The sequence below is a fragment of the Vibrio sp. 10N.261.54.E10 genome (assembly GCF_002877735.2).
Classification (GTDB): Bacteria; Pseudomonadota; Gammaproteobacteria; order Enterobacterales; family Vibrionaceae; genus Vibrio; species Vibrio crassostreae_C.
Map to the genome: position 1 here is coordinate 346,029 of NZ_MCXE02000001.1, position 57,671 is coordinate 403,699.

The 57,671-nt window shown below is 44.2% G+C and carries 46 protein-coding genes (2 of these 46 cut by a window edge); 34 read left to right on the forward strand and 12 right to left on the reverse strand.

The features are described 5' to 3' along the window. The 21 genes from ispG to ureG form a co-directional block, all read left to right on the forward strand. Positions 1–126: the 3' end of a flavodoxin-dependent (E)-4-hydroxy-3-methylbut-2-enyl-diphosphate synthase gene (gene ispG, locus BCU07_RS01440; protein WP_009848294.1), read on the forward strand. It extends 996 nt beyond the left edge of the window; the window shows 126 of its 1,122 coding nt (coding positions 997–1,122); its start codon lies off the left edge, out of view; the stop codon is at positions 124–126. 70 nt (positions 127–196) lie between these two features. Beyond that, positions 197–1,465, forward strand: a complete 1,269-nt coding sequence (gene hisS / locus BCU07_RS01445; RefSeq protein WP_017062514.1) for a histidine--tRNA ligase — start codon at positions 197–199, stop codon at positions 1,463–1,465. A 79-nt stretch (positions 1,466–1,544) separates the two neighbouring features. Continuing rightward, a complete protein-coding gene (locus tag BCU07_RS01450; RefSeq protein WP_017062513.1) occupies positions 1,545–2,159 on the forward strand; it encodes a YfgM family protein in 615 nt (204 codons plus the stop codon). A 10-nt stretch (positions 2,160–2,169) separates the two neighbouring features. Further along, positions 2,170–3,330, forward strand: coding sequence for an outer membrane protein assembly factor BamB (gene bamB / locus BCU07_RS01455; RefSeq protein ID WP_102428299.1), 1,161 nt, complete (start codon positions 2,170–2,172; stop codon positions 3,328–3,330). Positions 3,331–3,488: 158 nt separating this feature from the next. Beyond that, a complete protein-coding gene (gene der / locus BCU07_RS01460; protein ID WP_017062511.1) occupies positions 3,489–4,970 on the forward strand; it encodes a ribosome biogenesis GTPase Der in 1,482 nt (493 codons plus the stop codon). A gap of 131 nt (positions 4,971–5,101) precedes the next feature. Further along, complete coding sequence (locus BCU07_RS01465; RefSeq protein ID WP_102428298.1) at positions 5,102–6,004, forward strand: metal-dependent hydrolase; 903 nt, start codon at positions 5,102–5,104, stop codon at positions 6,002–6,004. A 289-nt stretch (positions 6,005–6,293) separates the two neighbouring features. Then, a complete protein-coding gene (locus BCU07_RS01470) occupies positions 6,294–7,298 on the forward strand; it encodes a sensor domain-containing diguanylate cyclase (protein WP_065584656.1) in 1,005 nt (334 codons plus the stop codon). A 40-nt stretch (positions 7,299–7,338) separates the two neighbouring features. After that, positions 7,339–7,566 carry a zinc ribbon domain-containing protein gene (locus BCU07_RS01475; RefSeq protein WP_010440564.1) on the forward strand — a complete coding sequence of 76 codons (228 nt, stop codon included), beginning with the start codon at positions 7,339–7,341 and terminating at the stop codon, positions 7,564–7,566. A 295-nt stretch (positions 7,567–7,861) separates the two neighbouring features. Continuing rightward, entirely contained in the window at positions 7,862–9,148 is a 1,287-nt protein-coding gene (urtA, locus tag BCU07_RS01480) for an urea ABC transporter substrate-binding protein (RefSeq protein WP_065584655.1), read from the forward strand. Positions 9,149–9,383: 235 nt separating this feature from the next. Further along, entirely contained in the window at positions 9,384–11,012 is a 1,629-nt protein-coding gene (gene urtB / locus BCU07_RS01485) for an urea ABC transporter permease subunit UrtB (RefSeq protein ID WP_017065607.1), read from the forward strand. 10 nt (positions 11,013–11,022) lie between these two features. Next, positions 11,023–12,195 carry an urea ABC transporter permease subunit UrtC gene (urtC, locus tag BCU07_RS01490; RefSeq protein ID WP_102428297.1) on the forward strand — a complete coding sequence of 391 codons (1,173 nt, stop codon included), beginning with the start codon at positions 11,023–11,025 and terminating at the stop codon, positions 12,193–12,195. Further along, on the forward strand, positions 12,192–13,034 hold the full coding sequence (gene urtD / locus BCU07_RS01495; RefSeq protein WP_017056203.1) for an urea ABC transporter ATP-binding protein UrtD: 843 nt from the start codon (positions 12,192–12,194) through the stop codon (positions 13,032–13,034). The genes urtC and urtD overlap by 4 nt, the downstream gene beginning before the upstream one ends. Position 13,035: 1 nt before the next feature. Beyond that, positions 13,036–13,731, forward strand: coding sequence for an urea ABC transporter ATP-binding subunit UrtE (gene urtE, locus BCU07_RS01500; protein ID WP_017062505.1), 696 nt, complete (start codon positions 13,036–13,038; stop codon positions 13,729–13,731). Beyond that, complete coding sequence (locus BCU07_RS01505) at positions 13,728–14,675, forward strand: urease accessory protein UreD (RefSeq protein ID WP_102428296.1); 948 nt, start codon at positions 13,728–13,730, stop codon at positions 14,673–14,675. Before urtE ends, BCU07_RS01505 begins: the two co-directional genes overlap by 4 nt. 133 nt (positions 14,676–14,808) lie before the next feature. Next, the gene (ureA, locus tag BCU07_RS01510; protein WP_102428295.1) at positions 14,809–15,111 is read left to right on the forward strand and encodes an urease subunit gamma; all 303 of its coding nucleotides are present in this window, start codon (positions 14,809–14,811) and stop codon (positions 15,109–15,111) included. A gap of 11 nt (positions 15,112–15,122) precedes the next feature. Next, the gene (locus BCU07_RS01515; RefSeq protein ID WP_017062503.1) at positions 15,123–15,458 is read left to right on the forward strand and encodes an urease subunit beta; all 336 of its coding nucleotides are present in this window, start codon (positions 15,123–15,125) and stop codon (positions 15,456–15,458) included. A 39-nt stretch (positions 15,459–15,497) separates the two neighbouring features. After that, a complete protein-coding gene (gene ureC, locus BCU07_RS01520; protein WP_017084416.1) occupies positions 15,498–17,201 on the forward strand; it encodes an urease subunit alpha in 1,704 nt (567 codons plus the stop codon). A gap of 77 nt (positions 17,202–17,278) precedes the next feature. Further along, entirely contained in the window at positions 17,279–17,731 is a 453-nt protein-coding gene (gene ureE, locus BCU07_RS01525; protein ID WP_017062501.1) for an urease accessory protein UreE, read from the forward strand. 235 nt (positions 17,732–17,966) lie between these two features. Then, entirely contained in the window at positions 17,967–18,563 is a 597-nt protein-coding gene (locus BCU07_RS01530; protein WP_017079882.1) for a HupE/UreJ family protein, read from the forward strand. Positions 18,564–18,605: 42 nt separating this feature from the next. Then, positions 18,606–19,286, forward strand: coding sequence for an urease accessory protein UreF (locus BCU07_RS01535; RefSeq protein ID WP_065584651.1), 681 nt, complete (start codon positions 18,606–18,608; stop codon positions 19,284–19,286). A 46-nt stretch (positions 19,287–19,332) separates the two neighbouring features. Then, positions 19,333–19,971 (forward strand): urease accessory protein UreG, encoded by a 639-nt coding sequence (gene ureG / locus BCU07_RS01540; RefSeq protein ID WP_017062498.1) that lies wholly within the window; start codon positions 19,333–19,335, stop codon positions 19,969–19,971. 93 nt (positions 19,972–20,064) lie between these two features. On the opposite strand, the gene xseA is transcribed toward ureG, so the two are convergent. Then, complete coding sequence (gene xseA / locus BCU07_RS01545) at positions 20,065–21,411, reverse strand: exodeoxyribonuclease VII large subunit (RefSeq protein ID WP_102428294.1); 1,347 nt, start codon at positions 21,409–21,411, stop codon at positions 20,065–20,067. 244 nt (positions 21,412–21,655) lie between these two features. On the opposite strand from xseA, the gene guaB reads away from it, so the two are divergent. The 5 genes from guaB to BCU07_RS01570 all read left to right on the forward strand — a co-directional run bounded on the left by guaB (position 21,656) and on the right by BCU07_RS01570 (position 30,019). After that, positions 21,656–23,119 carry an IMP dehydrogenase gene (gene guaB / locus BCU07_RS01550; RefSeq protein WP_017062496.1) on the forward strand — a complete coding sequence of 488 codons (1,464 nt, stop codon included), beginning with the start codon at positions 21,656–21,658 and terminating at the stop codon, positions 23,117–23,119. Between the two features lie 378 nt (positions 23,120–23,497). Next, a complete protein-coding gene (gene guaA, locus BCU07_RS01555) occupies positions 23,498–25,051 on the forward strand; it encodes a glutamine-hydrolyzing GMP synthase (protein ID WP_017059729.1) in 1,554 nt (517 codons plus the stop codon). Between the two features lie 324 nt (positions 25,052–25,375). Further along, complete coding sequence (locus BCU07_RS01560; RefSeq protein WP_102428293.1) at positions 25,376–27,073, forward strand: chitinase; 1,698 nt, start codon at positions 25,376–25,378, stop codon at positions 27,071–27,073. 273 nt (positions 27,074–27,346) lie between these two features. Further along, positions 27,347–28,897: a Na+/H+ antiporter NhaC family protein gene (locus BCU07_RS01565; protein ID WP_102428292.1), complete on the forward strand. Its 1,551-nt coding sequence runs from the start codon at positions 27,347–27,349 to the stop codon at positions 28,895–28,897. 528 nt (positions 28,898–29,425) lie between these two features. Continuing rightward, positions 29,426–30,019, forward strand: a complete 594-nt coding sequence (locus BCU07_RS01570) for an acetate uptake transporter (protein WP_010440610.1) — start codon at positions 29,426–29,428, stop codon at positions 30,017–30,019. Between the two features lie 145 nt (positions 30,020–30,164). On the opposite strand, the gene BCU07_RS01575 is transcribed toward BCU07_RS01570, so the two are convergent. The 5 genes from BCU07_RS01575 to BCU07_RS01595 all read right to left on the reverse strand — a co-directional run bounded on the left by BCU07_RS01575 (position 30,165) and on the right by BCU07_RS01595 (position 36,538). After that, on the reverse strand, positions 30,165–31,712 hold the full coding sequence (locus tag BCU07_RS01575; protein WP_102428291.1) for an alanine/glycine:cation symporter family protein: 1,548 nt from the start codon (positions 31,710–31,712) through the stop codon (positions 30,165–30,167). A 470-nt stretch (positions 31,713–32,182) separates the two neighbouring features. Continuing rightward, positions 32,183–33,553: an MBL fold metallo-hydrolase gene (locus BCU07_RS01580; protein WP_102428290.1), complete on the reverse strand. Its 1,371-nt coding sequence runs from the start codon at positions 33,551–33,553 to the stop codon at positions 32,183–32,185. 146 nt (positions 33,554–33,699) lie between these two features. After that, positions 33,700–34,467, reverse strand: coding sequence for a 1-acylglycerol-3-phosphate O-acyltransferase (locus BCU07_RS01585; protein ID WP_102428289.1), 768 nt, complete (start codon positions 34,465–34,467; stop codon positions 33,700–33,702). Between the two features lie 196 nt (positions 34,468–34,663). Then, positions 34,664–35,608 (reverse strand): hypothetical protein, encoded by a 945-nt coding sequence (locus BCU07_RS01590; protein ID WP_102428288.1) that lies wholly within the window; start codon positions 35,606–35,608, stop codon positions 34,664–34,666. Positions 35,609–35,680: 72 nt separating this feature from the next. Beyond that, entirely contained in the window at positions 35,681–36,538 is an 858-nt protein-coding gene (locus tag BCU07_RS01595; RefSeq protein ID WP_102428287.1) for a helix-turn-helix transcriptional regulator, read from the reverse strand. Between the two features lie 318 nt (positions 36,539–36,856). Between BCU07_RS01595 and dptF the strand changes: the two genes are divergently transcribed. Genes dptF through BCU07_RS01615 form a run of 4 tightly spaced genes read left to right on the forward strand, consistent with a single transcriptional unit; the run spans position 36,857 to position 46,664 of the window. Continuing rightward, positions 36,857–38,452, forward strand: coding sequence for a DNA phosphorothioation-dependent restriction protein DptF (gene dptF / locus BCU07_RS01600; RefSeq protein ID WP_102428286.1), 1,596 nt, complete (start codon positions 36,857–36,859; stop codon positions 38,450–38,452). Between the two features lies 1 nt (position 38,453). Further along, complete coding sequence (dptG, locus tag BCU07_RS01605; RefSeq protein WP_102428285.1) at positions 38,454–39,794, forward strand: DNA phosphorothioation-dependent restriction protein DptG; 1,341 nt, start codon at positions 38,454–38,456, stop codon at positions 39,792–39,794. Further along, positions 39,775–44,871, forward strand: coding sequence for a DNA phosphorothioation-dependent restriction protein DptH (gene dptH / locus BCU07_RS01610; RefSeq protein WP_102428284.1), 5,097 nt, complete (start codon positions 39,775–39,777; stop codon positions 44,869–44,871). The genes dptG and dptH overlap by 20 nt, the downstream gene beginning before the upstream one ends. Further along, positions 44,868–46,664, forward strand: coding sequence for a DUF262 domain-containing protein (locus BCU07_RS01615; RefSeq protein WP_102428283.1), 1,797 nt, complete (start codon positions 44,868–44,870; stop codon positions 46,662–46,664). Before dptH ends, BCU07_RS01615 begins: the two co-directional genes overlap by 4 nt. 91 nt (positions 46,665–46,755) lie before the next feature. Here BCU07_RS01615 and dndE read toward each other — a convergent pair whose 3' ends face one another. The 6 genes from dndE to BCU07_RS01645 all read right to left on the reverse strand — a co-directional run bounded on the left by dndE (position 46,756) and on the right by BCU07_RS01645 (position 54,609). Next, positions 46,756–47,103 carry a DNA sulfur modification protein DndE gene (gene dndE, locus BCU07_RS01620; protein ID WP_102266002.1) on the reverse strand — a complete coding sequence of 116 codons (348 nt, stop codon included), beginning with the start codon at positions 47,101–47,103 and terminating at the stop codon, positions 46,756–46,758. Next, complete coding sequence (dndD, locus tag BCU07_RS01625) at positions 47,103–49,112, reverse strand: DNA sulfur modification protein DndD (RefSeq protein ID WP_102428282.1); 2,010 nt, start codon at positions 49,110–49,112, stop codon at positions 47,103–47,105. The genes dndE and dndD overlap by 1 nt, the downstream gene beginning before the upstream one ends. Before the next feature lie 8 nt (positions 49,113–49,120). Further along, positions 49,121–50,755 carry a DNA phosphorothioation system sulfurtransferase DndC gene (locus BCU07_RS01630; RefSeq protein WP_050052917.1) on the reverse strand — a complete coding sequence of 545 codons (1,635 nt, stop codon included), beginning with the start codon at positions 50,753–50,755 and terminating at the stop codon, positions 49,121–49,123. Then, positions 50,752–51,831, reverse strand: coding sequence for a DNA sulfur modification protein DndB (dndB, locus tag BCU07_RS01635; protein WP_017065615.1), 1,080 nt, complete (start codon positions 51,829–51,831; stop codon positions 50,752–50,754). Before dndB ends, BCU07_RS01630 begins: the two co-directional genes overlap by 4 nt. Before the next feature lie 205 nt (positions 51,832–52,036). Next, positions 52,037–54,055, reverse strand: a complete 2,019-nt coding sequence (locus BCU07_RS01640; RefSeq protein WP_102428281.1) for a DNA phosphorothioation-associated putative methyltransferase — start codon at positions 54,053–54,055, stop codon at positions 52,037–52,039. 26 nt (positions 54,056–54,081) lie between these two features. Continuing rightward, positions 54,082–54,609: a hypothetical protein gene (locus BCU07_RS01645; RefSeq protein ID WP_102428280.1), complete on the reverse strand. Its 528-nt coding sequence runs from the start codon at positions 54,607–54,609 to the stop codon at positions 54,082–54,084. Positions 54,610–54,796: 187 nt separating this feature from the next. Between BCU07_RS01645 and BCU07_RS01650 the strand changes: the two genes are divergently transcribed. From BCU07_RS01650 to BCU07_RS01665, 4 genes are all read left to right on the forward strand, one after another. Beyond that, entirely contained in the window at positions 54,797–55,591 is a 795-nt protein-coding gene (locus tag BCU07_RS01650) for a YeeE/YedE thiosulfate transporter family protein (RefSeq protein ID WP_017065618.1), read from the forward strand. Positions 55,592–55,636: 45 nt separating this feature from the next. Then, a complete protein-coding gene (locus tag BCU07_RS01655; protein ID WP_102428279.1) occupies positions 55,637–56,365 on the forward strand; it encodes a DUF429 domain-containing protein in 729 nt (242 codons plus the stop codon). A gap of 81 nt (positions 56,366–56,446) precedes the next feature. Beyond that, positions 56,447–57,256, forward strand: a complete 810-nt coding sequence (locus BCU07_RS01660) for a M15 family metallopeptidase (RefSeq protein WP_102428278.1) — start codon at positions 56,447–56,449, stop codon at positions 57,254–57,256. Positions 57,257–57,561: 305 nt separating this feature from the next. Next, positions 57,562–57,671 carry the start of an ATP-dependent zinc protease gene (locus tag BCU07_RS01665; RefSeq protein ID WP_102428277.1) on the forward strand. The gene runs 1,771 nt beyond the window's last position, so only the first 110 of its 1,881 coding nucleotides appear in the window; its start codon is at positions 57,562–57,564; the stop codon falls past the right edge of the window.

The following is a 57,671-nucleotide window of genomic DNA, read 5'->3' on the forward strand; positions in this document are numbered from 1 at the left end:
GGTAAGCGTCAGAAAGAGCGCTTCGACAACGATGACCTTGTCGACAAACTTGAAGCTAAGATTCGTGCAAAAGCGTCAGTGCTTGATAAAGCAAATCGCATTGATGTAGAAAACTTAGAAGATTAATACAACGCGATGGGGTGTGATTGTCTATTCGCACTAACACCTGGTCGTGAGAAATTACGGAATAAATACTGTGGCTAAAAATATTCAAGCAATTCGAGGCATGAACGACTGCCTTCCAACTCAATCACCACTGTGGCAGAAAGTAGAAAGCGCAGTTAAAAACGTGGTGAGTGCATACGGTTACAACGAAGTACGTATGCCTATCGTTGAAGAAACAAACCTATTTAGCCGTGCAGTTGGTGAAGAGACAGACGTTGTTTCTAAAGAGATGTACACCTTTGACGACCGCAATGGCGATAGCCTAACGCTGCGTCCAGAAGGCACAGCAGGTTGTGTTCGTTCATGTATTCAAAACAGCCTTATCAACCGTGATGAACAGCGCCTATGGTACATGGGCCCTATGTTCCGTCACGAGCGTCCTCAAAAAGGTCGTTACCGTCAATTCCACCAATGTGGTGTTGAAGTGTTTGGCCTAGACGGTCCAGACGTTGACGCAGAACTTATCATGATGACAGCACGTCTATGGCGTGAGCTAGGCATCGACAAGCACGTTCGCCTAGAGCTGAACTCAATCGGTTCTCAAGAAGATCGCGTTAGCTACCGCACTGCGTTAGTGGCTTTCCTTGAGCAACACATTGATGTGCTTGACGAAGACTGCAAACGTCGCATGCACACTAACCCTCTACGTGTACTTGATACTAAGAACCCTGATGTTCAAGCTATCTTAGGTGACGCACCTCGACTATCTGAATATCTAGGTGAAGAATCGAAGCAACATTTTGCTGGTTTGTGTGAACTTCTTGACGCTGTTGGTATCGAATACCAAGTTAATGAGCGTCTAGTACGTGGCCTAGATTACTACAACCGCACTGTATTTGAGTGGATCACAGACAGCCTTGGTGCTCAAGGTACAGTATGTGGCGGCGGTCGTTACGATGGTCTTGTTGAGCAACTAGGCGGCAAAGCAACCAATGCAGTTGGCTTCGCAATGGGTCTAGAGCGTCTGGTTCTGATGATGGAAACGCTAGAGCTAACAGAAGTTCGTCGTAGCGTTGATGTATACGTAGTTGCTGCTGGCGAAGGTACTATGATCGCGGGCATGCAGTTAGCGAATCAATTACGCGACACCGTTGAAGGCGTGCGTGTAATGAACCACTTCGGTGGTGGTAACTTCAAGAAGCAATTCAAACGTGCTGACAAAGTAGGTGCTGTTGTGGCGCTGGTACTTGGTGAGAACGAAGTTGCTGACAATACAGTTGTGCTAAAAGATCTGGTTGGCGGCGAGCAAGAAACCGTGTCTCAAACGGAAGTTGCAGAGAAAGTTGCTGCGCTAATCTAATTAGCCATTGAGCAAACGCTCATAATGAATACTAACGTCAGCACTATGCTGGCGTTTAAAGAATTAAAGAGGACAGGAAGTGGAACTTTACGATAGCGAAGAGCAACAAGTTGAAGCCATTAAAGATTGGTGGAAAGAGAACGGTAAAGCCGTAATCTTTGGTGCGGTTATTGGTTTAGGTGGTCTATTTGGCTGGCGCTATTACCAAGATTCAGTAGTTGAAGCGCGTGAAGCAGCTTCAGAAAGCTACACCTCTGTAATTTCAGCTCTTGATGTTAAGGGTGTTGATGCTCAATCTGATATTCAAGCTTTCATCGACGCAAACAAAGATGCTGAGTACTCAGTACTTGCTGCTATGCAACTAGCAAAAGTACAAGTACAAGCAGGCGATCTAGCGGCGGCACTTGAACAGCTCGAGTGGGCAAAATCGGCAACTAAGGACGCGGCACTTGCGCCACTACTTACTTACCGTGTTGCACGTATTAAAGCTGAGCAAGGTGAATTTGACGCAGCACTGACTGATCTTGCTGCTATGACAGACGAATCTTGGAAAGGCCGTGTTGCTGAACTGCGTGGTGATATCTCACTTCGTAAAGGCGACACAGACGCAGCATACAGTGCTTACACAGAAGCACAGCAAGCTGTTGACGCTAGCCAAACGCTTCAAATCAAACTTGACGACCTAGCTAAATAAGGCGCTTTGAATGAAGAAGATGTTTCCAAAAGCGGCGTTGTGTGCGATTGCTCTTGGCCTACTAGCTGGCTGTGCGGGTGAAGAAGACACCGTAATCATGGCTCCAGTACCAACGGTAAACAGCGAGTTCACTCCTAGTCAGGAATGGTCTACGTCGGTTGGTGATGGTGTTGGTCACTACTTTTCAAAACTAACGCCAGAATTGGCTTACGACAAAGTGTTTGTTGCAAGCCGTGAAGGTATGGTTAAAGCGCTTGATCCTGATACAGGTAAAGCGCTGTGGAAAGTCGATCTTGAGAAAGACGTATTGGCTCGTTTATCGAGTGGCTTAACGGCGGCTTACGGTAAAGTTTTTGTTGGTTCTGAAAATGGCGAAGTGATCGCACTGGAAGAATCGACCGGTGAAGAGCTGTGGCGTGTATCAGTCAATGGCGAGGTGCTTGCATCCCCAGCAACTGATAGCAACATGGTCATTGTTCATACCAGTCGCGGTATGTTGATCGCGTTAGATCAAGCAAGCGGTGAACAAAAATGGACCATCAGTACGGAAGTACCAAGCCTAACACTGCGTGGCGATAGCTCGCCTGTTGCAGTTTCTGGTGGTGTATTCTGGGGTACAGCAAATGGTCGTCTAGCTGCGGCTATCGTTGATCGTGGTCAGCTTATTTGGCAACAGCCAGTAGGCACACCAAAAGGTGCAACGGAAATTGATCGTTTGGTTGATGTTGATGCATCTCCAATTGTTCTTGGTGGCACCCTGTATACCGTAGGTATCAATGGTCAGCTGATTGCTATCGACCTTCGTTCTGGTAAGCCAATTTGGAAACGTAACTACTCATCAGCGATTGATTTAGCAAGTGATGGTAGCCGTTTGTTCGTTGTTACCGACAAAGACCATGTGGTTGCGGTTGATGCGCGTAGTGGTACTGAACTGTGGAGCACTCCATTGTTAGAAAACCGCTTACTGACAGCACCTGCTATTATTAATGGTTATGTAGTCGTGGGTGATACTGAAGGTTATCTGCACTGGTTGGATCGTTCATCGGGTGAGTTTGTTGCTCAACAGCTTGTCGATGATAGCGGCTTTGCGGTTGCACCAATTGAACTGCCTGAAGGCTACTTAGTGACGACTCGCAATGGCGATGTAAAGAAACTAACGATTAGCCAATAAAAGCGTGATATAATTCACAGTCGGCTCCTGGTTGGTAACAGCCAGGAGCCGTTTTGTTGTTAAAAATTAATAAACCGTGTGGTTATAGGTAAGAGTTTAAACTTGCGAACAAGTGCTTACCTATAACTACATTTAGAGAAGAAATTGTAGAGGTTGTTATGGTACCTGTTGTTGCTCTAGTAGGGCGTCCGAACGTAGGTAAATCTACGTTATTTAACCGATTGACTCGAACTCGTGATGCATTGGTTGCGGATTTCCCTGGCTTAACGCGTGACCGTAAATACGGTCATGCTCATTTTAGCGAGCATGACTTTATTGTTATTGACACTGGCGGTATCGACGGTACTGAAGAAGGTGTTGAAACTAAAATGGCTGAACAGTCGCTAGCGGCGATTGATGAAGCTGATGTCGTTCTATTTATGGTAGATGGCCGTGCGGGTCTAACACCTTCAGACGTGGCGATTGCTAAGCACCTACGTCAACTAGAAAAGCCTTCAATGCTAGTAGTAAACAAGGTTGATGGTATCGACCCTGATGCTGCAAGTGCTGACTTCTGGCAACTAGGTGTAGAAGACATGTACCAAATCGCTGCGGCGCATGGTCGTGGTGTTACTGCACTTATTGACCTTGCTCTTAACCCATTCGCAGAAGCGCTAAAAGCTGAGAATGGCGAAGTAAGCGACTTAACTGAGTTTGAAGACGAAGAAGAAGAGCAGGTTGAATTTACAGAAGAAGAAGCTGAAGCAGAATTCAAGCGTCTTCAAGATCAACCGATCAAACTAGCGATCATTGGCCGTCCTAACGTAGGTAAATCAACGCTAACGAACCGTATTCTTGGTGAAGAGCGTGTGGTTGTTTACGATATGCCAGGTACGACTCGTGACTCTATCTACATCCCAATGCAGCGTGACGAGCGTGAATACGTTCTAATCGATACTGCGGGTGTTCGTCGTCGTAAAAACATCAACGAAACGGTAGAGAAGTTCTCAGTGGTTAAAACACTGAAAGCGATTGAAGATGCTAACGTTGTATTGCTGCTTATCGATGCTCGCGAAAACATCTCTGATCAAGATCTAAGCTTGCTAGGCTTTGCGTTGAACGCTGGTCGTTCAATTGTTATTGCCGTAAACAAGTGGGATGGCCTAGATAACGACGTTAAAGAACGCGTTAAGAAAGAGCTAGACCGTCGCTTAGGCTTCGTTGATTTCGCACGTATTCACTTTATCTCTGCACTTCACGGTACAGGTGTTGGTCACTTGTTTGAGTCTGTACAAGAAGCTTACAAATCAGCGACTACTCGTGTTGGTACTTCTGTGCTAACTCGTATCATGAAGATGGCGACTGATGATCACCAACCGCCTATGGTTCGTGGCCGTCGTGTGAAACTGAAATACGCGCACGCTGGTGGCTACAACCCACCGATTATCGTTATCCACGGCAACCAAGTTCGTAACTTGCCAGATTCATACAAACGATTCTTGATGAACTACTACCGTCGTTCACTAGAAATTATGGGTACACCTATTCGCATTCAATTCCAGAACAGCGAGAACCCATTTGAAGCTAAGACAAACAAGCTGACAATTTCTCAAGAACGTAAACGTAAGCGTATGATGAGCATGGTTAAAGGTCGTAAGTAAACCTTTCCAATAGATTTGATACCCGAGCCTGTCTCGGGTATTTTTTTAAGCAAAATTCACGTTAAGCCATAACAATACGTTTTTATCATCATGGCTCAACGAATCAGACTAGATTCCAGAAGAAGAACGATATGACTACTAGCGATTTGATTACACCTGTGTCAGCAATCACACCAACCATCACTCAATTTTGTCATCAGGCTTGGCAGCTCAATGCTAAAGCGCAGTACGTTGAAAGCGACGACAGCAAAACTTACCTGATTGCCGACGTAACACCTTTCCACCCAGTGAGTCATATTTGGCCCGATCACCCTGCAGACCAAGGCTTTGTGAATGTTGGTGAAGTGCAATTTCCCGTTGAAGACTGCCTTGTTGGTGCTATAGAACAATCTACTGGCAAGCTTCATATCGCAGCAGATATCCCTGTTAAGCGTGATACGGAAGGGTGGGCGTTTGTTGTTGTCCACCAGCTACCTACATCTGCTTCTATGATTAAGGTCAACGACGAAGTCGTGTTGTCGGTTGATAAAGAGTACCAAGCCAGTTTGAGCCGTGGTCACAGTGCTGGCCACATCGCTTTCCTAGCCTTGAATAAAGTATTGGCTGAGAGCTACTGGCGTAAAGATGCGGACAGAAAAGATCCGCTTGGCAGTTACGACTTCAATAGTTATGCACAAGTGACGAGCTTTGTGACTCCAGAGCTGTGTACCGATAAGTATCGCTTAGGCAAAACCCTGAAGAAGCGCGGTTTGAACGTTGCAGACATGCTAGCAAATCTTGATGACATCGAAGCTGATATCAACCAAATGCTTGCGGGCTGGCTTGCAGAGCCGACGCCAGTTGCGATGAGACTAGAAGGCGAGGCGTTAACAGACTCTCGTTACTGGGAGTGGCAGCTTGACGCAGATACTCAGGTCACTATTCCTTGTGGTGGCACACACATTGGAAATACCTCAGAACTTGGTGCGCTGTCCGTTAAGCTGACCCAGCTAGATGGCCAAAACATTGAAATGCTGACGCATGTAATTCGATGATTTAGACTACAGATCGAAATGGCTTGTGCTGTTTATTTTATTTTTACATGTCACTTTTGATATAAATGACTATTTGAAATTGAAATGCAGCATATGTAACTTATGCTTTCGGTGTGTGGTGATATAAATATTCTTTTTGGGGTAGATCGCTGATCAAAATAGATAAAGCGAAAGATCAACCTATGATCTTCGATTGTGTGTCGTACTAATTTAGTGTGTTATTATTAACCAATAACAAGCTTGCATAAGAACAAGTTGTACCCGATTACACAATTGAAAGCCTTAGTGAATGGAACAACAATTTTTATTAGAAGGTCATCGAGCCGTCAATAGCTTGCTACGGAAGCTTGCGCTTGGGATGGATCGCAAAGATTTAAATCACAAGATTATTCAGCTTACCGAGCAGCTTTTTGGGCAGCGCATGGCTTCAATTCTACTGCTCAACTCAGAGTCTAAAACGTTACACCTTGAATATGCCCCAAACCTGCCTGATTTTTACAATCAACAGATTGAAGGGGTAGGAATTGGTGCGGGGATAGGCTCTTGTGGCGAGGCAGCTGCGCTTAAGAAAGCTGTTATGGTCTCTGATATTAATACTCACTCAAATTGGGCGCCTTTCTTAACCTTGACCAATCAAGCCAACTTACACGCTTGTTGGTCGGTGCCCATCATCTCTTCGCATGGCCACGTGCTAGGTACATTTGCGATTTACAGCCGATGCATTTCAGAACCTCATGAATTTGAACTCGAGATCTTGGAGCTGCTTGCTTCTTTGTATTCAGTAGCGCTAGAGAAATACGAGCTAGAGAATCAACTCAACTTTTTTGCCAGTCATGATTCGCTGACGCATTGCTTGAACCGCCGAGCATTGTTAAGTGAAGCTAAGAAGGTTTTAGTTAAACGATGTTTTGCGGACAAAGTGATGGCCTGCCTGTTTGTTGATGTTGATAAATTCAAGTCAATCAACGATACGTATGGCCATAGCTTTGGCGATGATGTTCTGTTAGCCGTTGCAAAAGTTCTCGATGAAGCGACTACGGCATGTGCCAAGGTAGGTCGTTACGGCGGTGACGAGTTTGTAGTGTTTTCTTGCTTTGATACCGAACAAAAAGTGTCAGACTTTTATCACAGCTTAGAAAAAGCGTTGGATAAAGCTCTCTATATTAATGGCGTTCAGTTTTCAGTCAGTGTTGGGATTGCTTGTGAAAAGTCGCCTAAAGGGCTCGATCAGTTGATTGCGTCAGCTGACAAAAGCATGTATCAAATCAAGCAAGCCAAGGCGAAGAAAGAGTAGATTGCTTATTAGTACTGAAAGTAAAAAGTTAGGATTTCCTATGAGTGAAAATATCTGCCCTAAATGCCAGTCAGAACTTAGCTGGGATGGTAAATACCACTGTGAAAGCTGCCAAGATCACTTTACAAAAGTGGGCTTTTGTCCTGAGTGCAGCAGCCAATTAGAGAAGCTTCAAGCTTGTGGGGCTGCGAGCTATTTCTGCAATGGTGATTGTAACGAGCTTAAATCTAAGTCGAGAGTGAAATTCGAGTTTCAACAAGCCGAATAGTCTTACCTCTCAATGGCAAGACGATAATCTGAGGTGTTTTTTGTAGGTCTAGTATGAAAATATTGGGCCTTTTTTGTATTTAGCGAATATGCGTGTGTCATCTTGGTTCAATCTTATCGTCACTGCACCAGCATGAAACATAGTAACCTTGTCGCTATGCACTGCATTGGTGTTAACTTAGTTAAAGTACTATTAAATACAAAGGCTTAAAACTTTGTTGGTTATGTTTTAAGTTTGGCACTCTTCTTGTAACTCTGTAATTGAATAACAAAAATACAATTATGGAGTAACAATCATGAACAAGGTGTTCAATTTATCGCTAGCTGCACTGTGTACAACACTTTCATTTTCTTCTGCAACAGTGCTTGCGGCTGACGATACCATTAAAGTCGGCGTTCTACATTCATTGTCAGGCACTATGGCGATCAGTGAAACAACGCTAAAAGATACCGTTCTTATGCTCATCGACGAGCAAAACAAAAAAGGTGGCTTACTTGGTAAGAAGCTTGAGCCTGTAGTTGTTGACCCTGCGTCAAACTGGCCGTTGTTTGCTGAGAAAGCACGTGAGCTTATCGAGAAAGAAAAAGTGGATGTGGTATTTGGTGGTTGGACATCGGTATCACGTAAATCCATGCTGCCAGTTTTTGAAGAGCTAAACAGCATCCTTTTCTACCCAGTACAGTATGAAGGCGAAGAGTCCTCTAAAAACGTTTTCTACACCGGTGCTGCGCCAAACCAACAAGCGATTCCTGCCGTTGATTACTTAATGGATGAACTTGAAGTGGAACGTTGGGTGCTTGCAGGTACCGATTACGTTTATCCACGTACCACCAATAAGATCTTAGAGGCCTACCTAAAAAGTAAAGGTGTCGCAGAAGAAGACATCATGATCAACTACACACCGTTTGGTCATTCTGATTGGCAATCTATTGTTTCAGATATCAAGAAGTTTGGTGAAGCTGGTAAGAAAACCGCCGTTGTATCTACTGTGAATGGCGATGCAAACGTACCTTTCTATAAAGAGCTTGGTGCTCAAGGTGTTTCATCTGAAGACATTCCAGTGATTGCATTCTCGGTTGGCGAAGAAGAGCTATCGGGCATGGATACTGAACCTCTAGTGGGTCACTTAGCGGCATGGAACTATTTCATGAGCGTCGATACCGAAGTCAATGAAGAGTTCGTTGAAACATGGCAGTCATTCATTAAGAGTGACAAACGTGTAACGAATGACCCGATGGAAGCACACTATATTGGTTTCAATATGTGGGCTCAAGCTGTGACTAATGCGGGCACAACCGATCCTGAATCTGTGCAAGATGCCTTGATTGGCGTGTCTGTACCTAACCTTTCTGGCGGCTACTCTACCATGCTGCCAAACCACCACATTACTAAACCAGTCCTGATCGGTGAAATTCAAGATGATGGCCAGTTTGACATCGTTTGGGAAACCACAGGCCTTGTTGCAGGTGATGCTTGGTCTAACTACTTACCTGAATCAGCAAAACTATTCTCTAGTTGGTCTAAGCCATTCTCATGTGGTGCGTTCAACGTTGAAACTAAAAAGTGTTCTGGTGGTAACTAGAGTTATTCGCTCTTAGCTGATAACTAGTTACTGGTTATCAGCTTTCGTTACTGGGTGTTAGCTATTACCGGTAACTACTAGCTATGAATATTGAGCCTTCTCTTTAGGGAAGAGTGCTTCTGCATGGAGGCGCAACGAAAGAGAAGGCTCAAATTAGTTTCAAGTCACAACAACTATCCAAACATCCACCAAGTAAAAAATAACAATATCTAACTTGTTGGTTAAGGAAGCAGGGATGAAGAACGTATTAAACGTATTTAAGGCGCTGTTGCTCATGGCTATCAGTGCTCAGTTGGCTTTTGCTGGAATAACGGATGAAGCTAGCTTTACCAAGGCGCTAGTTGGTAAAAAAACATCGGATAAAGAGCTAGCCATCGATTGGATCATTGAGACACAAACGGAAGACGTGTCGAAGGCTATTTTATATGGATGGTTAAACGGCAATCTCTATTACTTCAATGATAAAAAAAACGAACATTATAAACAGCTCTATCTCATTCAAAACACCAAAACAGCCACTTCAGCTCAGTCTGTATGGGATGAATCAACTCTCAATATCGACAATGCTAAGCTGTTTAAAAAGGTGCGCGTAAACAACAAACTTCGCGGGATCTTACGGGGTGAAATTGCCTCTATTGGATTAAATAGCAGTAACCCAGATGTGCGTTATCAAGCGGTTCTCGATCTACTGGGAACTAAGGATGCCACTATCATCGATCGTTTATCCGAACTTAGAGAAAATGAGACCGATGGTAAAGTCGCTGAACTAATGGATTTGTCATTAGCTATTTTTACCTCGCTTGATAACAGTGCAACAACTGAAGCTCGAGTAACATCGATTGAACGAGTGGGCGACTTTAAGCATTCAGTCGTTCTAAAAACACTGAACCAACTACTTAACGGTGAGCAAGAACCAAGCATTTTGGCTGCAACAGAGCGTGCGATGGACGATTATCAACAAAGCCAAGCTCTGTACTCAGGTGTTGAAACCGTATTCTTTGGCTTGAGTTTAGGCTCGGTATTGGTACTGGCAGGCATTGGCTTAGCGATTACCTTTGGTGTGATGGGCGTTATCAACATGGCTCATGGCGAGCTGATCATGATTGGCGCTTACACCACCTACGTATTGCAGTTGTTGATGCCGAATCATATTGGCCTAGCGCTGATACTTTCCATTCCAGCGGCATTCATTGTTTCTGGCTTAGTGGGCATTGCGATTGAGCGAAGTGTGATTCGTCATCTTTATGGTCGCCCATTGGAAACCTTACTCGCGACCTTTGGTATTAGCTTAATCTTGCAGCAGGCTGTTCGCTCGATTTTCTCTCCTTTGAACCGCTCAGTGAGCACGCCTGAATGGATGTCTGGCGCACTTCAATTGAACCCAATGTTGTCCCTGACTTACAACCGACTTTATATCATCCTGTTCTGTGGTTTGGTATTTATGGGCTTATTAATGGTTCTGAAAAAGACACCACTAGGTTTGCAGGTTCGTGCGGTTTCTCAAAACCGTGGCATGGCTCGTGCGATGGGTATTCGTTCAGAGCGAGTTGATGCGATGACCTTCGGTTTAGGCTCTGGCGTTGCGGGTGTTGCAGGCGTGGCACTGTCTCAACTGACCAACGTTGGCCCTAATATGGGACAGGCGTACATCATCGACTCATTCATGGTGGTGGTATTCGGCGGTGTTGGCAACCTATGGGGCACGCTAGTCGCAGGCTTAAGCCTTGGTCTGTTCAATAAAATTTTAGAACCATGGGCTGGTGCGGTTCTCGCCAAGATTCTGGTACTGGTTTTCATCATTCTATTTATTCAAAAACGCCCACGCGGACTCTTCCCGCAACGTGGTCGTGCGGCTGAAGGTTAAGGACAACATCATGCAGTCAAAATCATTTGTACTTTCGGCAATGCGTGGTGACAAAGGTGGCCAACTGACCATCCTTGCCATTCTAGCGGCCGTTATTCTTATCCCACTGGCTAACACCATGTTACCAAGTGGGCACCCGCTCCATGTAGAGACTTTTACTATCTCGCTGATGGGCAAATATCTGAGCTACGCAATGTTGGCGTTGGCGCTCGATCTGGTGTGGGGCTATCTCGGAATCTTGAGCCTTGGCCACGGTGCTTTCTTTGCGCTTGGTGGTTATGCGATGGGCATGTACTTGATGCGTCAGATTGGTGACCGTGGGGTTTATGGTGATCCAGTCTTACCAGATTTCATGGTGTTCCTTGATTGGTCTGCGTTGCCGTGGTTCTGGCAGGGCTTTGACCAGTTCTGGTTTGCTTGCCTGATGGTGGTGCTAGTGCCGGGCGCATTGGCTTACTTGTTCGGTTATTTAGCTTTCCGCTCTCGTGTGTCCGGGGTGTATCTTTCTATCATGACTCAGGCATTAACTTACGCATTGATGCTGGCATTTTTCCGCAACGAAATGGGCTTTGGTGGCAACAACGGACTGACGGATTTCAAAGACATCATCGGTCTGAGTTTGCAGAGTGATGCGGTCAAGATAGGTCTGTTTGTCGCGACTGGTATTGCGCTTATTCTCAGCTACATAGCTTGTCGCATGGTGGTGACCAGTCGATTAGGTCGTGTGGCATTAGCGATTCGTGATACGGAATCACGCACTCGCTTTATGGGCTATGACGTCGATGGCATCAAGCTGTGGGTCTTCGTTCTTTCTGCGGTTATCGCCGGTATTGCCGGGGCTTTATATGTCCCTCAAGTGGGTATTATCAATCCGGGAGAATTTGCTCCTCTTAACTCGATTGAGATTGTGGTTTGGGTAGCCTTAGGCGGTCGTGCCACTCTGTTTGGTGCCATTGTCGGTGCATTGATCATCAACTACGCCAAGAGTTGGTTTACGGTTGAGTTCCCGGAGGTGTGGCTGTTTGCTCTGGGTGGACTATTCGTACTCTCAACCATGTACTTCCCACAAGGTGTGATTGGCTTTGTCAGTGAAAAGTGGCAGCAGCTGCGCAAGGCATCAAATGGGAAAAACCAAGATAAATATAAGGATGATCAGCACAAGGCCAAGGAGGTGATCGCATGACCACATTTAATAGCGTAAAGGAATCGGTTCAGGCGTTCACTCGTCGAGACGAAGTCTTTGATTACCTCAAACCCGATATTCATCCTGCCATCGATACTCGACATAACGTGCTGTTGTATGTCGAAGGCGTCAACAAAAGCTTCGATGGTTTCCAAGCGATAAACGACCTCAACCTCTACATCAAAGAGGGAGAGCTACGCTGCATCATCGGCCCTAATGGTGCAGGTAAAACAACCATGATGGACATCATTACCGGGAAAACTAAGCCAGATACTGGCGAAGTGTGGTTAGGTTCGAACATCAATCTACTCAAGATGAACGAAGCTGAAATTGCTAACGCAGGCGTTGGGCGTAAGTTCCAAAAGCCGACCGTGATTGAATGTTTAACTGTGTGGCAGAACCTTGAATTAGCCATGGCAGGTGATCGCTCGGTGTGGGCAACTTTCACTGCCGTGATGTCTGGCGAGCAGAAAGACAAACTCACCTCGGTACTAGAGCTTATTCACCTTAAAGACGAAGCGGCGAATTTGGCAGGTAACCTGTCTCACGGTCAGAAACAGTGGTTAGAGATAGGCATGTTATTGATGCAAAACCCTAGGCTATTGCTGGTGGATGAACCCGTGGCAGGTATGACTCACCAAGAAATGGATCGCACCTCTGAGTTACTTAACTCACTGGCAGGTAAGCACTCGGTTGTGGTCGTTGAACACGATATGGATTTCGTTCGTTCTATCGCCAGCCATGTCACCGTGCTTCATCAAGGTCACGTGTTGGCAGAAGGCACCATGGATCAAGTGCAGGCTCACCCTGAAGTTAAACAAGTTTATCTCGGAGAATAGGATGTTAGAGGTTAAATCAGTTAATCAATATTACGGTGAGAGCCACACGCTGTGGGATTTGGATATGCAGATCCCAGAAGGTAAATGCACGGTGCTAATGGGGCGAAATGGTGTCGGTAAAACCACCTTACTGCAATGCATTATGGGGTTGGTGAAGGTTGAAAGCGGTGACATCTCCTTATCGGGTGAGTCACTTTTGAAAACCGATGCCGAGGACCGTCCACGCCAAGGGATCGGCTATGTACCGCAAGGTCGCCAGATCTTCCCAATGCTCACTGTTCAAGAAAATCTAGAGGTCGGTTTACCGATTCGTAAAAAGGGTGACCGCAAGATCCCTGAATTCATCTTCGATATTTTCCCAGTGTTAAAAGAGATGCTACATCGTCGCGGTGGTGATTTATCGGGTGGCCAGCAGCAACAGCTAGCGATTGGGCGTGCGCTGGTGGTTAATCCAAAGCTATTGATCTTGGATGAGCCGACGGAGGGTATTCAACCCAATATTGTGCAAGAGATTGGCGACATCATTCGCATGCTCAACGAGAAAATGGGGCTCACGGTTCTGTTGGTTGAACAGAAGCTGCCGTTTGCAAGAAAGGTCGGTGACCGTTTTTGCATTATCGACCGTGGACGCCAAGTGGCAGAAGGTGAAATGACAGGGCTCGATGAGTCCTTGATAAAGGAGTACCTAACCGTATGAATTCTCTCTTTTCTCCGAATGAAGTAAGCAAGGCTTCTTTAGTAGAAGCTTTATCTTTGAATGAGACCATCGAACAAGATATTCGTGATGGTTGGCAAGCGAGTTTAAACCTCACCTTTGTCGATCGAGGTGATAAAACCGTATTAAAGAATCGTCAGCAGTCTGGTCCGCTTGCGGTGCAACGCCCCCTGTATCCTGATGGGGAAACGTGTCACACCTACTTACTCCATCCCCCCGGCGGAGTGGTAGGTGGTGACACTCTCAATATTAACGTGAATCTTGAGCACGGTGCTCACGCGTTGATTACCACACCCGGTGCGACCAAGTTTTATCGCTCAAACAACAAGTACGCCAAGCAGAAGCAGACCCTACGAGTGAAGAAAGATGCACGCTTGGAATGGATGCCGCAAGAGAACATCTTTTTCCCGAATGCACACGTTCGTTTAGATACTGAAATTCGCCTAGAAAAGGGTGCACAGTTTTGGGGTTGGGAGATGCACTGTTTTGGACGCCCTGCACAGAATGAGGGATTCGAGCATGGTCATCTCGTTGGGAAAACAGAAATCTATCTTGATAATCAAAGGCTTCTGACTGAAGGCTTTAATTTTCATGGTGGCGATAAGTTAATGATAAATATGGGGTTACTTGATTATTCAATGATGGGAACCTTTTATATCACTTCAAATGAGAAGCAAGATTTAGAGTTGGTACAGAGCTTGCTCTTATCTATTACACAGCAAGCTTCACAGCAATCAGTTACATCAAAAACGTCGAGTGAACCCACATTAATATTGGGTGCTACTCAGATAGAAGGATTGATTGTGGTGCGAGCCTTGGGTAATTGGAGTGAAGATATCCTCCAAGCCTTTGGTCAGATTTGGCAAGCAACTCGCTCTCATTTATGTGGTACGACTCCTGATTTACCAAGGATTTGGGCGACTTAGCGATTAGCCCTTTTTGTACCTAGGGTGACTTCCGACCCTAGGTACATTTTTTCAAGCTTGCTGTGATTGAATCCCACTTACTGCTCATGCGTTTTTGAGCAATAAGAAAACAACACTAACAGCGGGCGGCTAAATGGAATTAACACCAAGAGAAAAAGATAAGCTACTTATCTTCTGCGCAGGAATGCTGGCACAGCAGCGCAAACAAAAAGGCTTAAAGCTCAACTACCCAGAATCTATCGCACTGATCAGCAGTGCCATTCTCGAAGGTGCCCGCGAGGGTAAAACCGTTTCAGAATTAATGGATCTTGGACGCACACTTCTTACTGTCGATGACGTTATGGAGGGGATCCCTTCCATGATCCCTGATGTACAAGTCGAAGCCACTTTTCCTGATGGCACCAAGCTGGTGACCGTTCATGAACCTATCGTGTAGGGAGAAGTAATATGGCTGGTTCCACAAAACAATACTCAGGATTCGTTCCCGGAAAAGTAGAAACCGCACCGGGTGACATCACTCTCAATGAAGGCCGAGACACAACGTCCGTTAAGGTGCAAAACATTGGCGATCGTCCTGTCCAAATTGGCTCTCATTACCACTTCTATGAAGCAAACCCTTCGCTGATCTTTAACCGAGAAGTCACTAAAGGCTTTCGACTCAATATTCCTGCGGGTACTGCAACCCGCTTTGAGCCGGGTCAGTCGCGTAGCGTCGAGTTAGTGCGTTACGCCGGTAAGTTAGAGATCTATGGCTTCCAAGGAAAGGTGATGGGCAAGCTCTAAGCGCTCCCACGGAATAATGAAAATAACAAAGGATTGAACATGGCGACGATATCCAGACAGGCTTATGCCGAAATGTTTGGGCCAACAGTCGGTGACCGAGTGCGTCTTGCTGACACTGATTTATGGCTAGAAGTTGAAAAAGATTACACCGTATACGGCGACGAAGTGAAATTCGGCGGCGGCAAAGTTATCCGTGATGGACAAGGGCAAAGCCAACGTCCAAGTGCCGAAACTCCAGATTTGGTGATCACTAACGCGATTGTGTTGGATTACTGGGGCATCGTAAAAGCCGATGTCGCAGTCAAAGATGGTCGAGTTCAGGCATTGGGCAAAGCGGGCAACCCAGATGTTCAACCGGGCGTTGATATTGTGATTGGCCCGGGCACGGAAATTTTAGCAGGCGAAGGTTCAATCTTGACTGCTGGTGGTATTGATTCACACATTCATTTTATTTGCCCACAACAGATTGAAGAAGCACTGGCGTCAGGTGTGACAACCATGATCGGCGGTGGCACTGGGCCAAACACAGGTACTAACGCGACCACATGCACACCGGGGCCTTGGAACATGCACCGCATGCTAGAGTCACTCGATCAATTCCCGATGAACTTTGGTTTGTTAGGCAAAGGCAATGCCAGTCAGCCAGAAGCACTACGTGAGCAAGTAGCGGCAGGCGCGGTGGGTTTGAAGTTACACGAAGACTGGGGAACCACTCCCGCTTCAATCGATACCTGTTTGAGTGTGGCTGACGAGATGGACGTACAAGTTGCGATTCATACCGACACTCTGAATGAATCTGGTTTTGTTGAATCGACACTTGGCGCAATCGGCGACCGCGTGATTCATACCTATCACACCGAAGGTGCGGGCGGTGGTCATGCTCCCGATATTATTCGTGCTGCAGGTGAGCCGAACGTTTTGCCTTCCTCAACCAATCCAACACGCCCTTACACCATCAATACCGTCGATGAGCACTTAGACATGTTGATGGTCTGTCATCACTTGTCACCATCGATTGCTGAAGATGTCGCGTTCGCAGAGTCACGTATCCGCCGTGAAACCATTGCCGCAGAAGACATTCTTCATGACTTAGGTGCCTTTTCGATGATCGCTTCGGACTCACAAGCAATGGGACGTGTAGGCGAGGTGATCACTCGAACTTGGCAAACTGCGCACAAGATGAAAGTTCAGCGCGGCAGCCTAAAAGAAGATTCAGACTACAGCGATAACTTCCGATTAAGACGCTATGTCGCTAAGTACACCATCAACCCAGCGATCACTCATGGTATGTCTCATGAAATCGGTTCTATCGAAGCAGGGAAATTAGCAGACTTAGTGTTGTGGAAGCCCGCTTTCTTTGGTGTGAAACCTAGTGTGATTTTGAAAGGCGGCATGATCGCCATGGCGCCGATGGGTGACCCAAATGCTTCAATCCCAACCCCTCAGCCAGTTCACTATCGCTCTATGTTTGGTAGCTATGGCAAGGCATGTCAGAACACATCAATGTTGTTTGTTTCCAAAGAAGCCAAGGCACAGAACATAGATAAACAATTAGGTCTACAGAGCCTGATTGGTGTTGTGAGTAACTGCCGAAACATCAGCAAAGCGGACATGAAGCTTAACGATTGGATGCCAAAGATCGAAGTCGACTCGCAGACGTATCAAGTGCGCGCTGATGGTGAATTGCTGACGTGTGAGCCAGCTGAAGAGTTGCCAATGGCACAGCGGTACTTCCTATTTTAAGAGCTAGGCTGAAGGCTCCTATTTTAGTGACCCTATTTTAAACGTTATAAATCTCACAAGGAGATTGAGGTAATAGCATGATTGAACTGACTCAACTGAATACTCAAATACAAAATGCACCGGACGGCTACTTAAGCCTGCCGATCGATAGCCGCATTAAGAGCCGTCTTAAGGTGATGCTCGATGACGGGCGCAATGCCGGACTGTTTCTACCACGAGGTCATATCTTGCGTGGTGGCGAACAACTCTCAAGTAAATGCGGTTTAGTCGTAGAAGTGAAAGCGGCACCAGAAACCGTTTCGACTGTTTACTGTGAAGACTTGCTCCTGTTAACGCGAGTGGCGTATCACCTTGGTAACCGTCATGTTCCGCTGCAAGTGGAAGCGGGTTGGGTTCGTTATCAACACGACCATGTTTTAGATGAAATGGTTGAAGGCTTAGGCGCGAAAGTGACCACTGAGAAACAACCGTTTGAACCAGAAGGCGGTGCTTATGGCGGTCGCTCTGGTGGACATCATCACCATCATTAATCGAGTCATTGATGACTCACTAAACGATTTATATAACAACGATATTAATAACAATAATACCAATCACAGTAAGTAAGTGATCAACAATAGCGCAGAAAAAAGGCTTGAGAACAAGGCATAATTTTTCGATAAGTAGTTATTCTACAATCAAAAATTATAACGCAGTTATCGAGCATTTTAGCAAGCTAGGGTGAGCAATTATTTACTACGATTGGTATAAAGCAAGGAACTCGCGATGAACTTTAAAACAGCTGCAGGCTTATGCACTTTCACAATAGCTTCTCTAACAACATCAACGATGGCTTTCGCTCACCCAGGACATGGGGCGCATTCAGTTCATGAGTCTCACTCGTTTATGTCTGGCTTAACTCACCCTGTGACTGGCATGGATCATCTGATCATGCTGATCGCTTTCGGTTTATTAATTGGCGCACTGTCATTTTCCACCAAGACAAAAGCAGCTCTGATTGGCGGTGGATTGGTGTCTTTAGTGGTAGGGCTTATCGCAGGCCAAGCCCTAGGTTTCTCTGTGATTGTTGAGCCTGCCATTATCGCTTCTCTGTTTGTCGTCAGCTTATGTTTATGGCATGTATTCTCACCATCAACCAAGCGTGTAAACAGCGTATTAGTTGCTTCGATTGCTATGTTGTTTTTCCATGGTTACGCACACGGCGTTGAAGCCGCGAGCAACCTGACTCAGTTCGCAACAGGCATGAGTATCAGTGCTTTGGCTCTGATGGTTATCGGTACTTTTGTTGGTCGCGCGGTTTACTCTAAATGGTTGTCAGTCGGCGTGGCTTCAGCAAGCGCACTATTGCTGTTAGGCGCGTAGGCTCTCGAACTTATTTGATTCTGGAAGACTGAGGGCACGATTATGACCACAACAGAAAATGTAGCCGTCTATCGTCTGTTTCAATTGATCAGTCCATCGTTGCCGATTGGTGGGTTCACTTATTCGCAAGGCTTAGAGTTAGCGGTTGAAGCGGGGTGGGTGACCGATCGCAACAGCATGGAACAGTGGCTTAATACCATCGTCAGTTCCAGTGTCGCAACTTTGGAATTACCTATCTTAGAGCGTCTTTATCACGCGCTAGAAAAGGGTGAAATCGATGAGATTGAGCATTGGTGTAACTACTTATACTCAAGCCGTGAAACCAGTGAATTGCGAGCGGAAGAAAAGCAGCGTGGGCATGCATTGAACACCTTGTTGAAGCGCTTGGATATCGATATTTCGCTGGTGGATTCTGTTGATAGTCATCCAAACCAATTGTTGGGCATGTGTATGGCGGCTCAGCATTGGGGTATTGATTTAGAGAGCCTCAAGCAGGGTTATTTATGGAGTTGGCTTGAAAACATCGTTACCGCAGGGGTCAAGTTAGTGCCTTTAGGTCAAACCGATGGTCAGTTGGCATTGATTAATATCACCAACACCTTTCCTGAGGTGATCGAAAAGGCCCGCACGATAGAAGATTGGATGATAGGCAGCTTTTCGCCTTCGATGGCATTAGCGAGTTCATTGCACGAAACACAATACACACGACTATTTCGTTCGTAGCGGTTAGCGCGAACGATGTAGCAAAAAGAATATAAGGAAGTAGACAATGGAAAGTTATAAGCAACCACTTCGAATTGGTATTGGCGGCCCGGTAGGGTCTGGTAAAACAGCGCTATTAGAAGTGCTTTGTAAAGCGATTCGCGACAAGCTCAATATCGCAGTGGTAACCAACGACATCTACACTCAAGAAGATGCCAAGATACTTACGCGAGCAGAGGCTCTAGAACCAGATCGTATTATTGGTGTTGAAACGGGTGGCTGTCCGCACACGGCGATCCGTGAAGATGCGTCGATGAACTTAGCTGCGGTAGAAGAGCTTGCCAAGCTGCATAAGAACCTCGATGTGGTATTCGTCGAAAGTGGCGGTGATAACTTGAGTGCGACGTTCAGCCCTGAATTAGCCGATCTTACCATCTACGTGATTGATGTAGCGGAAGGGGAGAAGATCCCACGTAAAGGCGGACCGGGTATTACGCGTTCTGATCTGCTGGTTATCAATAAGATCGATTTAGCACCATATGTGGGTGCGTCACTTGAGGTGATGGAGCAAGACACACAACGCATGCGTCCAACCAAGCCATACGTGTTCACCAACCTCAAAGAGAGCCAAGGGCTAGACTTCATCATCAACTTTATTGTGACTGAAGGGATGCTAACCATGAAGGAGCCTTCTACTACTGAGTAGGGTTGGAATAGGTTAGTTTTTTGAAAGCGTTAGATACTAAAAAGCCCTGTCGATTATCGATAGGGCTTTCTGGTTTGAAACGTTAGGTCGAACTTAAAGCTCGCTCTTAGTCACTCTTGTGGTCACTTGCGACTCAATCACACCGTCTTCAACTTGAGTGGTGATCACTTCACCGACTTCGACATCGTTAATCGATGATACCGTCTTGCTCGATTCTGAATGAGTAATGCTGTAGCCACGCTTTAGGGTTGCCAGTGGACTAACGGTCTCTAACTTCTCTGCAGCCATAGCGAGCTGGTGGCGAGTGGTTAGTAATGTCTTGTCCATTGCATCCAATAGCTTTTGCTCTGAACGTTGCAGATGCAGTTTCTGTTCGCCAAGGCGTTTCACTGGCGAGTTCAATTGAAGCTGGTGCTGTTTACGTTCAACACGCTGTGCATGCTGTTTTAGGTATTGAGTCATACCACGACGCAAACGCATATCTAGGTCATCAAGCTGCTGACTCTGCTTTTGAAGTTGGTAGCTAGGGTGTTGCTTCTCTAAGCGGTATTTTAACGTTTGAGTGGATTGTGCTTGTTTGATTAACACATGACGAATCGCACTCACCAAGCGAGCACGTTTAGAGGCATAAGCTTGCTCTTTATGACTGTTGTCACGGCTAACCAATTCAGCGGCTGCTGATGGCGTTGGAGCACGCATATCTGCCACGAAATCGGCGATAGTGACATCAACTTCATGGCCAACGGCGCTGATAATCGGTATTTGGCTTGCTGCAATTGTGCGAGCGACGATCTCGTTATTGAAACACCATAAGTCTTCTAATGAACCGCCACCACGACCAACGATCAATACATCACATTCGTCGCGCTCATTGGCACGTCCAATCGCTTGAGCGATCTGAATCGAAGCTCCTTCACCTTGTACCATGGTCGGATACACGATGACTGGCAATGACGGGTCGCGTCTCTTGAGAACATCGAGAATATCGAAGAGGGCTGCGCCTGTTTTAGAGGTGATGACACCAACGCATTTAGGGTGTTCTGGGAGAATTTGTTTACTGGACTGAGCGAACAAGCCTTCCGCCGCCAAGTTCATCTTAAGTTTTTCAAACTCTTGCTGAAGCTTGCCGTCACCTTCTGGCTGCATGCTTTCGATGATGAGTTGATAGTCACCGCGTGGCTCATAAAGAGACAAACGTGCTTTGACTAAAACTTGATTACCGTTCTGAGGCTTAAAAGTCACACGGCGGTTATTGCCACGAAACATAGCGCACTTAACTTGAGCGCGAGAGTCTTTCAGCGTGAGGTACCAGTGACCAGATACAGGTGCAGAGAAGTTTGAGATTTCACCAACGAGCCAGACTATTCCCATTTCGTTTTCTAATAGGAGACGAACCTCTGAGTTGAGGCGAGAAACAGTAAAGATGTTTGGATTAGTCATAGAAGCACTATCTTTCCTTGAAGGAAGGTCTTTCTTGGAATCTCACAGGGCGTGAGTATGGAAGATAGCGGCAATATAATACATAGCAAGGGGGTAAATGCAAATTAAAAATACAAAAATGTGTAGCCAAGCGATTTCGCCGTGCGTATAATCCGTCTGCAATATCAAATCCAAATCACTTTATTATGCGAAACGATAAAGTTGGGTTTACTCCTTTTAACACCTTTGTTGTGAGATATTGCAAATGCTACGAATCGCAAAAGAAGCTTTAACTTTTGATGACGTTTTACTCGTCCCAGCACACTCAACCGTTCTTCCGAACACAGCTGATCTTCGCACTCAGTTAACGAAAAACATTTCTTTAAACATCCCAATGATCTCTGCATCGATGGATACTGTTACGGAAGCACGCCTAGCAATTGCCCTTGCGCAAGAAGGTGGTATTGGCTTTATTCATAAGAATATGTCAATCGAGCAGCAAGCTGAAATGGTTCGCCAGGTTAAAATTTACGAAGCTGGTGTGGTTTCTCACCCAGTAACTGTAAGCCCTGACGCGACAATCGCTGATGTTGTAGCCCTTACTCAAAAACACGGCTTCGCCGGTTTCCCTGTTGTTACTGAAACAAACGAATTGGTTGGTATCATTACTGGCCGTGACGTTCGCTTTGTTACTGACCTTTCTAAGAAAGTTGATGTAGTAATGACGCCTAAAGCTCGCCTTGCTTCTGTTAAAGAAGGTGCAACTCGTGAAGAAGTTCAAGAGAAAATGCACGAAGCGCGTGTTGAAAAAGTTCTTGTTGTAAATGATGACTTCCAACTGACTGGAATGATCACTGCAAAAGATTTCCACAAAGCAGAACGTAAACCAAACGCATGTAAAGATGAGCGCGGCAGCCTACGTGTAGGTGCAGCTGTTGGTGCTGGTGCTGGTAACGAAGAGCGTGTTGCTGCTCTAGTTGAAGCTGGCGTAGACGTTCTACTTATCGACTCTTCACACGGTCACTCTGAAGGCGTACTTAACCGTATCCGCGAAACTCGCGCTGCATACCCTGATCTACAAATCATCGGTGGTAACGTAGCAACTGGTGCTGGCGCACGTGCTCTTATCGAAGCGGGTGTTAGTGCAGTTAAAGTTGGTATCGGCCCAGGTTCAATCTGTACGACTCGTATCGTTACTGGTGTTGGTGTTCCTCAAGTAACAGCAATCGCAGACGCAGCGGAAGTTGCAAACGAATACGGTATTCCAGTAATCGCAGATGGCGGTATCCGCTTCTCTGGCGATATCTGTAAAGCTATCGTTGCTGGCGCATCTTGTGTGATGGTTGGTTCAATGTTCGCTGGTACTGAAGAAGCACCGGGTGAAGTTATCCTTTACAACGGTCGTTCTTACAAGTCTTACCGTGGTATGGGTTCTCTTGGCGCTATGTCTCAAGGCTCTTCTGACCGTTACTTCCAATCTGACAACGCTGCAGACAAGCTTGTTCCAGAAGGTATTGAAGGTCGTATCGCATACAAAGGTCGTCTAAAAGAGATCGTTCACCAACAGATGGGCGGTCTACGCTCAAGCATGGGCCTAACGGGTTCTGCAACTGTTGAAGACATGCGTACTAAAGCTGAGTTTGTTCGTATCTCTGGTGCGGGCATGAAAGAATCTCACGTACACGATGTTCAAATCACGAAAGAAGCACCTAACTACCGTTTAGGTTAATAATACGTCCAAACGTTTGAATAATGTGCTGATTTAGTCGGCACATTAATATACCAATCGTAGTAAATAACTGGTCATCCTAGCTTGTTAAAAACCTCGATAACTTCGTTAGAATTTTTGATTGTAGAATAACTACTTATCAGAACTCTTTGTCGAATAGAGCAGCCTCGTTCTCAGGCTTTTTTCCTACGCTATTCCTGAACACTTACTTACTGTGATTGGTATTATATCTACCGCCTGTTTTGTTAAAAGTCCGATTGTCTCAAAACACGTGGTTAAAGATATCTAACGAAAACGTTTGCTTTATTTCTTGAAGAGTTAATCAGAGGTGAGTAAACTCACCTCCGTTTTATCACATAGCCAATAAGACTGCTTACAATGACTAAAAATATTCATGACCAACGTATTCTAATTCTAGACTTCGGTTCTCAATACACACAGCTAGTAGCTCGTCGTATTCGTGAGATCGGTGTTTACTGTGAACTTTGGAGCTGGGACGTAGAAGAAGCGGATATTCGTGAATTCAATCCAGACGGCATCATCCTATCTGGTGGTCCTGAAAGTGTAACGGAGGAGAACTCTCCACGTGCACCTCAGTACGTATTTGATTCAGGTGTTCCTGTATTCGGTATCTGCTACGGCATGCAAACTATGGCTGAGCAACTTGGCGGTAAAGTAGCAACGTCTACTGAGCGCGAGTTCGGCTACGCAGCGGTACAAGTGACTGGCGAATCTGCACTTTTCGCTGACCTTGAGTCTACTCAAGATGTTTGGATGAGCCACGGCGACAAAGTAGTTGAGATTCCAGCTGATTTCACAAAGATCGCTGAAACAGACACTTGCCCATACGCTGCAATGGCAAACGAAGAGAAGAAGTACTTCGGTGTTCAATTCCACCCAGAAGTAACACACACTAAAAACGGCCTGAAAATGCTTGAGAACTTCGTTCTTAACGTATGTGGTTGTGAAGGTCTGTGGACTTCAGCTTCAATCATTGAAGATGCAGTTGCACGTATTAAAGAACAAGTAGGTGACGACGAAGTTATCCTTGGTCTTTCTGGTGGTGTTGATTCATCTGTAGTTGCGATGCTTGCTCACCGCGCTATCGGCGACAAACTAACATGTGTATTTGTTGATAACGGCCTTCTTCGTCTAAACGAAGCTGAGCAAGTTATGGATATGTTTGGTGACCAGTTCGGCCTAAACATCATCAAAGTCGATGCAGAAGATCGTTTCCTTAAAGCTCTGGAAGGCGAAGCTGAACCAGAAGCTAAGCGTAAAATCATCGGTCACGTATTCGTAGATATCTTCGATGAAGAGTCTAAGAAACTATCTAATGCTAAATGGCTTGCTCAGGGTACTATCTACCCAGACGTAATCGAGTCTGCAGCATCTAAGACAGGTAAAGCACACGTAATCAAATCTCACCACAACGTTGGTGGCCTTCCTGATGATATGGAAATGGGTCTTGTTGAACCTCTACGTGAGCTGTTTAAAGATGAAGTACGTAAGATCGGCCTTGAGCTTGGTCTTCCATACAACATGCTTTACCGCCACCCATTCCCGGGTCCTGGTCTAGGTGTTCGTGTTCTTGGCGAAATCAAGAAAGAGTACTGTGATCTACTGCGTCGCGCAGATGCTATTTTCATTGAAGAGCTTCACGCTGCTGACCTTTACCACAAAGTATCTCAAGCATTCACGGTATTCCTACCAGTACGTTCAGTTGGCGTAATGGGCGATGGCCGTAAGTACGATTGGGTTGTATCTCTACGTGCCGTAGAAACTATCGACTTCATGACTGCTCACTGGGCACACCTACCATACGACTTCCTAGGTAAGGTTTCTAACCGTATTATCAACGAAGTTAACGGCATTTCACGTGTTGTTTACGATATTTCTGGTAAGCCACCAGCAACTATCGAGTGGGAATAATCTCTTAGAGATTTAACCAGCTTTGATTAAGATCTTAAGCCTCGAACTCAGTTCGGGGCTTTTTTCTTTTCGATTGATTATATTGATTCATTACATTAAAGGCTTATGAGCAATACCTCGAAATCAAATGAACAATAACTAGAAACCAAATGAGTTGGAAACTAGATATCAGCTCAAGAAACCATGAGACGCTTTGTTGTGTTGAGCCATATATCAAAAAGATCACTCGCACTTTTTATAAATTCACACAGCTACAGCTAGGCCACTTCACATGTGAAGCATACTCTTTGATGGACTTATTAAGGACAGATAAGAGAATCCATCATGTTAAAAATCAAATATTTGGCGACAGTACTGGGCTGCACTTTAGCAGCGCAAAGTCATGCGTCTTTGAACATTCAACCTGATCCGCAAAATCCGAATGGTTACCTTGTTGAAAAGTCGGCTCTACAAGCTGCTGAACAAGCGAAAACATCCGATCCTATGTATGCGATCTGGTCACAGGCCCTTCAAACTCGCCCGAATACAATCGTTGAAGCGATTGAACCCGGTTCCCCCTCCAACCCTGAAAACGTAAAGCGTGTAGAGCGCGTGTTCCCTCAATCGGAATGGAACTTCCTCACTCAGATGGCAGCGCCAGAATACACCTACACTCGCTTCTTACGTGCAATTGGCAAATTCCCAGCCTTCTGTGGAGAGTACACCGATGGCCGTGATTCTGATGCTATCTGTAAAAAATCCATCATCACGGCCTTTGCTCACTTTTCACAAGAGACGGGTGGGCATATCGCGATAGACAACACCTCTGATAATCCATTAGCTCTAGAAGAGTGGCAGCAAGCGCTGGTGCATGTTCGCGAAATGGGTTGGTCTGAAGGCCAAGAAGGTTACACCACCGGTTGTGGTCAGAACGATTGGCAGAATGCCCGTTGGCCATGTGCTGCGGGACAGGGCTACTTCGGACGTGGTGCTAAACAGCTTTCTTACCATTTTAATTATGGCGCGTTCTCTGAAGTGATGTTTGATGGTGACGCGACGGTGCTTCTCAACAATCCGGGCTTAATGGCGGACTCTTGGTTGAACTTAGCTTCTGCTATCTGGTTCTTTTTAACACCACAAGCGCCTAAACCGGCAATGCTGCATGTAATTGACCGAACATGGACACCATCTCAACGTGAATTGGATGCGGGTATTGGCTATGGCTTTGGTACCACAATCAACGTGATCAATGGTGGTATTGAATGTGGCGAGCAGAACAAAGACAAAGGCCAACCCGTTAACCGTATTCGTTATTGGGAAGGGTTAGCAGCGCACTATGAAATTCCGGTAGAAGCGGATGAAGCCAATACTTGTTGGCAGCAAACGCCTTACGGAAGCTTAAACCTCAACGGAGCAACGGATGTGTTGTACACCAACTGGGATGGTAACTGGAAATACTACGCAGACCGCCCAGAAGGTTACTCGTTTGAGTGTGAGCTTGTTGGTTTCCAAACTGCTTATTCCGCACTGGTGGCTGGCGATTACGAGAAGTGTGTGACCAACTTTTATGGTTCTCATGCGAGTTGGCCTGAAGTGAAAGTGGTCGATAAGCTGGATCCGGTAGATCCTGGTACTGATCCGGGTGGTAATGGTTGGAGTGCGACCAAGGTTTACAACGCGGGTGACCAAGTGACTCACAACGGTGCAACCTATGAAGCGAAATGGTGGACACAAGGGGATGACCCTACCAATGGCGGCCCTTGGAAATTGATTGCTGGAGAGCCAACACCACCGGTAGTGACAGATCCATCGCCTGTTGATCCTGCTCCGGTAGACCCTGCACCCGTTGAACCACCTGTGACAGAACCGCCAGTGGTTGTCGATCCATCTGAATTTATTACGTGGCAAGCCGGTGTTAGCCAAGTGAGTAATGGCGACAAAGTGACGCATAACGGCAAGTGCTTCGTGGCTAAAAACGGCCCGGGCGTATGGGAAAGCCCAGTTCAATCGAATTGGTTCTGGGATGAAATTAGTTGTAATTGATCGTCTGAATACTGAAAAGCGGTCTAACCGACGAGTTCAGTAGTACGACCATAATGATATAAATAATCAAAAGCCGAAAGTGTCTACTTTCGGCTTTTTTTCGTTTCGAACTTGGCTATTTAAGCAGGGTGATTGGTCTATTTGGCTATGTTGAAGCGCATTTAAAGACTAATTATCCAGTTAGAGGATAAAGTTCTGTACAAATGATGCTTGTGAATTTATATTCAAATTTAATTTATATTTATTCTCTTATTTTAGGGTTAAGGTGTACCTATGGAACAGACAGATATCACGTCACTCATCCCCATTGTGATTACTTTGGTGTTGTCATTGGCGACAAGGAATGTGGTGATAGGCCTTTTTGCTGGTGTGCTGAGTGGTGTTGCAATGCTGACTGGCATGTTTAGCGAACTTAACCCGCTTGATACGTTTGGTACCATGGTTAAAGGTTACCTAGTCCCTCAGCTTACAGATAGCTACAACGCTGGCGTGATTATGCTGTTGGTGTTCATCGGTGGTTTTGTCGCTTTGATGGAAAAGTCGGGCGGTGGTGTTGCGTTTGCCAAGCGAGTGACGGAGTGGGTAAGCAATAAATGCCAAGCGCAAATCTCTGCATGGTTTGGGGGAATCGTGATATTTTTCTCTGACTTAGGTACTCCGTTGATTGTTGGTCCTGTCTTTCGCCCTCTTTTCGATAAACTGAAACTTTCTAGACAGAAGTTGGCATTCATCATCGACTCTACATCATCACCCGTCGCGATCCTTATCCCTTTTATCGGGTGGGGCGTGTATATCATGAGCCTGATTCAAAAAGAGTTTACGGCGTTGAATGTCAATATGTCTGATTGGGATGCGTTCATCGGTGCGATTCCTTTTCAGTTCTACGCATTCCTCGCGATTTTCATCGTTCCGCTCGTGTCCGTTAAAGGTTTAGATTTTGGGCCAATGGCAAAAGCTGAGCGTGATTGCCAGGCGGGAATTAACTCTGGCGTGAATAACGAATCACTAAATCCGTTCTCGCATAAAAATGCAAAGGCATCTTTTGTCTGGGCACCATTGTTAGTGATGCTGGTGGTGTTGTGTGCCATGCTGGTACCACAAGGTTTCCCATTCCAAAAGGTCGCAGGTTCATCGTTCAGAGCTGCTTTATCATCGGCTTACTTCTTTGCGGCGATTACCTTAATCTCGCTAATGGCTTACTACGGTGTAAGAAAGCTTTCAGATGGTGTTTCTGTGTACTTAAAAGGTATGGGAAACATGATGCCAGTCGCGATCATCTTGGTACTGGCTTGGGCATTAAGCACCGTTGGTAAAGAGTTGGGTGCAGCGGCTTATATTGCTGAGCAAGCACAGAGCGGTTTCCCTTACTGGTTAGTACCTGCGGTCGCGTTCTTGCTGTCTGCCATTATCTCATTCGCAACGGGCTCATCGTGGGGAACCTTCGCGATAATGATGCCTTTAGTTATTCCAACCGCGATTGCGATAGATGCTCCGCTTCTCGTCGCGATTGGTGCCGTGTTATCGGGTGGCTTGTTTGGTGATCACTGCTCACCGATCTCTGAAACCACGATTCTTTCTTCAACCGGGGCTGGGTGTGATCAGTTTGAACACTTTAAGACGCAGCTACCTTACGCATTGATGAACGGCTCTATTGCTCTGATTAGTTTTGTAGTCGCAGGCTTTACGGGAAGTGCATTGGTTGTATTAGGTGCTCTTGTTGCTCAGTTGATTGTCGTGACGTTGTTAGCCAAGCGCGATGCGAGTAAAAACGCTTCTTCAGACGTTCAATCTCAAGTGTCTGAATCTAAACCACAACAAGCGTAATTTAATCTGTCCAAGTAGATACGAGATTTAATGGAGTAAACAAGTAACGAAAAGCTCGCCACCTGTTGCCTACGTTTGCTATTAAGGGGGCGCTTACTCAAATCTAAAGACTCTTTTCGCATCCCCATCTCTTTTATCGTACCTAAAAAAACCTCGTCATTCCCCACAGTAAGTAACGAACGTGACAGAGGGCTCTTGTGTGCCGCAAGTGCTCATATCGAAGAGTAGATTCCAGATATCCCGTCCCTCGATTCTAGAGTGACGTAGCACCAGGCTTTGTCTCATTGCCTCAACACTTACCTCACTCGTCATTCCTTACAGTGAGGAACGAACGTGATAGGGAATCTGTTTATTGATAGTTTCGGTGAATTGAATAGGTTCATTATGAAACCTATTTTCCATAAGATCATTTGTACAATCTTAGTTTTCGATAACTGGATTACCTAGTTGTACGGTTTATAGATTAAAATTTTCTGATAGTTTTTATCGCTTTTTTTTAATCAACCACTTTAATAAGGTAAATTCGTAATGTCGACCAAACTAGCTAACCCAGCGCCACTAGGCTTAATGGGTTTCGGTATGACCACCATTCTTCTTAATATCCACAACGCAGGTTTCTTCCCAATCGATTCTATGATTCTTGCAATGGGTATTTTTTACGGTGGTTTGAGCCAAGTTATCGTGGGCACTATGTGTTTCAAACGTGGTGACACGTTCGGTACAACTGCGTTTACTTCTTACGGCCTATTCTGGTTGTCTTTGGTTGGTTTGATTGTAATGCCTTACATGGGCCTTCCAGCAAGCCCTGCTGCATTCATGGGTTGGTACCTATTACTATGGGGTATCTTCACAGGCTTCATGTTCATCGGTTCTCTATGTTACCCAGTTGCGAAGCAAGTAGTATTCGGTTCACTAACTATTTTGTTCTTCTTGCTAGCCGCTCGTGATTTCACTGGCAGCGAACTAATCGGCACTATCGCTGGTTTTGAAGGTATCTTCTGTGGCGCTTCAGCTATCTACTTTGCAATGGCACAAGTAATCAACAACGAATACGGCCGCACAGTACTGCCTATCGGTGAGAAGAAAGCGCCTCAAATGGCAACACAAGAAATCGCTGCTTAATACTCTAACTCGGGAACAGTTAGTTTGTTATAAGCCATTTATTGGTTATGAATAAAACAAAAGGGGTTAGCCGAAATAGCTAACCCCTTTTTTATGCGTTATTAATAGCACTATTTGTTAAAGCGATCTATTTGCTAAGGAAAGCTTAAGCTGAAGGTTGCTCTACAGGTTTAGTGTCTGCAGCTTCTGCTTCTGGAGACTTGCCTGTTTTACGCTTGTACTTCTCTTCCCAGTAAGTTGCACCTTTAATGCCTAGTTTTACAGGGTTGAATGTGTACTCAGTTACGCCTTGTTTCTGCTGTTCTTCGTAGTCAGCTAGAGCTTTAAGCGCAGGCTTAGACATGAAGAAGATGATCAGAATACCAACGATGTTTAACCATGCCATCAAGCCAACACCAACATCACCCATTGCCCATGCAAGGTTCGCTGTTTTAACTGTGCCATAGAAAACGGCAGTGATAAGAACAAGCTTAAGTACGAACATCATGCCAGGGATCTTGATGGTACGACGTAGGTAAGCAATATTCGTTTCTGCGATGTAGTAGTAAGCAAGAATCGTTGTAAATGCGAAGAAGAACAGAGCAAATGCGATGAATGGCTTACCAATGCCTGGTAGTGCACTTTCAATAGCAAGCTGTGTAAATACAGGACCATTCGCACCGATGTTTGCTGCTAGGTTCTGAACAAGGAACACACCCTCAGCGCCGCCGTGAACGTTGTAAGCACCAGTGATGATGATCATGAACGCTGTAGCTGAACATACTAGAAGTGTATCGATGTAGATAGAGAACGCTTGTACTAAACCTTGCTGAGCTGGGTGATCAACACTTGCAGCAGCTGCCGCGTGAGGACCAGTACCTTGACCCGCTTCGTTTGAGTAAACACCACGCTTAACACCCCAACCAATTGCAGCACCGAAGCCTGCCATAGGTGTGAATGCATCGCCAATGATCATTGCGAAAACCGTTGGCACTTGGCCGATGTTTAGCAGAATGATAACGAACGCGATGATGATGTAAGCCAGTGCCATGAATGGAACAACGATTTGTGTGAAGTTCGCAATACGTTTAACACCACCAAAGATGATGAACGCTAGGATAATAGCAACTACAGTACCAGTGAAAATTTTAGCGAAACTGAATGTACCGATAGCTGTTTCAATCATGTCACCTGAGCCAAATGCAGCTTCTACAGCATTACCAATACTGTTTGACTGAACACCTGGAAGCAAAATACCACATGCAAAAATAGTCGCGATAGCAAAGATCCAAGCGTACCATTTTTGACCCATCGCTTTTTCGATGTAGTAAGCCGGACCACCACGGAACTGGCCTTCATCTTCTTCTTTGTAGATTTGCGCTAGCGTTGATTCTGCGTAAGCTGTTGCAGCGCCAAAGAAAGCCACTACCCACATCCAGAATACTGCACCTGGGCCGCCGAAACCGATAGCGGCAGCAACACCAGCAATGTTACCTGTACCGACACGGCCAGATAGAGAAACGGCCAGAGCTTGGAAAGACGAGATGCCTTTTGATGAGCTTTTACCCGATAGTAGCAAGCGCCACATTTCAAAGAAGTGACGGATTTGAACAAATCGAGTCATGATGGAGTAGAACAAACCTGCACCTAAACATAGGTAGATAAGTACTGGACTCCAGATTATTCCATTCAAAAAATCAACGAATGACTGCATGAGTATTTTCCCTGTTAGTTTTGCTTATGATTGTTTTTCGAACAACACAATACTTCACTTGTAACCCGAGTGTTAAATTATTTAACTGCCTATTAGGATTACTGTGACATAAAGCATGTTACAGGGGGTATTTGTTAACGCTTAGTGCTAATTTGATAATCGTCCCATTAAAATTGATATGCAATTAGTTGTTTTTAGTGTCGGTTTGTAAAGTGAATAAATAGTGATTAATACAAATTTTCGAAACTCACAATATGTGTCAGAAGGGAAAATAGAAGAAAAATGAGAGGAAACGTTGTTCAGTACTAATGACTGTTAACACATTACGACGGTAAAGACGCAAGAATATATCACCGATATAGTGAAATTAGGCAGGTTTAAGGGGAGGTATTATTTAAAATATCAGTAGTAATTTTTAGAACTTTCCGTAAGGATTACCGCAATCAGAAATCGTGAATCAATCGCCTGTTTTAAACGACTTTAAATCCTTTCCCAACCAAAGCTTGAGCGAACTCAGACTGAGTGTTTGGATCTCCGTGAATCAAATGTACCTCTTTGGGTGGCACGGTTATTTCTTCTATAAATCGATTGAGATCATCTTTATCAGCATGGGCAGAATAGCCAGACATGCCATGAATTTGAGCATTAACCTCAACGTCTTTGTTATCAATATAAACCTGCATTTCCCCTTGTTGCAGCTCTCGTCCGAGCGTCCCGTGCGCTTGATAGCTCGCTAAAATTACATCGGTTCGTTTATCGGGAAGCAAGGCAGATAAGTAGTTCATTATCCTACCACCCTGACACATCCCAGAAGCTGCGACCACAATCGCGGGTTCACCTGTCGACTTGAGGCGATTCACGATTTTCTTGTGCATTCTATGTCCATCGACGGTAATGCACTGCTCAAAAGCGAGTGGGTGGCGTTCCAGTTCAAGACGCTGCTTTGCTTCTTGTCCCCACAACTCTTTAAAGCGTCGGTATGAACGTGTCACTTTCTGAGCCATCGGAGAATCGAGAATAATAGGAATATCGCTACTGAGTTGATGCTCAAAGATCAGGTGCTCGATATCAAACAGCAGTTCCTGAGTTCTGCCGATACTGAAGGCCGGAATTAGAATAACGCCACCGTCGAGCAGTGAACGATCAATTATTGCTTTGAGGCGCTCAGCTCGCGTAGCGATATCATCATGAGTACTGGTGCCATAAGTGGATTCGATAAATAGATAGTCGGCTTGTCGTGGTGGCTTAGGATCGGGCAGAAGTGGTGTGTTACTTGGCCCTAAGTCACCAGAAAAGACTACCACCTCTTGGTTGGGTAACTTAATCTCGATATAGGCAGAACCTAAGATGTGCCCCGCAGGTTGAAAGCGAGCATACAGAGTATTTGGCCTATCATGATCCTTTCCGTTGTTTTGCTGTTTAGACGTGATTGGAAACCATTCCCCGTAAGGCTTGGGAGCAATCAACGAATGAATCTTTTTGAGTATCAGCTTCGACTGTTTATTGCTGAGTCCTTGCAGCTTTAAGCCATCCTCAATCATTAAAGGGGCAAGTTCAGCGGTGGCTTGCGTGCAATAAATCGGTTGGTTAAAGCCGCTGGCGAGTAACCAAGGTACTCGGCCAATATGGTCAATGTGAGTATGAGTCAGCAGCAGAGCGCTGAGGTGGGACGTTTCAAATTCAATATCAAGAGGGTGTGCGTCTTCCCCTTGAAGCTTTTTACCTTGAAGATCCAAACCTTGAAAAAGGCCACAATCGATGAGCACCGCTTGGCCTGAATCTCTTAGCTCGTGACAAGATCCGGTGACAGTATGTTTGCCACCATGGTGAATCACTTCCATCGTTTACTCCCATTGCTCTATAAAGCCGTTACGCCTGTTTTTATTTTGCGGATAAACGCCAGCAAGTAAAACGAGAACAATGAGAGTTGCGATCGTTGAGTGTCTTTTTAAGTCATTGAGCGATGGCTCAGTGTGTTCGTTGTGAGTTAGCTCGTAGAAGAACGGTCTGAATCCAACTCTGGTTTTTGCTGCGCCTCTAAACGAGCCACTTCGGCATCAAGCTCTGCTATTTTCTCTGCCATGAGTGCGTGACAGCGATTGGCCAACTCTCTCGCATCGCTAAGCTTGTATCCGGATACATCGATAGGTTCCAACATCTCGGTGATCACAATGCCATTATTGGCACGATTAAAGTCGATCTTATTGTGCGTGGTGCTAGTACACATCGGGGTGATAGGCACACCAGCTTCAATTGCCATTCGGAAAGCGCCTGTTTTGAATGGCAGTAGTCCACACCCTTTACTACGGGTTCCTTCCGGGTAAACCCAAACAGACAGATCTCTCTGATGAATCGCTTCCGCCACTTGCTTGATGGTATCGCGTGCTTTGGATTTGTCTTCGCGGTTAATCATGATGTTACCGGTGATCCAATACAGCAGGCCAAAGAAAGGCACGTACAACAAATCGCGTTTGCCCAATGAAACAGTGCGTGGTCTTAGCATTCCTGGATCGGTCACAAAATCCAATATGCTTTGGTGGTTAGAGATGTAGACGCTGTTTTCTGGTGTCGGGGCATTGTCTAGGCCGCGTTGCACCAGTTTTACACCGATGATCTTTTGGAGTTGGTTGAACCAATGACAGAAAACGTACACATGCTTGGGGTTCTTGGGGCTAAACAAGCAGTAAACAAAAGCACATAGAGTGGTGAAAATAATAAACACCGTAGCCAAAATAATACGAAGAACAGCAAGCACAATTCACTCCTTACTCACCGCAGATGGCAGTGATTAAATAGTTTTAGATGCTTGAAGTTTTCACTCTATTTAACCGAATTGCAACAATTAACTGTTATAGGGTTCTGTTTTTAGATCTTTATATAAAACAAGGACTAACAATGGGTGTTTGACACGATTATCGAGCTTACACGTGTTCACCAGTAATGGCTTATGATCACCAATACTGTTTATTTGGATCCAACTCTTCTACCCATTCAGGATCTTGACGCGACTCTAAATAGAGTTGTAGGCCGTTATAGGACATGAAAGCTGCAGGGCCGCCGAGGTGCTCGAAATAGTCAAAATACTCATCTTCGAGAGCACAAAGGTGGGCTAAATCTTTAACCTTGTTAGCCAGCGCCCACTGAATGGCAAATACAGGCGCTATTGAGCCTGAAATATTCACCTCTTCGACGTTTGGGTTAAACATTGAATTAGCTTGCTCAAGCAGTATCTCTTCTTGTTCAGACTCTTGTTGTAGTACCTCTTCGACGATCTCCGAGCGCTTGGTATTAGAGACATTCTTGTTCAGCTTGGTGATTCGCAGTGCGTAGCTAAACCTTTCTGATGAAACGATGTCGACAAGCTGCGACAACAGCTCTTTGTCTACGCCTGCTGCCTTGGTGAAATAGTCGATACATGAATTGATTGAGGCATAACGAGTACCGTCAAACTCAAAGCCACTGGTTTCGTCGTATACCTCAAGTGGGATGTCATCAACCGACAAAGGCCAGCCTTTATAATCGACGCGTTGCTTGGCGATTTGATACATCTTCCAAGCGCTGCGCCCAAACCCACCGAGCGTCGAACCCGAGAAATCAGAATCAATAAGCTCTTGCTCCGTCCAGTTCTCACCGATGCCAAGGTGCTTAGCGTACTTGTCTATCAGAGTGTGTTTTATCTGATCGCGCACAGACCAAATTGAGGTCAGATTCTTTGAATAGTTAATTCTCGCACACTCATTACAAGCCGGCAGTGCTATCGGTGAATGGCCAATCTTGGCAACTGCCTGCGCTGTCTTAGGAAATTCAACAAGGTTACTTGAAGGTTCACCACAAAACCAACAGGTGTGGCGCAGGTTGAATGGGGTATCTATGTGTGAGTATGTGTTAACTGTCAATTTTGAACCATTTCTGAGTTATCGAGATAAAGGTAGTGAGTATTTACCTATGGGGAATGTCTTGCTATACCACTATAGCAACCAGCGTTTTATATTCTTTGGATTCGCTAGGGTTAATTGGTACTTTTTTGGAGCTGAAGAGAGCTTCTTAGTATCTACGCAGACATCCAAACGTTTGAGCAAATACTTAATCAATGCTCGTCGACAGTCAATTGTAAATGGCGCATCATGCATCCCGTAGTCGACTTTCACTATTTGCTGTTGTGCTGGTGAAAGGTGTGGATTTGGGATGATTTCGATTATCTCTTCTGTTGCCCAATCTTCATCGTCTTCGATGTTAATCTCTGATTGGTTGAGCAGCTCAGGCTCACCTCTAAATCGGCTCAATACAAAGTCTAAGAACATCCTTCTTTCTTCGCAATATGCTCTCACATGCCAGCGAAATCCATCAAATACGATAGTGTGCGGGACAATATTTCTGCCTCGCCCTTCAGGGTTATCCATTGATACATACTCTATATCAACTCTGCGTCTTTCTCGTGCCGCTTGAAGAAGTCTACGAACGATTATAGGGGCTATCTGCCTGTCTGGGACTGAAAGGACAATAGAGTCTGCGAAACCCAGATCTTTTAAATTAAAGCCGTCTACATGGTCACTGTTGTATTTGTGTAGTAGTGACAAATACTCATTCGGAGTGCCTTTTGTAAACTTTGGCGCAAAATGATCAGTAAGTCGGTAGCCTTTAATACTACGATCATGAACAAGTGGTGGAGCAGAAAAGTGCTCTTGATAAGCTTTGATGTCTCTAGAGGCTTGCTGTCGCTTAATGTTGAAAGAGTTACATAGGTGATTAGTCGTAACGCGACCCTCCCACAATGCAACAACTTCGATTAATTTGAAGCGCAGTAACTGATCCCACTTTATTGTCATAACAATTATCTAATGCCTGAAAATGATACATGTTGATGTGTACAGAATATACGTACATTTTTTACATGGGTATAGTACACACTCAACGGTTAAAATTGCGGAGTGTTACGTAACGCAATGTAAGCTAAATCATACTTTTCTAATACTAAACACAATATTTGTTTGTAAAGCGAGTAAGATAAACAATTTGCATATGGCGATGTTAGCTCATCCACTCATTCCATTTTTTTATGGTTATAAGTACCGTTACTTTTCCGTGTTTGATACTATTTATCTCCACAAAAAAAGTCCGTTTAATCAAATTTTGAAGAGATTCCTTTGAACTTAGAAAAAGCCCTCAGCATACTTTCTAAATCATCGCCCTACGCGGTAAGTACAGAAAGAGAGCAAAATCAAGATCTTCTGGCTGATTATAAAAGCCATGTGTACATCACTACAGATATCGAAGTGGACTTTAAAAAGTCTCTGCTGTCCTCTAAGAAAAGTGACATCATATTTTTGTGTGGCAGTAGTGGTGATGGTAAATCTGAGATTCTGACTCAGTATAGCCAGAAGCATAAAGCGACACATGAATTCCATCTGGATGCGACACACAGCTTTAACCCAAATCAGACGGCAATCAATGCGTTAGATGAGCGATTCTCACAGTTCAAAGGAAATGATAAGCCACTTGTTGTTGGCATTAATATCGGAATGTTAGGCAACTATGCTGAGGAAGGTGCTGAGCAACATGAAGATATTAAAGCTTCTATAAAAGCGTTCTTGGAAAACAAAACGGACGATATTCCAGCGAACCACATTTTCTTAGATTTCGAGCAGTACCCGAAATTTACGCTTGGCCACGAAGTTAGCACATCCGACTTTGCTGCTAAGTTTCTCGCACGCTTAACGGAACCAACGTTGGACAACCCGTTTTACGCCCTGTATGACAGCGAAGTACAAAAGTTAGGCCACAGTAAACTCACAGCGAACTATGCGTTGCTAGGGCTGGAATCTGTGCAGAAGAATATTATTTCTTTGCTTCTGAAAGCTCGTTTAATCAAAGATCAGTTCCTAACGGCGCGAGCGCTACTGGACTTTGTGTACCAGATCTTAGCGGGCGATGACTACCTGTTCGACAATTTGTTCTCTGGCTCAGATAATGAGCTTTTAGAGCATATTCAAAGCTTTGACCCAAGCAATATTCACACTCGCAAAATCGACGAATTCGTTCTTCAGTTTGGTCTAGGGATTGAAGACCAAGGCTTTACACAACTTAAAGATCAGGTGAAAGCACAAGGTGTATTTGATGTGCTCACTGCTGCTTCATACCTGCGCATGGTTTATCTGTTGAAAGACGAAGAGCAATTTGCGAATGATTACATTAATGAGCTGAAAGCCGACTTTGATAACTCTTTGGTTGATCAGTACGCAAACATTTGGCTTCTTCATCGTGAGTTTGATGGTTCAGGAAAGCAGAAGAAAGAGCTTAATAAGTTCTACAAAGACACTCTCATTGCAGCTGTGCACCGCTACTGTAACCGCAATTCGCCATCACTTGATAAAGACCAATTCTTTGTCTCTGAATACAACGGCTTTAAAACAGCGGCTGAACTAGAAGTGAAACCTGATTTTTCATCGATTAAAACACAAGCGGTGGGCAAGATAGGCTCATTTAACGCTCATATTCGAGTTGATGACCATTCACTTCTGCCAATGCCGATAAGTATTAACTTGTTGGATTTGTTGGAAAAAATCAACCAAGGGTACCGACCGAATAAGCATGATAAAAATGCGGTGCTTTTGTTGGATGAAGTAATAGAGCAGATCATCACGGTAGCGAACGAAAAGAATACTCTGTTTATTCTGAAAAACGACAAACGCTACAAGATCGTGAATGAAGATGATGAATATTTCGAAGTGAGTGGCTTATAAAATGACAATGGATAATTACACCCAACCATTTAATCAATCGTTGCCACAAACTGCGGAAGGCGTGCCGAATAAAAACAGCCTAAGCAGCTATTTACCTATTCGAACCAAGGGTAATGACTTTGATTTTGATGCTGTCATCGGCTTGGTTCTACGTGGGCTTCTGCGTAAAAAAGTAGAAGGTTATAGCTACGAACAGTTTGTGGCCGATTGCCAAAGTGCGTTTGAAGAAAAGCTTGGTGAAGAAGAGTTTTGGCAAGTGCTAAAAGAGATGTATTTTGAAAACAAAGACATCTTTACTGTGAGCCCTGAACTCCTTCTGTTCCGTGCTCAAAAAGGTGAATTTGCAGCAGGTGATTCACGTGTTGCTTCTATGTACACCAATTTACTTCAGAACATGCGTGTAGAAGAGTTTGATGCCAAATTAAACTTTATTGAACGTGAAATGCTTTCTACGCTTCGTGGAAAAATGAAGTCTGACTCGTCATTGCAAGCGAGTGAGAAACCATACCTACCTTATCTTTCGAAAGCATTCCGTGACGATCTGAAATTCTTGGCAAGTCGCCCTAAGTATCTGCTTAGTGAAATAGAGTCGTTCCTGTCTTTTTATGGTTTTGCATACTCTGCGCAGTTGAGTCTAGCGCTAACAGATTGGCGTAGTGGTCAAGAGCCAGTGGCTAAGCCTCTCTATTTCATTATGGATCATGAGCGTGCCAGTAATGAGCGTACTCATATTAAGAATCATGGCTATAAGTTGTTTAATGAGTCAGCCACTCGACTGTTCCCTATGCTGACGATGCTTGAGCTACTTCAGCCGGGTGTTGGAGATAAGAACGCGATAAAAGTACCCCTGTGGGAAATATCGAAGGGCATTCAAGAGTCGAAGTCGACGCACCTAAAAGAACAACTAGAAAAGTTTGCCAGAGCGTTTAAGACACAGCGTAATCTAGACACGGCTCTAGATGAATCAGAACTGGCACTCGACTGGCTCGGTAACATAATGAAGCTCGCATCCGCACAGTTTAGCGTCGGCGAACGTTTCAATATCAACAAGAAGTATGTGTCAGAAGTCGAGAAGTACTTAGCGTCTCACTTTATTCAAAGTCGAGGTCGCAGCGGTCGAGTATTAGTGCTCAACCAAGACTACATCATCTTATTGACCAACCTTGTTGTTGGAGAAAAGGACAAACTCCGTTTCCACGAACTGATCACAGCCTTTGAGCAACGTGGCATTTTCGTTGATAAACAAACAGAACAAGAACTAATTAAATTCTATGAGCGCATTGGTAACGTAGAGCGCATGAGTGATAGTGGAGACGCAGTTTATGTCCGTAAAACAATTTGAGACCTTTCTAGTAGAGCAGTTTTTAGCGGATGCTGAAACACACATCAAGGCAGGTTTCCGTTATCAGTTTAAGTCGCCAGATAATGAAAATAGCATGCGCTTGTATCAGGCGATGACGGCTCATTCTGAAAACAGCATTGATGCGACTAACGATATCAAGTTGCCATTCATTGAACTTTCAGGCTGCAAAATCGTACCTGTGATTCATAGCGAAAACCCAGCGGAATTCGAGGGCTTTACTGAAAACTACATCTCTCATCTACGTGATGAAGTGGCGAGCCAATCTGGTTACTTAAAAGGTTGCGCTCTAGTTGTGATCCATAACAGCTTGCTTGATACCTTGATAAACTCTGCAGAAGACTTGGCTCAAGTGGGACAAGTTTGGAGCGCATCAAAGATCAAAGCGGCAATGAAAGGGTTAATCGATCAGCAAGACAAAGGGCGCGATGTGTCGAACTGTCTGCTTGATGATCAATTCGATGCCATTTTAGAAGATGGCGCAACCATGTTTGGCTTCGAGTCTCTATACAAAGCCGTTGAAGACGGAGACTTACGCTTCAATGAGTTGGGCATGTTTGAAGATCCGCTTGTAGCTGAAATGAGCGGCAATCCTAAGCAAATTAAAAAACGCCTAGAAGACAACCGTGCGCTTTATGAAGAGCTATCTTTTGAAGTTGAGCACTTTGGTGGTCAGCTTCAAGACCGCTTGAAATCATTCGGCGAGAAATTTATTAAAGAGAACTTCTCAGAAACAGATGCATGGAAAGACGTTGAGCTCGAAGCATTCCTACAAGAGAAAAAGCGCAATGCTCAGCAGCAACTTGTTCTTGAAGAGGAGCAAGCTAGCGATGGCATGGCAATCACTGCACGTAACCGTGCAGAAACCAAAGCGGGCATGCGTGACCGCCACTTAATCATCGAGTTAGATGAAGATGTAAATGAGTTTGAACTGAAGCTTCTCTTCCAAGGTGCGAGCAATCTTGATAAAAGCCAATTCAAAATTCAGCCAGCTAAAGCGCTTAATAACGAAGAAGTAATTGAAACACGTAACAGTTTTAAAACGACACGAGCTAGCTTGAAAGGTACGTATAAGCATGAGCCACTGTTTTTTAACTTAGCTCTAAAGCGTGAGAACAAATCTGAGGTTTATAACTTCCGTTGTTTAGTGGTTCGTAAAGGCGAGTTCTATATTGAGCCATTCAAAAACATCTTCTTGGTAGAGCCTGCACCAGCGAAGCAGCGCTTAACCTTGAACATGGAAGAGAACAAACTGCAAATTAGAGCTAATGAAGGCAGCGCATGTTCACTGCTTGATGCTAAGCAGGTTGTTGATGCAGCAGATTACGCCGTAGTGGATTTTGAAGCCTTAGCTAATGAAGCTGACGAAATAGATTTTGCAGTAAAATCTGGCGATAACCAGCTTAAGTTTAATGTGGAAGGTGCAGTAGCCACCGATTCATTGAGCTTACCTTTATTGATTAATAGAGGTCGTTATCACAAGCTTTTCAAAGATGAATATAACGGCGAATTTTATTCTCAAAAAGGCAAAGTGGGTATCGATAATAGTGAGTTCGTTGTACCAGGTGTTCGTTTAAAGCTGCTTCGTTGGGAAGAAGAATTCATCAACCAAAAAGTTGTTTCTATTGCTGATTCGGGTGCGATTAAGCTCGATGACCTGCAAGCGATTGATGAGGCTATTCACTCTTCTTACGTTGAGCTTTTTGATTACCTAGAACAACGCCGCAGTACGCCTTCATTAGCATCTTGGGGCGATGAGTTTACAACACTTGTCCAAAATACAGTTGATGCTTGCTTAGCGTATTTTGAAGCGATCCCAACGGGTAGCATGCTGACCAAAGAGCAAAAATCAGCGCTGAAAATCGGTTTGGTACAATCTGAAGATGAAGAGTACTACTCACCTTTCCACCCGCTGATTTTGGCTTATTACCTCAATCTAAGAGGTGCGATTCGTGATGATAAGAGCTTTGCTCAGCTTCCTGATGTCACTTTTGAACGCTTGTCGCCAAAAGGTTTACTGCCATATGTTTACCACCCAAAACATGAGTTTTCTTATAACCAACAGGTGAAAGAGAATGCGTTCTGGATCAAGAGTGTGCCACAAGAGAAAAGCTCTCTTACGTTCGTTCGCAAGTTAGTAAAAGAGAAAATCGACGAGTTCCAAACGGCATTCAGCCAATTGTTCACTGGCTCTGAGAAGAGCATTATCGTTAATGCGGTGAACCAAGACAGCGCTGAAGAGTTATTTATGGGGCTGGTGGATTATGTCCGCAGTAACCAAGATCAGGCTGCGTCGATTCATATTAATCTGTATGACGACAAGTTAGCGTTTAATGCGTTTGACCGATTCGCAGAAACAGCCAATTACGATGAATTGAAAGAGTGGTTAGAGCTGAACAAGGGTAAAGTTCGTGAAGTTGCCGATACTATTATCGACATTCTTCGCACGCGCCTAACTTACAGCAAGTTCACTAATGCCCAAGCCGAAAAAGATGGCCAGTCTTATGCGCATCTTTCCTTTTTCCGTAATAACGACAAGGTCGATTGTTCAGACATTGCGATTGAAGATATGGCATCAGGCATAGCTTGTGACGGCCTACTAACGGGTGATGCTTCTGAAAGTAAATCTGGCTCGTACTTTACGGGTTTTGGCTTGAAAGGAACGGATTACCAAGACTACCCACACTTAATGATGGCGAAGTATGTTGGTGCTCTATTGAAGCCAGCACTCAAACCGAACACTCAATATCACGGTGCAAATGCAGTTGCCTTAGCAGTCAGTGAGGACTTTAAAGGCTTACTGGAGCGTTCGTACGAGAGTTCTATCTGGACGACTATCATTGATCCGAAAGTGACGTTGGACTTCTTCCACAGCAATGAAGATGTAGTATTGATTCACTATTCAGATCAGTACACCAGCTCTTCTAGCTACGATGCAATCACTGTTACTGCACAGCGCGGTTTGTTTGAGAAAGTCATCAAGCAAGGTGATGGTGGCCAAATCAATGAGTTCAACGCGTTCAACGGTGATTGGCTGTTGAAAATGATGACTTGCGCGCCAACCATCAATAAAGAGCGCAAAGGCGTGATTGGTGCCTACAAGTTTGTGACTAGCCTAGTGCATGATTCAGACATTACATGGGTGCCTCTGTCCGTTGCCGAGATGATTCGCGTATCGGGCAACATTGGCCTGAAGATGTCTGACAGTGAATTCTCTCGTAATGTTCAAGGTTACAAGAAAGGCGAAATTTCTGACGATGTGTTGCTGGTTGGTTTCAAAGACCAAGACATGTACCTGCTACCTGTCGAAGTGAAAACGGGTTCGGTGCCGAATTACAACAAAGCCGTTAAACAATCAAAAGAGCTATTGCGTTACTTAAGCCAAGACTTACTTGGCAACAAAGACTTAGCGAGCAAGTTATACCGTGGTTTGTTCATGCGCCAAGTTTTGATGCAAGTTGATAAGTATCGCTTATACAAAGTATTTGCTGATGATTACTTCGACACTTTGCTGGCAAACAAAGAAGAGTGGCTAAGAGGTGACTACTCACTTGGTCAAATTGCAGATTACCCAGAAGGCTTTGTGGTTAGCCACCTTGAAGGGGCTGGCTGTTTACAACCCGACTACCAAATGATTGAAGGGGTGTTAAAAGTCGACCTGCCGATGGGGCTACTTCCTGGCTTAGTGGAAACTCCGCTGCAAGAAGTGTTGAACGAATTAGATGTAGTGAAACTCTGCCATGTACCAAGTGAGTATGTGCTGAATGGTGAAACTCGATTAGAAAAACTCCCTGAAGCTGAATCACAGCCAACAGTTGTAGTATCTGATGAGGTTGAAACTCCAGGATTAGTGAAGCCTGAACAGCCTTTTGTTGAAGAGCAAGTATCACCAGTCGTTGAGCCTATGAAGGTTGAGTCTAACAGCAACTTAAACGTATTGTTTGGCCATAATGCTTTAACACAAGCACCACTGAACTGGGAGCCAACGAATACTGCCAAATTCATGAATACCAATACCGGTATTATTGGAACCATGGGTACGGGTAAAACGCAGTTTACCAAGTCGGTGATCACTCAGCTTTATCGTAACCAAGCAGACAACGTAAACGGTGCGCCTATTGGCATGCTTATTTTCGACTACAAATCAGATTATGTAGACGATAAGTTCCAACAAGCGACTGCGGGTAAGAAGTTTAACCTTCACAAACTGCCATACAACCCACTGAGTCTATTTGGTGACACACCAATGCTACCTGTGCACACCGCACGTGGCTTCTCTGAAACCATGGGTAAAGCCTTCGGCCTAGGTCAAAAGCAGCAACTGCGTTTGCGTAAGCTGGTGGGTGAAGCGTATGAGTTGGCGGGTATTCGTAAAGCAGATCCAAGCACTTGGTCAAAAGCAGCGCCGACAATCTCACAGGTATGGGACTTGTTCATTGAAACAGAACCAGATGAAGATTCACTGTATGCGGCACTTGAGAGCTTATATGAGTTAGAAATCTTTGAAGACGACAACACCAAGTGCATGAGCCTTTATGACTTGGTTGATGGCATCACGGTAGTTGAACTAGCGGGTTACCCTTCAGAAATTCAAAACCTTGTAGTCGCACTTACGTTAGACCTTTTCTACTCACAAATGCAGAAGAAAGGTAAGCCTGAAGTCCAAGGTGACTTCCGCCAAATTACTAAGATGATTTTGGTGGATGAAGCCGATAACTTCATGTCTCAGAATTTCCCAAGCTTACGTAAGATCTTGAAGGAAGGCCGTGAATATGGTGTAGGTGTGATTCTTTCTACACAAGATATTACTCACTTCCAAACTGGCGAGAATGATTACTCAAGCTACGTGCTTACTTGGGTAATCCACCGGGTAGCGAAGATTCGCCCGCAAGAGCTAAAAGCCATGTTTGGTGTAAACGAAAAAGCAGAACAAGAGAAGCTGATGGAAACCATCAATAAGCTAGAGAAGCACTATAGCTTATACATTGATGGTGCGAAGAAGATACTCCCAATGAGAGATAGAGCATTCTGGGAATTAATTAATAAGGATTGTAAATGAAGGTAACGCCGGAATATAAATCATTTGGTGAGCTTTTTCATGAAAGTAACGTCTTTGAAACACCTATGTTTCAAAGAGACTATTCTTGGGAAGGTGAGCAAATCGAGCAGTTTACAAATGATATAAAAGAAGCTCTTGACAAGAAGTCGGAAGAACAAGATTACCAGCATTTTTTTGGAGGAATTGTTTGTGCGCAAGAAGAAGGTGTGGGAAATCGTAAAATAGTAAATGCTTTAATTGATGGGCAACAAAGGCTCTCTACTATTGTTATGTTTTTCTCACGCTTAAATTTTGCTTTAAAGAACTTAGAATGTGATGGAGAAGATCTGATTTTCAAAGGTACTCTTCAAAATTTAATGTCAAAGTATCTTAAGTATACAGAGCGAAAAAATAGAGAAAGTGTATTTCATCCGAGGCTTACTATCGGTGTGGCTGACAATGAGTTCTTTCAGTCTGTAATCAATTCTTGTGATGTCGAGTCAGAAAGAGATTCTCATAAGCTAATTAAATCTGCTAGTAATGATCTTTATAATTTCATTATTAACGATCTATTTAGTAATAAAACAGTGACAGAAGTACTGGATATTGTTGATGATATAATTAGTATTTTCGAAGAGTCTTTTTTACTTATTCACATTATTACTACTAGTGTAGATGATGCTTACAAGCTGTTCATGGTACTTAATGACCGGGGCTTAAACCTAACTGAAGGTGAATTACTAAAAGCACATACACTTGGTAATTATGATCCTAAAAACCCACTTGTTTCGCAAATGGCAAAGGATTGGGACTATATTTTGTCTCATGAAGCAAATAAAGTCAGTGATTACCTGAGATGGTCTGCGACGATGATCAAGGGCCGTCATATTACTGCGAATGAAACTTTAGAAGAATTCAAGTCAGGTTATTTTGAGAATTCATTAGATATTGAAGAAATGGCGAAGAATGTAAAGTCGTTGAGAAAGAGTGTCTTTAAATTATCATTAATCTCAGAAGCTGAGTGGCCTTATGAAAGAAGCGAAAAGTATACTAGTTTTCATTCGACAAAGTTAGAGTGGTTAATTAAAAAGCTTAAGCATACCCATGCAATGCCGTTACTGCTTGCTAGTTCATATCTAGATGAAAAGCTGTTTCAATCTGTCATCAATGAAACAGTTAAATTTTTCATTAGATACAAAGTTATTAGTAACCTCCATGCTTCTGTTTTTTCTAAGGTATATCCGTCATTAGCTAAGAGTATTCATGAAGGTAGCGATAACTTTAACATAAAGAGCCTTCATGAAACCTATCAAAAACAACTAGATAGCAAAGACCCTAATGATCTAGCTTTAGAAACAGGTATTAGGAGTATGTATTATCAAAGAAAAGGTGATAACAGACCCCTAAAATATTTGCTTATAACATTGCAAGAAAATTGGGCTTGGGTAACAGATGGATATAAAACAGGGCCAGCAAACAGGTTAAAGAGGGAAGATATTACAACTGTATTTGACTTCAATAATACATCTCTAGAGCATCTGTACCCATATAGTGCAAAACCTGAAGATGTTTCAGAAGATATGGAAGCAATAAAAAACTCAGTTGGAAATTTAGTATTATTGGACTTAGATAGAAACAGGTCTAATGATAATAAAATTTTTGAGGAAAAAAGAGATGCATTTGATAACACTGGTATTGGAGTGCATAAATTAGTTTTCGATAGCGAAAGTTGGGGAAATGAAGAAGCGAAAGTTCTAGAAGAAAAGTATCTCGAGTGTGCGAAGCGAGTTTTTTGTTTTAAAAGAATCTTATAAGCTCTTTACACTCAATAGCAGACCACAAAAGCCCTGAGGTTAAAAACATGCCCACTTAATAACTATAAAGTGGGCATTACACTAGATAAATTTATATTTTTAGTGCTAATTCAGTTAATGATCTGTGGTTCCTTATAGAAGCAATTCCATCTTCAACATGCGCTGCCCAAGCTTGTTGATACTCTTTAGCATCAAGCTCTGGGTAGTACATTTTTAACATTAACTCAGTCACTTCACCAGTTTCACCAAGCCATGTGTACTTATCTAGCACCAGTGAGCCATCTAACTTGGCTTCTTGACCTTGGTATCGGAAATCACTTTCAATAGAACGAAAGAAAGCAATACGTGCCGAAACGTTTGGAGTGATTCCAGTATAGCCCTTCAACTTTTTAAGCTGCTCTTCGGTAGAGCGGGTTAAGTTCATGCGGTTAGGTAGCATTACACAGCCTCCTTAATCGATTCTTTCCAGAAGTAACCTTCCTTCAACGTTGAAGACTTGGTTGTGCCGTCGAAACAGATCTCGTAAGTACGAGCAAGATCGTCTTGGATGAGACTTGTGTAGTTCCTATCAATTTCTGTGTCTGTCGATAAAATTACCACTTGGTGGCTTGCTGTTGGGAAATAATTCTCAACTAGTTTGTCACGGTGATGCGAATCTAATCGGCCTAATGGTGTATCAATGATAATTGGCAGCTTACGACCAGATGTACGCCCAAGTGCCTCTAGAATCGAGATTGCGTATATTTGCTTCTCACCAGCAGACATCGCCTTACGGTTGATCTTAATACCGTGTTCATCAACTAACTCAACATCGAACGTAGCTGGATTGATCGAAGCTGTAAGCTGCAAGTCTTCTTTTCGGGCTAGTTTTTTGTATGATTGAACGAATTCATTTTCTAACTGATTTACACGCGCTTTGGTTAACTGTTCACCAAACTTCTCTAGTAATAAAATCGAGTTTTGGGCGTTGCTAACACTTTGATCTTTGTTGGATTGATCTTTGTGCTTATCGTGTAGCTTTTGAATTTGGCGAGCTGTATCCAGAGCTAGTCGAAGCTCTCGTTTGGCTTTTTCTAGCAAGTCATGGTATTCAATAATCAGTTGTTCTTTCTTCTTATCTAGAGCACGGACATCTGCAAACAACTCTTGCACTTGTTCTTGCTCAGGGGCGCGCGCGATATTACTGGAAGCGTTGTCGATCTCTTCTTCAACTTTTTGAAGACGTACTCGTGCCCTATCAAAGCGAGCAAAAGAGTCTTGCGAAAGGTTAGATAACTGGTAATCGATGGTGTTTGACTGACGGTCAGAAATATCTAGAAGTAGGTCTGTAGAATCAAATTCACCTACATGAGCTTTAAAGCTGTCTGCGATTGCATTTTGCGCCATCTCTGTATCAAAGCTTGGGTATTTTGAGCATAGGGTTTCTAAGAATGAATCTAGCTCATTACCAAAGCTCTGTTTCTTCTTAACTTGTTGCTCTTGTTTGATCTGAGTTTGAAGCCTTTGCATTGCCTTTGGAGCAAGTGAAAATGGAAGGTTAGTTTCCATTTCCATGCGGATTTGCTTCTCCAGTTCCACTTTCTCTTTAAGAAGGCTCTCTACTTTTTGTTGTTCATCTTCTCTGGTCTTAGCCCAAGCGCCGCCACTTTGTGTTAGCTCAGCTTCTTTCACGTGTATCTTTCGGGATTCCTCCCTTATGTTCTCAACGATAAAGTCGGCTTTGCTACGCAGCTTTTCAGCTTTACGTTCGTGAATAATGCGTTGCTCGTCTAGGGAATTCATCTCTTCTTTTAGAGACTGACTTAAAGCGCCTGCTCCCTGTTTTTTTAAGAAGATGTTCAGATCGCTTTTAAGCTTAGCTATAACATCTAATCCCAACAAACGACGAACGGCAGTTTTAAGTACGCTACCAGACTCATCTTCTGCTAATTCTGCAATCTTCTCACCGTCAAAGAAGAACAGATCAGCAATACCCGTTGGAATAAGTTCATTAAGAAAGCCTTGGCACTGCTCGTAATTCAGCTCTGGAATTTGGATGCCATCTTTTTCAAGGCATAGGTTGTCTTTCTTGCCACGTTTCCAACCGCGAATCACTTTATAGGTGTTTTCTTCGCCGTTCTGGCTGTATTTAAACTCAAGCTCGATCGATGCATTATCTTGAATTCCACCGTGGCCGACACCTTTGTGAATCAGTTCCGATAAAGCGTCAACGTAGTCACCATTTGAAAGCAATTGGCTAAATGATTGACGCCCGAAAAGCGCTAAGCGAACGGCTGTCAGTATTGATGTTTTACCGGCACCATTTAAGCCGCCAAACAAAATAATAGGTCGTTCGGTCCCTTCGATAGGGCCACTTTTACTTAAACGAGCTGGAGCGGGGCGCAAATCAATTTCATGCACACCGCGAAACACGCGAAAGTTGTTTAAAGTTAGTTTTGTAATCAACATTTCAGTATTTAAAACTCTTTTTGAAGCTGTTTATCTAGGTCAGCAAGCTGTTCGTTATAGCGCTCAATTTCTTGTTGGTGAATATCAAACTCGGCTTTGCTTTGTAGTGAAGCATGCTTTTGTTTGATTTCTTCCAAGCTTCCCCAGTCTCGTTTCAATAGCGATGCGATCTTGTTCGAGATGCCACTACGACGGCTCAAACCTTCCATAGATACCTCAAGCTCGATGAGTTTCATGATCATTTCAGGTTCGACATCGAAGTTATTGCAAAGCTCATGGATCAGCTGTGCGTCATCTTTACCAAAACTTGCGTTATCGTCATACACCCAATCAAGGTCGTAGCCATAAACGTCTTTAAAAATAGTTGGTAGAGAGTCATCCCAATCCGGTTCGTTTGGATCGTGGATCCACTCTTGGCGAATAGCATGCAGCTCTGGCACTGTGATTAACTCAATCTCTCGGCCTTCAGCTTTGTATTTCTTATCTAGCTCTAGTAATTCACGGAGCCATTGACGGCGGTATTTAAGCCAGTAAGGACCCGGGACGTGTTTACGCTCGCTAGCAATATCTTCGCCTTCTTTCGCGTATTGGTAACTTACGCGACCGGTACGACGTTTATGGTTTCTGAACTCTGCTTTGTTAGCAGGATCTGTCGTCATTGCTAACTTATTGCGGAACTCAAGAAGAGGTGCCATCCACTCTTCGCCATTTTGGATAAGGCTTTCCATCGCTCGGTCTTTGGTTACTACAGTACATGTCCAGCAACCAAAACGAGAGTTACCACAAGAGGGGGTCGTTTCGTCAATCACCATTGGACATTCACCTTGGCCTGAAGAGTCTTTATATAGATTCCAAAGTACTAGGTTTTTACCGCCCCATGGGTTTTCCCATTCTAGGTCATAGTCATCTTTCCAGATGTTTCTAGTACCTAGTGGCGTTTCTTTTGTCTCTAGGTGACATAAACGCAAGATCTTCCAAACATCATCAACAGCCCATGTATCAATAGGGGTGTAAATGAATGCATTGGCTAGCGTTGTATGGCGAGCTAGGCGAGAGCCATCAATTTTGTGTTTAGCGATAACCTGAGCACGCGAGGCACTTTCTTGGCTACGTGAGCCCAATACAACAATCACCTCATCAAATTGAGATACTTTGCTTTTAATGAAGTCACTAACCGGGTCGATCTTCATTCGCTCTGTACACCAGCGAAATGAACGTGTCGGTGCTGGGTAGCCTTTACCAAGAAGACTTGACCAAAACGTTTGGTCTGACTCAGGTACCACTTTGTGACAGCTGATTGGCAAGTCGTCGCGCTTGGCTCCTTTTTGTATCGCAGCTAAGGAGTCTTTAATGTGGTTAACAACAACAGGTGTCTCAACCAGTGTGTCTGATGAAACGACAAATACGGGTTTGTGGCGTTGTTCTTTTTCTAGGCCAAGTAGTGCCATATAGATTAAAGACATGATAGCGGAGGAGTCTTTACCACCACTGTAGCCAATTACCCATGGGCGGTTGTCTGCACAATAGACGCGTTGAACGTCAGCAACATAGTAGCTGAGTTTATTATTTGCGAACTCTTCAGCGTTGATGAATTCTTGGTATTCTTCGGCGAGATCTTCTGCCAATTTTAGCTCGTGTATCATGATAACTGCTTCTCTAGAGCTTTTTCTTCTGGGGTTAGTGGTAACCCAAGTTCAATTTTAAGTGCGTTTGCCGTGAGCTGAATGTTGATGTTTGATTTACTCAACTTGCCGTGGTTCATGCTACGCTTTATCCATTCAGGATTGGTTTTCAACCAATTAACTTTCCCTAGTAACTGGAGCTTTTCTTTCCATTGTTTTGGTTCTTGGCACAACAGGTGTTTACCCAAGACGCCAATCGCATGCAGCCCGACACCATGTGCGTGGATGTATTCTTGGCGAAGCTGTGCAGGGGATACTTGTTTGTCGATCACCATTTGCCAATCTTTAATATGGCGGGTGACCTCTTCCCAAAACTCAGACGCTAACAGCTTCTCTTCTTCAGTGAAACCATCTTTAGGGCCTTTACTTAAAAGTGCTCGTGTTGATTGTTTAATACTGCTTAAAGTAAAGAGTTTGTTCGACTTTGGACTGATGTTGGATTTTTCCATTTCAGTCATTCCGATAAATGGCTTCACTTTAGCTGCTAATTCACGCGCTAATTCAGAGCTTTCGTCTCGATGATCGTAGAGAGTGCCAAGAGATGGACTGGGTTTTACTGCGTATTTGTTTAAGTCAGCAAACATTTGTTGGCTTCTACCTAAACCTTCATCGATGAAAAACAATACTGGAATGTTGTCTTGCCCAAGGTCTGGATTCTCTCTTAGTGCTTCTTCTATCGCTTTACGGCGGTGTTGCCCATCGTTAATTAGAATCTGCGCATCCATTGGGATTTGAAGTGTACCTAAATTAGGCGCACCTTCATGATCGTGGAAAGATATATCAACTCCAACCGATGCTGTTAATGCTGAGAATACGTATTCTTTAGGGTTGTCGAGTAGGTATCTGACCATTTCAGGTATGCGAGTCTTGTTTAATGTTCTTTGAGCTCTAAGCTCTGGTGGAACATCATCTTCGTTATAACTGAAAATCTTCGGGATGATTCGAAGAGGGCATGTCGCAATGTAAAATGGACGTCCTGCTTGAATACCTCTGACAGCTGGAAATGAATAGCAATAGCCTGAATCTTGATTTTGCATAGTGAACTCTAAGTTATGTTATTTGCCTATGACATAAACCATAGTTGGTATGTCATATTTTGACAAACTAAGCTTTTAGTTTGTTATGCTTTAGTCTTATCTATGCGAATTATTACATAGGTATGCCAAAATAGGCTGAATATTTTACAGGTATGTAGGTCAGAATTCTATGGTAACGATAGGTTTTTATCGTACTAAAAAATCGCTATTTTGAACTTATTGTAAACCCTTTGATTTCTTTGTGTTCCTTCCCTAAAAGCACCTCAAATTCTGTTCTTATCATCTGTGTTTCTTCGGTTGGTTCAAACTCCATGAGCTTTGCTAACCGTTTATCAAAACTCTGTTGTTTCTTGTAGTCCTCGTGCTCGGCTGACATGTAAAGGTGCTTATTCAGGAGTGGTGGCCTGCGATCTTCATTAACGTAATCGAAGAAGTCGATATCTTGCTCAGCCATCTTGATTTTTATGCGCTCTACTAAGAAAGGAACCGATTTTTCAAAATCGTCATAGGCGGTGAGGGTAAGTTTTCCTGATGTGATATGAATTTTAATTAGGTCTATTTCTTCATCCAGTTCACCATACATCTGCAACCCTGCGCCTACATAGACTCGCAGCAGTAATGGTAAATCATCGATAAAGTCTCGATGTAGGATCAGTGAATGTCCTTCGTTGAGTAGGCTTGCTGGCAACTGGTTATGTGCTTTCTGGCATTGCTGCTGGATTAAGTCGATATCTGCAATCGCGAACAGTAATTCTGCAGCCAGGCTGATCGCGGTTTTGTAATCATCAAACAAGGCTTTGATGTCGCGCTTTAGCGGCTCTGGTTGCTGTGTATAGGGTTTTCTTTTCTCAAACAGTCCCATAGTAAAGTAGAGGAGAAGATCTTCTTTTCGGCTCTTTTCTGCTTGTTCAAACTCTTTGGTATCAAACATCTCTTGCAGTAAGTTAAAGGTTTTTCTGTGTGAGCCTATTAACTCTCGAATTTTTTCAGATTGTTCAAATTCATCATTGGCAGGAATACGCCCTAGCTCTAAGCTGGTGTTCCAAAAGTCATTAAACAAGTCTTGATGCTGGGTAATAAGCAGTTTGGCTTTGTCTTTGGCTTCAATAGGTTCTGGCGAAGTCAGTTGCTGCCATTTATGGTGGCGTTTGTATTTACTCTGCAGGTACTGTTGCTCTTCCAATTTGTCTTTGAAGATATAGAAAATACCAGGCGCGACGGTAATGGCGTCTTCCTGTAGGTTTCTCTCTATGTACGCTTTGATCTCTGATTGCGCGTAGTATTTTTGGAAGGTGTTACGAGAGGTAATAACCCCATCCTTATAAGGTTTGAACTGAGCAATGTAGTTTTCGTTAGCCAGCATGACAGAAACCACCAGAAATTTATCTGCTAGCTCCCATGCGCCTAGTAGGGCATCGAGTCTTTCATCTTGATCTTCTATTACGTTAAGAACAAACCCTATGTTTACGATATCAGAATTGGATTTGTCGTTGTCGGGTTGAAAGTTCGGATCCCAACCCAGAGCGTCGAGGCCATGTGCTTCGAGCTCTCTTAAATCGTCTCCGCGGCCGCAGCCGTAATCGAAAATTGAGTGCTCGCCTTTTAAGTAACCATGTTTAACGAGAGTCTTCATTGGTGCAGAGAATTCATGGCGCACGATGGCCGTTCTGTGCCTATCAATCCCAGCCTCTTCTTGCGTTGTCACAGAGGAGCATCGGAATAATCGACCATCGACAAGCTCGTAACCATGGCGTGCTATTAGGTTTTCCCAAGAACGTTTAAAACCAATCAAACGGCTGTTTTCGTACAGGCCTGCATTCTCGCCTTCTTGTGTGAGTGAAACGAAGTGTTCGTAATATTCACTTGTTGGCAAAACCATGGTTTCTTTTCGATGTAAGATCGGCGGGTTTTCAGATTCGCGATAGCCTGTAATTTTGTGGCTTAGCTTAGAGAGGTCTACATTGAGGCTTTGTTCTAATGCGGGGTAGGAATCAGTATAAAAATCAGGGTAATGAAGAAGAGATAAGCGGAACTCTTTTTTAAACAGCTTAACGAGGTTCCACTCTTCTTCATCTAAGTTAACGGCTTTTGCTACGGCGGGAATGAACTGTGTTAATGCTTTAGGCAATGCGCTGAATGCGTCTTTATGAAGATAAATGGCATCGGGAAGTTGTTTTCCAACTTTTATTTGAGAGGTAAGTTCAGCAAATAGCTCTTCGTTCATTCCTATTCCTTAGGTGTTTTTGAAGATTATAAATCATCAAACAATGCCTGTGTGGCGCTGCCTTTTGCACTTTTTGTGTTTACGCGAAGCCCATCACTTCGGCGTCGTCGGATAAGGGCATATTTTGAATTATCAGCCCCAACGCTAATATGCAGAGGTTTATCTTTGCCATAAAAATAGAGTCGGTCGAACTCTAAATGCGTGCAGATAAATCGAGCGACTTCATCCATACGTTGCTCATACCCTTCAACATAAATATCACATGCAGCCCCATTGCGCTTACAGATACGGCTATCCCGGGAGTTGAGTTCCATAGCGGCATGTTGGTCAATATCTGGCGCCATATCTCCAGGGCTATTTTTCAATATCCACCTTAAAAGAGGATGGCTTGTATAACCATAGGTCACCGTTACCTCTCCTAGTGAGTGTTCGATAGGCTGTAAAATTTGAACCACTAAACACCGAAGCTCAGTGGCAGAAAGTTTATTAACCTTGTTGTCTCCTAAGTAATTAGGGTGCCGAGACTTATGCCAATCAATAAGCTTGTGGTGCATTTTCTGTCCTTAGGGTTCTAGGTTGCTACTATATTTAACGAACGACAGCAGTAAAATCAATGCAATTCGGGGGCTATGTATGTTGTTTATTCTCGCTTTACTCAGCATCTTTTTTTTGGGGTATCTTGCCCAAACCACAGGCCTTTGTATGGTGAGAGGAGTAAAAGAGGCGATAAAAGGATCACCAATGTTCATCGTTGCGATTGTGTTTAGTGGATCGCTAGCTTGGGTCTCCATGGGATTGGGCTCAGTGATTGAGGGGCGCCAGCTGTCTACGGCTTTTTGGCCGAGTTTGTTCTCACTGCTTGGTGGCTTTCTATTTGGTATTGGCGCGGCAATCAATAGCGGCTGTGGGGTGTCTACAGTGAGTAGATTAGCTCGCGGCGAAGTGGTTATGTTGGCGACGATATTAGGGTGGTTTGTTGCATGGCTGGTGTTTGCTCCAGTTTTACCTTCGGAGTTGAAAGGTTCTAGGTTGGTACTGTCCGATTTTTCCAGATACGTATTCCTTGGAAGTATCTCGCTCACAATTGTAGTGAGCTGTTACTTTATGAACTCGGTTAATCGTAAGCTGTGGTTTTCGATGCTGGGTATTGGCTTAACGGCAGGTTTTGTATTCCTTTATGAACCACACTGGACGCCAAGTGGGTTGCTGAAATCTATAGGGACTTCTCTTTGGCACGGTAAAACCGAAGATTGGCCAAGTAGTGAGCGTTTTATCTTGATGATCTCTCTGTTAGTTGGAATGGTTAGCGCCGCGTTATTTACTGGGTCGTTTTCACTGAGGTTAAGCCCTATACGTCGATTGGGTAAACATTTGGTTGCTGGTGTGCTTATGGGGCTTGGCGCTGTGATGGCTGGTGGAGGGAACGATACTCAACTGTTAGTGGCGATGCCTGTACTTTCTCTGGCGGGTGTTTTTTCTGTGTTAAGTATCATTGTTGGCATATATACCGGAGTTAAGTTGATTCAAAGTCGATAGTTAGCGACAGTACAAGCTAGTGTAAGTTTGCAATTTGAGAACATAATGAAATACATCGGAATTGATGGCTGCAAGTCGGGTTGGATCGCTTGGATTGTCTCTGACAATGAGATACCTGCGTTTAAAGTGGTAAACACCCTCGATGAGCTAGCGAGTGATCTTATCGGTTCAACGGCGCTTATCGATATGCCTATTGGTTTTAGTGATGCACAAACTCCAGATCGCTTGTGTGACAAAGCAGCAAGGCGTTTTCTAACCAGCAAACGTGGTTCTTCGGTGTTTCCGGTTCCGTGTCGTGAGGCGGTTTACCAAACCGATTACATTGCGGCGTGCAGTGCCAATGTGGAGCAGCTTGATAAGAAGTTTTCTAAACAGACTTGGGGAATTGTGCCCAAGATTCGCGAGCTTGATGAGCTCATTGAAACTCATCCCAATCTTTCTATCAGGGAATCACATCCTGAAGTGGTGTTTGCAGCTTTGAAAGGCGAACCGCTGACCTTTTCAAAACGAACGCAAGAAGGTAAAGAGGAACGGCTTTCTATTATTCAGCAACTCGCCTCTCAATGGTGTGACGGCTTGTCGTTGGCCATTTCAAATACCAAACGTAAAGACGTTGCGATAGATGATATTTACGATGCTTTTGTACTGATGTTGATCGCCTATTACGCTCCGCAATTATCGACCTTACCTGAACTTTCTGATGTTGGTGGAGAAGCGGATGTCGACCAGAACGGACGAGTTCGAGAGATTGTTTATTGGAACAAAACGCGCTAACAAAGCGTGCGCTCAACTTGGCTTAATATGCTATTTTCCAACTTCTGCTACTTTTCACTCTTACTATTTTGAGTTTTTGATATGAAACGTTTTATTGTCGGCTGTCTGACACCTGTGCTCAGTGCAGTGAGTTATGCCCAAGTCGCTCCTATATCTCAATGGCAATGCGACATGATGAAAAAGAACAATGTCTTGAGTAGTGGTGCGCCCGTTGGTTGTGAGCGACTATCCAAAGTGGATTTCGATTTCATTAGTTTCAAAGGGGAAACGCAACAGGGCAATATGATCGTGCTTGATGTTATTGCGCCTGCTGTTGAACAAATCTTTTCAGAGCTTAAACAGCGCAATTTTCCTCTTCATTCTGCTCGCTTAATGCGTGAATTCAGAGGTGACGATAACGCCTCAATGGACGCGAACAACAGCAGTGCGTTTAACGCTCGTCCTATTACTGGCGGAGGAGGTTGGTCGAAACATGCCTATGGTGTGGCAATCGACATCAACCCAGTTCAAAACCCTTTCTTAGAGTTTGATAGCAACGGAAGAATCACGGTAAAGCCTTCACAATCTGCGACTCGCTATGTGAATCGTACTCGTTTTCGTGCTCGTGACGAAATTGAACGCCGAGGTATGGCAGAAGATGTGGTTGAGCTTTTCGCCCATCACGGATTTATGATCTGGGGAGGGGATTGGAATAGCCCAATCGATACTCAGCATTTTGAGGTCGGCTCAAGAAAATTTGTTAACCAACTGCTTTCTAAACCACAACCTGAAGCCAAAGTGTTATTTGAGCGCTACGTCGAATCTTATCGACAGTGCTATCTCAAAAATAAAGGTGAGGACGCAGAAAAAGCTCGGGCTATCTGTGCAAAGAAAACTGTCGGGACTTTTTAGTGCTATGTTTATCTAGAACCGTTTGTGTTTTAGCAAGTTAAACTCGCTTCAGGTGTGTTTTGAATCGCTAAGGTCAGCGCTCGTCGTTGGCCTTTTTTGTATTCATTTCTCCAATAGAACACCGAGCATTGAAAAGGTTATTGGGTATCCATTAGTCAATAATCGATAAGCGAATGCAGCGCAAAGTCATCGGTTTGTCATTGAAAAACTCATAGCGTTAACGTTATGTGAGAACCATTACTGGTGGGGGAACTCTTCGCGCAAACGCCAGTATTATTAGTGAACTGATCACAACGGACCAACTAATGAAAAAGATACCTTTGGCTCTAACTCTTTTAAGCACTCTACTTTTTTCACAATATACTTTGGCTACTGATACTTCACCGACCACTCAAAACCCTACTTACGAACTCGA

What these genes read in the sequence shown, in the direction of transcription:
- bamB (WP_102428299.1), top strand. Translation starts at nt 2,170, where the DNA reads ATGAAGAAGATGTTTCCAAAAGCGGCGTTGTGTGCGATTGCTCTTGGC.
- der (WP_017062511.1), top strand. Translation starts at nt 3,489, where the DNA reads ATGGTACCTGTTGTTGCTCTAGTAGGGCGTCCGAACGTAGGTAAATCT.
- BCU07_RS01465 (WP_102428298.1), top strand. Translation starts at nt 5,102, where the DNA reads ATGACTACTAGCGATTTGATTACACCTGTGTCAGCAATCACACCAACC.
- BCU07_RS01470 (WP_065584656.1), top strand. Translation starts at nt 6,294, where the DNA reads ATGGAACAACAATTTTTATTAGAAGGTCATCGAGCCGTCAATAGCTTG.
- BCU07_RS01475 (WP_010440564.1), top strand. Translation starts at nt 7,339, where the DNA reads ATGAGTGAAAATATCTGCCCTAAATGCCAGTCAGAACTTAGCTGGGAT.
- urtA (WP_065584655.1), top strand. Translation starts at nt 7,862, where the DNA reads ATGAACAAGGTGTTCAATTTATCGCTAGCTGCACTGTGTACAACACTT.
- urtB (WP_017065607.1), top strand. Translation starts at nt 9,384, where the DNA reads ATGAAGAACGTATTAAACGTATTTAAGGCGCTGTTGCTCATGGCTATC.
- urtC (WP_102428297.1), top strand. Translation starts at nt 11,023, where the DNA reads ATGCAGTCAAAATCATTTGTACTTTCGGCAATGCGTGGTGACAAAGGT.
- urtD (WP_017056203.1), top strand. Translation starts at nt 12,192, where the DNA reads ATGACCACATTTAATAGCGTAAAGGAATCGGTTCAGGCGTTCACTCGT.
- urtE (WP_017062505.1), top strand. Translation starts at nt 13,036, where the DNA reads ATGTTAGAGGTTAAATCAGTTAATCAATATTACGGTGAGAGCCACACG.
- BCU07_RS01505 (WP_102428296.1), top strand. Translation starts at nt 13,728, where the DNA reads ATGAATTCTCTCTTTTCTCCGAATGAAGTAAGCAAGGCTTCTTTAGTA.
- ureA (WP_102428295.1), top strand. Translation starts at nt 14,809, where the DNA reads ATGGAATTAACACCAAGAGAAAAAGATAAGCTACTTATCTTCTGCGCA.
- BCU07_RS01515 (WP_017062503.1), top strand. Translation starts at nt 15,123, where the DNA reads ATGGCTGGTTCCACAAAACAATACTCAGGATTCGTTCCCGGAAAAGTA.
- ureC (WP_017084416.1), top strand. Translation starts at nt 15,498, where the DNA reads ATGGCGACGATATCCAGACAGGCTTATGCCGAAATGTTTGGGCCAACA.
- ureE (WP_017062501.1), top strand. Translation starts at nt 17,279, where the DNA reads ATGATTGAACTGACTCAACTGAATACTCAAATACAAAATGCACCGGAC.
- BCU07_RS01530 (WP_017079882.1), top strand. Translation starts at nt 17,967, where the DNA reads ATGAACTTTAAAACAGCTGCAGGCTTATGCACTTTCACAATAGCTTCT.
- BCU07_RS01535 (WP_065584651.1), top strand. Translation starts at nt 18,606, where the DNA reads ATGACCACAACAGAAAATGTAGCCGTCTATCGTCTGTTTCAATTGATC.
- ureG (WP_017062498.1), top strand. Translation starts at nt 19,333, where the DNA reads ATGGAAAGTTATAAGCAACCACTTCGAATTGGTATTGGCGGCCCGGTA.
- xseA (WP_102428294.1), bottom strand. Translation starts at nt 21,411, where the DNA reads ATGACTAATCCAAACATCTTTACTGTTTCTCGCCTCAACTCAGAGGTT.
- guaB (WP_017062496.1), top strand. Translation starts at nt 21,656, where the DNA reads ATGCTACGAATCGCAAAAGAAGCTTTAACTTTTGATGACGTTTTACTC.
- guaA (WP_017059729.1), top strand. Translation starts at nt 23,498, where the DNA reads ATGACTAAAAATATTCATGACCAACGTATTCTAATTCTAGACTTCGGT.
- BCU07_RS01560 (WP_102428293.1), top strand. Translation starts at nt 25,376, where the DNA reads ATGTTAAAAATCAAATATTTGGCGACAGTACTGGGCTGCACTTTAGCA.
- BCU07_RS01565 (WP_102428292.1), top strand. Translation starts at nt 27,347, where the DNA reads ATGGAACAGACAGATATCACGTCACTCATCCCCATTGTGATTACTTTG.
- BCU07_RS01570 (WP_010440610.1), top strand. Translation starts at nt 29,426, where the DNA reads ATGTCGACCAAACTAGCTAACCCAGCGCCACTAGGCTTAATGGGTTTC.
- BCU07_RS01575 (WP_102428291.1), bottom strand. Translation starts at nt 31,712, where the DNA reads ATGCAGTCATTCGTTGATTTTTTGAATGGAATAATCTGGAGTCCAGTA.
- BCU07_RS01580 (WP_102428290.1), bottom strand. Translation starts at nt 33,553, where the DNA reads ATGGAAGTGATTCACCATGGTGGCAAACATACTGTCACCGGATCTTGT.
- BCU07_RS01595 (WP_102428287.1), bottom strand. Translation starts at nt 36,538, where the DNA reads ATGACAATAAAGTGGGATCAGTTACTGCGCTTCAAATTAATCGAAGTT.
- dptG (WP_102428285.1), top strand. Translation starts at nt 38,454, where the DNA reads ATGACAATGGATAATTACACCCAACCATTTAATCAATCGTTGCCACAA.
- dptH (WP_102428284.1), top strand. Translation starts at nt 39,775, where the DNA reads ATGTCCGTAAAACAATTTGAGACCTTTCTAGTAGAGCAGTTTTTAGCG.
- BCU07_RS01615 (WP_102428283.1), top strand. Translation starts at nt 44,868, where the DNA reads ATGAAGGTAACGCCGGAATATAAATCATTTGGTGAGCTTTTTCATGAA.
- dndE (WP_102266002.1), bottom strand. Translation starts at nt 47,103, where the DNA reads ATGCTACCTAACCGCATGAACTTAACCCGCTCTACCGAAGAGCAGCTT.
- dndD (WP_102428282.1), bottom strand. Translation starts at nt 49,112, where the DNA reads ATGTTGATTACAAAACTAACTTTAAACAACTTTCGCGTGTTTCGCGGT.
- BCU07_RS01630 (WP_050052917.1), bottom strand. Translation starts at nt 50,755, where the DNA reads ATGATACACGAGCTAAAATTGGCAGAAGATCTCGCCGAAGAATACCAA.
- dndB (WP_017065615.1), bottom strand. Translation starts at nt 51,831, where the DNA reads ATGCAAAATCAAGATTCAGGCTATTGCTATTCATTTCCAGCTGTCAGA.
- BCU07_RS01640 (WP_102428281.1), bottom strand. Translation starts at nt 54,055, where the DNA reads ATGAACGAAGAGCTATTTGCTGAACTTACCTCTCAAATAAAAGTTGGA.
- BCU07_RS01645 (WP_102428280.1), bottom strand. Translation starts at nt 54,609, where the DNA reads ATGCACCACAAGCTTATTGATTGGCATAAGTCTCGGCACCCTAATTAC.
- BCU07_RS01650 (WP_017065618.1), top strand. Translation starts at nt 54,797, where the DNA reads ATGTTCATCGTTGCGATTGTGTTTAGTGGATCGCTAGCTTGGGTCTCC.
- BCU07_RS01655 (WP_102428279.1), top strand. Translation starts at nt 55,637, where the DNA reads ATGAAATACATCGGAATTGATGGCTGCAAGTCGGGTTGGATCGCTTGG.
- BCU07_RS01660 (WP_102428278.1), top strand. Translation starts at nt 56,447, where the DNA reads ATGAAACGTTTTATTGTCGGCTGTCTGACACCTGTGCTCAGTGCAGTG.